This window comes from Devosia sp. MC532 (genome assembly GCF_016461625.1).
GTDB lineage: Bacteria > Pseudomonadota > Alphaproteobacteria > Rhizobiales > Devosiaceae > Devosia.
Window position 1 is genome coordinate 1 of the sequence record NZ_JAEMNZ010000009.1, and the last position, 57,671, is coordinate 57,671.

The 57,671-nt window shown below is 56.8% G+C and carries 51 protein-coding genes and 1 pseudogene (1 of these 52 running past the window's edge); 39 read left to right on the forward strand and 13 right to left on the reverse strand.

All coding sequences use genetic code 11. The features are described 5' to 3' along the window. On the reverse strand, positions 1-103 hold a 103-nt coding region (locus tag JHC09_RS11905; RefSeq protein WP_199532109.1), incomplete at its 3' end, for a transposase. Between the two features lie 91 nt (positions 104-194). Here JHC09_RS11905 and JHC09_RS11910 point away from each other — a divergent pair. The 12 genes from JHC09_RS11910 to JHC09_RS11965 all read left to right on the forward strand — a co-directional run bounded on the left by JHC09_RS11910 (position 195) and on the right by JHC09_RS11965 (position 12,544). Further along, positions 195-971: a PfkB family carbohydrate kinase gene (locus JHC09_RS11910; RefSeq protein WP_199532110.1), complete on the forward strand. Its 777-nt coding sequence runs from the start codon at positions 195-197 to the stop codon at positions 969-971. Between the two features lie 171 nt (positions 972-1,142). Then, positions 1,143-1,406: a PepSY domain-containing protein gene (locus JHC09_RS11915; RefSeq protein ID WP_199532111.1), complete on the forward strand. Its 264-nt coding sequence runs from the start codon at positions 1,143-1,145 to the stop codon at positions 1,404-1,406. Positions 1,407-1,584: 178 nt separating this feature from the next. Further along, positions 1,585-2,052, forward strand: coding sequence for a serine protease inhibitor ecotin (gene eco, locus JHC09_RS11920; RefSeq protein WP_199532112.1), 468 nt, complete (start codon positions 1,585-1,587; stop codon positions 2,050-2,052). 642 nt (positions 2,053-2,694) lie between these two features. Then, the gene (locus tag JHC09_RS11925; protein ID WP_199532113.1) at positions 2,695-3,015 is read left to right on the forward strand and encodes an STAS domain-containing protein; all 321 of its coding nucleotides are present in this window, start codon (positions 2,695-2,697) and stop codon (positions 3,013-3,015) included. 11 nt (positions 3,016-3,026) lie between these two features. Continuing rightward, positions 3,027-3,395, forward strand: a complete 369-nt coding sequence (locus tag JHC09_RS11930) for a response regulator (protein ID WP_199532114.1) — start codon at positions 3,027-3,029, stop codon at positions 3,393-3,395. Continuing rightward, the gene (locus tag JHC09_RS11935) at positions 3,392-5,371 is read left to right on the forward strand and encodes a chemotaxis protein CheA (RefSeq protein ID WP_199532115.1); all 1,980 of its coding nucleotides are present in this window, start codon (positions 3,392-3,394) and stop codon (positions 5,369-5,371) included. The genes JHC09_RS11930 and JHC09_RS11935 overlap by 4 nt, the downstream gene beginning before the upstream one ends. Then, positions 5,368-5,856 carry a chemotaxis protein CheW gene (locus tag JHC09_RS11940; protein ID WP_248308998.1) on the forward strand — a complete coding sequence of 163 codons (489 nt, stop codon included), beginning with the start codon at positions 5,368-5,370 and terminating at the stop codon, positions 5,854-5,856. The genes JHC09_RS11935 and JHC09_RS11940 overlap by 4 nt, the downstream gene beginning before the upstream one ends. Further along, a complete protein-coding gene (locus JHC09_RS11945) occupies positions 5,856-7,931 on the forward strand; it encodes a methyl-accepting chemotaxis protein (RefSeq protein ID WP_349236545.1) in 2,076 nt (691 codons plus the stop codon). Before JHC09_RS11940 ends, JHC09_RS11945 begins: the two co-directional genes overlap by 1 nt. A gap of 90 nt (positions 7,932-8,021) precedes the next feature. Next, positions 8,022-8,486 (forward strand): chemotaxis protein CheW, encoded by a 465-nt coding sequence (locus tag JHC09_RS11950; RefSeq protein WP_199532116.1) that lies wholly within the window; start codon positions 8,022-8,024, stop codon positions 8,484-8,486. 55 nt (positions 8,487-8,541) lie between these two features. Then, entirely contained in the window at positions 8,542-9,426 is an 885-nt protein-coding gene (locus tag JHC09_RS11955; RefSeq protein WP_349236546.1) for a protein-glutamate O-methyltransferase, read from the forward strand. After that, complete coding sequence (locus tag JHC09_RS11960) at positions 9,423-10,568, forward strand: chemotaxis response regulator protein-glutamate methylesterase (RefSeq protein ID WP_169195603.1); 1,146 nt, start codon at positions 9,423-9,425, stop codon at positions 10,566-10,568. Before JHC09_RS11955 ends, JHC09_RS11960 begins: the two co-directional genes overlap by 4 nt. Next, on the forward strand, positions 10,565-12,544 hold the full coding sequence (locus JHC09_RS11965) for a hypothetical protein (protein ID WP_199532117.1): 1,980 nt from the start codon (positions 10,565-10,567) through the stop codon (positions 12,542-12,544). Before JHC09_RS11960 ends, JHC09_RS11965 begins: the two co-directional genes overlap by 4 nt. Before the next feature lie 12 nt (positions 12,545-12,556). On the opposite strand, the gene hemN is transcribed toward JHC09_RS11965, so the two are convergent. Together hemN and JHC09_RS11975 are read right to left on the reverse strand one after the other, a co-directional pair. Then, complete coding sequence (hemN, locus tag JHC09_RS11970; RefSeq protein ID WP_199532118.1) at positions 12,557-13,912, reverse strand: oxygen-independent coproporphyrinogen III oxidase; 1,356 nt, start codon at positions 13,910-13,912, stop codon at positions 12,557-12,559. Between the two features lie 69 nt (positions 13,913-13,981). Then, positions 13,982-14,905, reverse strand: a complete 924-nt coding sequence (locus JHC09_RS11975) for an EamA family transporter (RefSeq protein ID WP_199532119.1) — start codon at positions 14,903-14,905, stop codon at positions 13,982-13,984. Positions 14,906-15,009: 104 nt separating this feature from the next. Between JHC09_RS11975 and JHC09_RS11980 the strand changes: the two genes are divergently transcribed. The 5 genes and pseudogenes from JHC09_RS11980 to JHC09_RS12000 all read left to right on the forward strand — a co-directional run bounded on the left by JHC09_RS11980 (position 15,010) and on the right by JHC09_RS12000 (position 20,750). After that, the gene (locus JHC09_RS11980) at positions 15,010-16,071 is read left to right on the forward strand and encodes an aldo/keto reductase (RefSeq protein ID WP_199532120.1); all 1,062 of its coding nucleotides are present in this window, start codon (positions 15,010-15,012) and stop codon (positions 16,069-16,071) included. After that, entirely contained in the window at positions 16,064-16,747 is a 684-nt protein-coding gene (locus tag JHC09_RS11985; RefSeq protein WP_349236547.1) for a fumarylacetoacetate hydrolase family protein, read from the forward strand. Before JHC09_RS11980 ends, JHC09_RS11985 begins: the two co-directional genes overlap by 8 nt. Beyond that, positions 16,747-17,841, forward strand: a complete 1,095-nt coding sequence (locus JHC09_RS11990; RefSeq protein WP_182394466.1) for an AAA family ATPase — start codon at positions 16,747-16,749, stop codon at positions 17,839-17,841. Before JHC09_RS11985 ends, JHC09_RS11990 begins: the two co-directional genes overlap by 1 nt. 167 nt (positions 17,842-18,008) lie before the next feature. Next, a pseudogene (locus JHC09_RS11995) lies at positions 18,009-19,799 on the forward strand (cation:proton antiporter); the annotation flags it as partial. A 510-nt stretch (positions 19,800-20,309) separates the two neighbouring features. Further along, positions 20,310-20,750: an Rrf2 family transcriptional regulator gene (locus JHC09_RS12000; protein WP_199532123.1), complete on the forward strand. Its 441-nt coding sequence runs from the start codon at positions 20,310-20,312 to the stop codon at positions 20,748-20,750. Positions 20,751-20,966: 216 nt separating this feature from the next. Here the strand turns inward: JHC09_RS12000 and purU are convergent, their stop codons facing one another. From purU to JHC09_RS12025, 5 genes are all read right to left on the reverse strand, one after another. Continuing rightward, on the reverse strand, positions 20,967-21,821 hold the full coding sequence (gene purU, locus JHC09_RS12005) for a formyltetrahydrofolate deformylase (protein ID WP_248306534.1): 855 nt from the start codon (positions 21,819-21,821) through the stop codon (positions 20,967-20,969). Positions 21,822-22,146: 325 nt separating this feature from the next. After that, the gene (locus tag JHC09_RS12010) at positions 22,147-22,962 is read right to left on the reverse strand and encodes an ABC transporter permease subunit (RefSeq protein WP_199532124.1); all 816 of its coding nucleotides are present in this window, start codon (positions 22,960-22,962) and stop codon (positions 22,147-22,149) included. 1 nt (position 22,963) lies between these two features. Further along, a complete protein-coding gene (locus tag JHC09_RS12015; RefSeq protein ID WP_169195592.1) occupies positions 22,964-23,917 on the reverse strand; it encodes an ABC transporter permease subunit in 954 nt (317 codons plus the stop codon). 37 nt (positions 23,918-23,954) lie between these two features. Continuing rightward, the gene (potA, locus tag JHC09_RS12020) at positions 23,955-25,106 is read right to left on the reverse strand and encodes a polyamine ABC transporter ATP-binding protein (protein WP_199532125.1); all 1,152 of its coding nucleotides are present in this window, start codon (positions 25,104-25,106) and stop codon (positions 23,955-23,957) included. A gap of 178 nt (positions 25,107-25,284) precedes the next feature. Then, positions 25,285-26,376: a polyamine ABC transporter substrate-binding protein gene (locus tag JHC09_RS12025; RefSeq protein WP_199532126.1), complete on the reverse strand. Its 1,092-nt coding sequence runs from the start codon at positions 26,374-26,376 to the stop codon at positions 25,285-25,287. Positions 26,377-26,812: 436 nt separating this feature from the next. On the opposite strand from JHC09_RS12025, the gene JHC09_RS12030 reads away from it, so the two are divergent. Beyond that, complete coding sequence (locus tag JHC09_RS12030; RefSeq protein ID WP_199532127.1) at positions 26,813-27,760, forward strand: pseudouridine-5'-phosphate glycosidase; 948 nt, start codon at positions 26,813-26,815, stop codon at positions 27,758-27,760. Beyond that, positions 27,757-28,641 (forward strand): sugar kinase, encoded by an 885-nt coding sequence (locus tag JHC09_RS12035; protein WP_199532128.1) that lies wholly within the window; start codon positions 27,757-27,759, stop codon positions 28,639-28,641. The genes JHC09_RS12030 and JHC09_RS12035 overlap by 4 nt, the downstream gene beginning before the upstream one ends. A gap of 15 nt (positions 28,642-28,656) precedes the next feature. On the opposite strand, the gene JHC09_RS12040 is transcribed toward JHC09_RS12035, so the two are convergent. Then, positions 28,657-29,463, reverse strand: a complete 807-nt coding sequence (locus JHC09_RS12040) for a siderophore-interacting protein (RefSeq protein WP_248308999.1) — start codon at positions 29,461-29,463, stop codon at positions 28,657-28,659. Positions 29,464-29,594: 131 nt separating this feature from the next. Here JHC09_RS12040 and JHC09_RS12045 point away from each other — a divergent pair, with 131 nt between their 5' ends. Continuing rightward, positions 29,595-30,122, forward strand: a complete 528-nt coding sequence (locus JHC09_RS12045) for an HPP family protein (RefSeq protein WP_182394461.1) — start codon at positions 29,595-29,597, stop codon at positions 30,120-30,122. 41 nt (positions 30,123-30,163) lie between these two features. Here the strand turns inward: JHC09_RS12045 and JHC09_RS12050 are convergent, their stop codons facing one another. Beyond that, complete coding sequence (locus tag JHC09_RS12050) at positions 30,164-31,480, reverse strand: NAD(P)H-dependent oxidoreductase (protein ID WP_182394460.1); 1,317 nt, start codon at positions 31,478-31,480, stop codon at positions 30,164-30,166. A 216-nt stretch (positions 31,481-31,696) separates the two neighbouring features. Here JHC09_RS12050 and JHC09_RS12055 point away from each other — a divergent pair, with 216 nt between their 5' ends. The 4 genes from JHC09_RS12055 to JHC09_RS12070 all read left to right on the forward strand — a co-directional run bounded on the left by JHC09_RS12055 (position 31,697) and on the right by JHC09_RS12070 (position 35,298). Next, the gene (locus JHC09_RS12055) at positions 31,697-31,987 is read left to right on the forward strand and encodes an STAS domain-containing protein (protein ID WP_199532129.1); all 291 of its coding nucleotides are present in this window, start codon (positions 31,697-31,699) and stop codon (positions 31,985-31,987) included. Beyond that, positions 31,984-32,349, forward strand: a complete 366-nt coding sequence (locus JHC09_RS12060) for a response regulator (protein ID WP_169195583.1) — start codon at positions 31,984-31,986, stop codon at positions 32,347-32,349. Before JHC09_RS12055 ends, JHC09_RS12060 begins: the two co-directional genes overlap by 4 nt. A gap of 85 nt (positions 32,350-32,434) precedes the next feature. Further along, positions 32,435-34,723: a chemotaxis protein CheA gene (locus JHC09_RS12065; protein ID WP_199532130.1), complete on the forward strand. Its 2,289-nt coding sequence runs from the start codon at positions 32,435-32,437 to the stop codon at positions 34,721-34,723. An 86-nt stretch (positions 34,724-34,809) separates the two neighbouring features. Further along, entirely contained in the window at positions 34,810-35,298 is a 489-nt protein-coding gene (locus JHC09_RS12070) for a chemotaxis protein CheW (protein WP_169195580.1), read from the forward strand. Positions 35,299-35,406: 108 nt separating this feature from the next. Here the strand turns inward: JHC09_RS12070 and JHC09_RS12075 are convergent, their stop codons facing one another. Beyond that, positions 35,407-35,760, reverse strand: coding sequence for a hypothetical protein (locus JHC09_RS12075; protein ID WP_199532131.1), 354 nt, complete (start codon positions 35,758-35,760; stop codon positions 35,407-35,409). A gap of 160 nt (positions 35,761-35,920) precedes the next feature. Between JHC09_RS12075 and JHC09_RS12080 the strand changes: the two genes are divergently transcribed. The 15 genes from JHC09_RS12080 (at position 35,921) to JHC09_RS12150 (ending at position 55,879) form a co-directional block, all read left to right on the forward strand. Continuing rightward, positions 35,921-36,511: a chemotaxis protein CheD gene (locus JHC09_RS12080; RefSeq protein WP_169195577.1), complete on the forward strand. Its 591-nt coding sequence runs from the start codon at positions 35,921-35,923 to the stop codon at positions 36,509-36,511. A gap of 76 nt (positions 36,512-36,587) precedes the next feature. Continuing rightward, complete coding sequence (locus JHC09_RS12085; protein WP_248309000.1) at positions 36,588-38,114, forward strand: methyl-accepting chemotaxis protein; 1,527 nt, start codon at positions 36,588-36,590, stop codon at positions 38,112-38,114. Positions 38,115-38,137: 23 nt separating this feature from the next. Then, entirely contained in the window at positions 38,138-38,977 is an 840-nt protein-coding gene (locus tag JHC09_RS12090; protein ID WP_199532133.1) for a protein-glutamate O-methyltransferase CheR, read from the forward strand. Continuing rightward, positions 38,978-40,030 (forward strand): chemotaxis response regulator protein-glutamate methylesterase, encoded by a 1,053-nt coding sequence (locus JHC09_RS12095; protein WP_199532134.1) that lies wholly within the window; start codon positions 38,978-38,980, stop codon positions 40,028-40,030. It begins immediately after the preceding gene. Positions 40,031-40,125: 95 nt separating this feature from the next. Continuing rightward, positions 40,126-40,515 carry a response regulator gene (locus JHC09_RS12100; RefSeq protein WP_169195573.1) on the forward strand — a complete coding sequence of 130 codons (390 nt, stop codon included), beginning with the start codon at positions 40,126-40,128 and terminating at the stop codon, positions 40,513-40,515. Positions 40,516-40,760: 245 nt separating this feature from the next. Further along, positions 40,761-43,262 (forward strand): methyl-accepting chemotaxis protein, encoded by a 2,502-nt coding sequence (locus JHC09_RS16965; RefSeq protein WP_248309001.1) that lies wholly within the window; start codon positions 40,761-40,763, stop codon positions 43,260-43,262. A gap of 158 nt (positions 43,263-43,420) precedes the next feature. Continuing rightward, entirely contained in the window at positions 43,421-45,496 is a 2,076-nt protein-coding gene (locus JHC09_RS12110) for a methyl-accepting chemotaxis protein (RefSeq protein WP_248309002.1), read from the forward strand. Positions 45,497-45,693: 197 nt separating this feature from the next. Continuing rightward, positions 45,694-47,736, forward strand: coding sequence for a methyl-accepting chemotaxis protein (locus JHC09_RS12115; RefSeq protein WP_199532135.1), 2,043 nt, complete (start codon positions 45,694-45,696; stop codon positions 47,734-47,736). A gap of 263 nt (positions 47,737-47,999) precedes the next feature. Then, positions 48,000-49,715 carry a methyl-accepting chemotaxis protein gene (locus JHC09_RS12120; protein WP_248309003.1) on the forward strand — a complete coding sequence of 572 codons (1,716 nt, stop codon included), beginning with the start codon at positions 48,000-48,002 and terminating at the stop codon, positions 49,713-49,715. A 185-nt stretch (positions 49,716-49,900) separates the two neighbouring features. Next, positions 49,901-51,517 carry a globin-coupled sensor protein gene (locus JHC09_RS12125; RefSeq protein WP_248309004.1) on the forward strand — a complete coding sequence of 539 codons (1,617 nt, stop codon included), beginning with the start codon at positions 49,901-49,903 and terminating at the stop codon, positions 51,515-51,517. A 71-nt stretch (positions 51,518-51,588) separates the two neighbouring features. Then, on the forward strand, positions 51,589-51,951 hold the full coding sequence (locus tag JHC09_RS12130; protein ID WP_169195568.1) for a methylglyoxal synthase: 363 nt from the start codon (positions 51,589-51,591) through the stop codon (positions 51,949-51,951). A 109-nt stretch (positions 51,952-52,060) separates the two neighbouring features. After that, on the forward strand, positions 52,061-52,846 hold the full coding sequence (locus JHC09_RS12135) for an ABC transporter ATP-binding protein (protein ID WP_199532137.1): 786 nt from the start codon (positions 52,061-52,063) through the stop codon (positions 52,844-52,846). After that, positions 52,846-53,550, forward strand: coding sequence for an ABC transporter ATP-binding protein (locus tag JHC09_RS12140; protein WP_199532138.1), 705 nt, complete (start codon positions 52,846-52,848; stop codon positions 53,548-53,550). The genes JHC09_RS12135 and JHC09_RS12140 overlap by 1 nt, the downstream gene beginning before the upstream one ends. Positions 53,551-53,552: 2 nt before the next feature. Continuing rightward, positions 53,553-54,560 carry a branched-chain amino acid ABC transporter permease gene (locus JHC09_RS12145; RefSeq protein WP_199532139.1) on the forward strand — a complete coding sequence of 336 codons (1,008 nt, stop codon included), beginning with the start codon at positions 53,553-53,555 and terminating at the stop codon, positions 54,558-54,560. Next, positions 54,557-55,879: a branched-chain amino acid ABC transporter permease gene (locus JHC09_RS12150; RefSeq protein ID WP_199532140.1), complete on the forward strand. Its 1,323-nt coding sequence runs from the start codon at positions 54,557-54,559 to the stop codon at positions 55,877-55,879. Before JHC09_RS12145 ends, JHC09_RS12150 begins: the two co-directional genes overlap by 4 nt. A gap of 61 nt (positions 55,880-55,940) precedes the next feature. Here JHC09_RS12150 and JHC09_RS12155 read toward each other — a convergent pair whose 3' ends face one another. Together JHC09_RS12155 and JHC09_RS12160 are read right to left on the reverse strand one after the other, a co-directional pair. Further along, on the reverse strand, positions 55,941-56,531 hold the full coding sequence (locus tag JHC09_RS12155; protein WP_199532141.1) for a class I SAM-dependent methyltransferase: 591 nt from the start codon (positions 56,529-56,531) through the stop codon (positions 55,941-55,943). A gap of 66 nt (positions 56,532-56,597) precedes the next feature. Next, a protein-coding gene (locus JHC09_RS12160; RefSeq protein ID WP_169195561.1) for an ABC transporter substrate-binding protein crosses the window boundary here: on the reverse strand, positions 56,598-57,671 show its 3' portion. Its footprint extends 129 nt past the window's final position; the window shows 1,074 of its 1,203 coding nt (coding positions 130-1,203); its start codon lies off the right edge, out of view — the gene reads right to left on this strand; the stop codon is at positions 56,598-56,600.

Sequence of the window (57,671 nt, forward strand, 5' to 3'; positions counted from 1 at the left end):
CAGCAAGTCCGGCCTTCCGGCAAACCTCGGCCACCGGCGTACCGTCTTCCGCCTGCTTCAAAATGAACGCGATCTGCGCCTCGGTAAACTTGGACGTCTTCATCGAAATCTCCATATCCCGACCAAGGGATCATAATTGGAAAATTCCAGTTCAAAATGGTCCGAATTAGTGGGAGCACGTCTCTGCGCATGGCATGGCGACCAGTGCCGCTATTGCAGCCCGCCGACTGGGTGGTGACGTGTCGCTGATCGCCCGAATTGGCAATGACCTCATGGGCGATCAGTTTTTGCGCGAGGTCATGGACGAGGGTGTCGATTGCGCTTTTGTACGTCGCTTTGATGGCGTGGCCACTCCGCTCAGCGCGGTCGTTGTCGACGCTGCAGGGGAGCGCCTTGTCCTGCCCTATTATGATAAGGGCTTAGGTGCAGATCCGGCCTGGATACCAGAGGCTTTGGTTCAAGGGGCAGACGCGGTCGAGGTTGATGTGCGATGGCCCGAGGGTGCAGAGCGCGTGCTATCGCTCGCATGTGATGCCGGAAATATCGCAGTCCTTGATGCCGATGTTGGACCGGTGGACGTTATTGATCGGCTCGCAAAACTGGCGACACATACCGTCTTTTCTGCGCCCGCGGCCTTGACAGTTGCAGAACGAGACAGCGTGGTGGAGGCACTCGCTGTTCTCACTGGGCGATACGCGGGTTTTATCGCGATCACCGACGGTGCAGACGGCTGTTATTGGCAGGAAAACGGTGCGCTCTGCCACCTGCCTCCTCCAAGAGTAGACGCTATTGATACGCTTGCCGCGGGCGATGTCTTCCACGGCGCCTTCACGCTCGCCATTGCAGAAGGTCAAAGCATCCGCGAAGCGATTGCATTCGCCAATGTCGCTGCGGCTCTCAAATGTAAGACCTTTGGTGGACGCCTTGGGTCGCCCCATCGAGAGGCCGTTCTCGCGGCATTAGCGGATTAGAAACGGCGGCAGCGAACGACGCCGTTGACTCGAGATTGGTTTTGCAATCATTATCAATATAATGTGATTGTTCTGCAATCCTGCACAGTCCGTTGTGAAAACGCCTTCTTTTTTGTGTCGCGTACGGCCCCATATCTTGGCCACGAACGACATACAAAAAGGATTTAACCTATGTCACTCAAGGCCCTCGCAATCGCAACCGTCGCGACCGTCGCTTTCACTTCGACCGCAGCTTTCGCAGAAAGCCACTTCTCCAAGGACGAAGTGTTCGGCCGCTCGACCTATGTCACAACCGTTCTTCTGGCTGAGCAGGGCATCAATGCCACTAGCGTTGAAGCATGGGGTGAAGTGATCCGCGTTGAAGCCGCTTACGCCGATGGTTCGACGAAGCTGATCTTCGTGGACAAGGACACTCTTCGTCCAGTAACTCGCTAATTTTTTTGAGACAGGGCTTCCGGTGCTTGACGCCCGGGAGCCTTGTCTCTTTTCAGAGCAGGGCCTTTATCCTCAGTGGTGGGGATTTTGGGTTTCAAAAGTTAGTCGCCTCTTCGTGACGAAACTTTTTCCAAGTTAGGGTGTTGGTTCAGCATCTGCCTCAAACTTGGACTTGTTTATGAAATTCGTGCCTCTGTTCCTCGCCGGTATTGTCATGAGTGCTGCCACTGGTGCGGGATTTGCTCAGTCCGGTCCTGATTTGTCGCCCTATCCAGCGGCTAAACCCGGTCAGAAGCAACATGTCATCGTCCTGCCCCCTAAAGAAAACGAAGACCAACTCAAGCTGGAGTTGATCGTCGGCAAGTCGATGGAGATCGATTGCAACAACCATATGTTTGGCGGTGAACTCGATGAGGAAACTGTCGAAGGTTGGGGCTACAATTACTATGTGCTCGACGAACTCGGTAACGGCGCTTCGACCATGATGGGGTGCCCCGATGATTCCAAGCGTGAAGCCTTCGTGCGCAGCGTCGATGAAGAGCTGCTGCGCTACAACAGCAAGCTCCCTGTCGTTGTCTATACGCCCGAGGACGTTGAGCTGCGTTTCCGCGTCTGGCGTGCCGATGCAGAGCAGATCGTAAAATAGCGTCCTAACTGGTTTGGGTCTAAGCGGACACTAAGAGCTTTTTTGGAACGGCGTACCTCAGGTGTGCCGTTTTTGTAATGTATGGTTGCGCGTTCGGAGCGCTCGAAATTTAAGGGATTTCTTGAGGCGGGCTATCTTGTCGCAGTCGCCTCAGTGCCTTCACACTTGGGTGAGCGTTAGAGGACAAGAACAGCATTTTTGTCGCGTTCTGCGCAGGTGCTCTGGTCTGCGCGACAGTTGTATCTCTTGCCGGGCGTTGAGCCCAGAGTCACCGCCTGCTGTCTTGCGCGGTGAAAAACAAGCTTTGCTTTAGTGTTTAGTTGGGTGCCCGAAGCGGTAGTGGCTCGGCAGTGAGAAATGGAGCTGAATTAACTCGCCAGTAGAATCTAATTTCTTGGATTCACTTGTCGAAGTTGATTGTTAACCAAGCGTCGTGACTTCATAACCCTTTGTAAGCGCACAACAAAAGTAACGTCTGATTCATGAGCGGCAGCTAGTTACTGCGTGCCGCTCACAGCATGGGTGCGAATTCCTTCTTGTAATTGATGAATTGCAAGGGACGGATCGCTCACGCCTGTCGGCAGAAGAACGACAGAAAGACAGAATGCCTTCCACCGCCAACCGCTCGTCTCGAGGTTCTGTATGACCAGTACGCTCGAGCATATTCTTCGTCTTGACGGCGACATTGGCGTCAAAGCCGCTACCAATGTGGCGGAAGTTTTGCGTCAGGCCCTTCAAGATCACGCAACACTCCTCGTCGACACGCAGGCGGTCACTCATGCTGATCTCACCAGCGTGCAGACCCTGCTGGCTGCCAAGCGTTTGGCGGATCAAAACGAGACCACAGTGCGCATGGCAGAGCCGCTTGCTCCCGCCCTCGTGGACGCGCTTACAAGCTTGGGGCTGTTGTCAGCTGGTCAAGCCGACCTGTCGTTCTGGCCCCTTAATCCTGAACAGAAGTGAAGGCTTGAACTATGGCTAAAACCATTTTGACCATCGATGACTCTGCTTCCATTCGGCAGATGGTGTCGATGACGCTCATGACTGCCGGTTATGACGTGGTTGAGGCTGCCGATGGCGCCGAAGGCTACGAAAAGGCGATCGCGCAGCCGATCGATGCCGTGCTGACCGATCTCAACATGCCCGTCATGAACGGCATTGAGTTTGTCCGTAAATTCCGTGAGCACCCCTCGAGCAAGGGTGTGCCGATCATTTTGCTGACCACCGAGTCCGACGACGAGCTCAAGCACCAGGCCAAAGACGCCGGTGCTACCGGTTGGATCGTTAAACCCTTTAAGCAAGACCAATTGCTTGCGGTTATTAAGAAAGTCACGGGCGCATGATCGGGATAGATCCTGCGGAAACATTCCGTCAGGAAGCACGTGATCTTTTGGAAGAGCTCGAAAGCGGGCTGCTTGACCTTGGGCAAGATCCGCAGAATCGTGCGTTGATCGACTCCAGCTTTCGCGCCCTGCACACCATCAAGGGCTCCGGGGCGATGTTTGGCTTCACCACGGTGGCCAATTTCGTTCATGAGTTCGAGACGGCATTCGATCGCGTCCGCAAGGGCCAGAGCGACGCCAGCTCGCGCCTGATCGATATTGCCCTCGAAGCCAAGGATTACATTAGCGCGCTGATTGAGGACGAGGAGACCGACGTCGACGGTGACGCTATTCTCTCGCGCCTGCGCGTTATCGTCGGCTCCAGTGCAACTGCGCCAGCGGCTGATGTCGCTCCTGTCGCGCCTAGGGTGGCACAGGACGACATAAGAACCTGGCGGCTTGAGTTTTATCTGCCGTCGGACGCTTTGGTTTTTGGCACCAATCCGCAGCTTTTGCTTGCTGAACTTGCCGACATTGGCCCAACCAAAGTCATGGCGCTGACCGAGCGCGTTCCGGCCCTCGATACGCTCGATCCTGAAGTGCCACACATCGGCTGGCGCGTTGATATCGACGCTGTCGATCCAAGCGATGCGATCGACGACGTCTTCATGTTCCTGCGCGATGCCATGGAATTAACGCTGGTCGAGGTGGCACCAGAAGCCGCTCCTGCGCCCGTTTCGGAGCCCGCCGAACCTGCACCGAGCTCGGTGTCGAAGCCTGCTGCCCCGGCCAAGGCCGATGCGACAGGCGACAAAGCTGCATCAACGTCGCTGCGCGTTCCAGCGGAGCGTCTTGACGAGCTGATGGATCGGGTTGGCGAATTGGTGATTGCGCAAGCGCGCCTGAGCCAGCTCGCCGCGCATTCGGACGATGCGACGCTGAAATCGGTCGCGGAAGATTTGGAACGCCTGTCCTCTGGTCTGCGCGATACGACCATGGGCATTCGCATGGTGCCGATTGGCACGCTGTTCAGCCGCTTCCGCCGCTTGGTCTATGACCTTTCAAGCGAGCTGGGCAAACCGATTGAGTTTGTTACCGCCGGCGAGGACACCGAGCTCGACAAAAACGTCATCGAACGTTTGGCCGATCCTCTGGTGCACCTGATCCGCAATGCGGTGGATCATGGGCTTGAAAGCCCAGATCGTCGCCGCGCGAGCGGCAAATCGGAAACCGGCCTCGTGCGCCTTTCGGCGACCTATTCCGGCGCCGAAGTCGCCATTTCGGTGACCGACGATGGTGCCGGGCTCGACGCTCAGCGTATTCGCGCCAAGGCTGAAGAAAACGGGCTGATTTCCGCCGATGCCAAGCTGAGCGATCAAGAGCTCTATCAGCTGATTTTCGCGCCCGGTTTCTCGACCGCCCAGCAGGTCACTTCGCTCTCCGGACGCGGGGTGGGCATGGATGTTGTTAAGCGCACCATTGATGGTCTGCGCGGCACCATCGAGCTCAACACCAATCCCGGTGCCGGGACCACGGCAAGCCTGCGCTTGCCGCTGACCTTGGCGATTATCGAAGGCATGTTGGTGCGCGTTGGCGATGGGCTCTACACCATCCCTTTGGCCGCCGTTGAAGAATGTGTTGAGCTGACCGCTGAAGCAGAAGCGACGCGTTCGGGCCGCAATTTCCTCGATATCCGCGGGAGCCTCGTGCCCTATCTGCGCTTGCGCGAAGTGTTCCAAACCCCGGGCGAGACCGATGAATACCAGAAGGTCGTCATCGTCTCTTCGGGCGAAGGTCGCGTCGGTCTCGTGGTCGATCAGATCATTGGCAACAACCAGACCGTGATCAAACAGCTGTCGCGCCTTCACAGCGGCATCCGCACCTTCTCGGGCGCCACCATTTTGGGCGACGGCTCTGTCGCGCTCATTCTGGATACAGCTCATCTCGTGTCGGCAGGACAAAGCTACGTTGGTCGTTCTGAGAGGGCCGCATCATGACCCCATCCGATATGAAAGCGCTCACCATTCGCTTGGGCGACGAAATTTTCGCCCTCGAAGCCGAACGTGTCCGCGAAATCCTTGAGCCTGTGCCGGTCACAATCGTGCCCAATGCTCCAGAGTTCGCGAGGCATCTGATTAACTTTCGTGGCCGCGTGGTGCCGCTGACCGATCTCCGGGTCGTGTTCAACATGCCCCGTCCACCCGCCGATCAAGACACGCGTGTCGTCGTCATGGAACTCGACATCGATGGCGAGCCGACCATCCTCGGCGTTTTGGCCGACAAGGTCTGCGACGTCACCGACATCGAGAGCAAATTTATCGAAGACGCCCCCAAAGTGGGCATGCGCTGGCCTGCCGAACTGGTCAAATCCATCGGCAAGCGCGACGGCGGCTTCATCATCATTCCCGATCTGGGACGCATCTTTCAAAGTCAGGGCGCCAGAATAGCGCCTAGTGCAGCATCAGAAGAAAGGCTCGCTTAGTGCGCCTATCTATTAAACTAAAGCTAGCCGCTGTTTTCGGCTTCATTCTCATCTTGGCCTGTGCGGGCAATCTGCTCGCCATCAATAGCTTGGCCACACAGAACGAACGGGCCAGCTACCTTATTAGCAACGTCGCCGCGCGTTCGGTTAAGCTGTCCGATCTTAAAGCAGCGTTGACCTATGTTAGCCTGCAGAGTGCGTTCCTGCAGAGAGAGACTAATCTTGCTGGCCGTCAGGCGGCTCACGCGCAGGTGCAACAGGCCTACACGACTCTGCGTGCCGGCATTGATGATGTCGCACCACGCTTCTCCAATCCGGATGAAGTTGCGCAGTTCCAAGAGTTTGTGGCCTTGGTGGATGCCTATTGGCCAGTCCTTGAAGAGGTGGCAGTCCTCACTCTTCGTAGCTCTGATGATCTCGCATATGACTTGACCTCTAGCGATGGGATCGCCGCAAAATTTGCCTTTGACGATGCGTCAACCAAGCTGCGTGACATGGCACGCGCACGCTTTGAGGCTGGTGATCAGACTGCGTTTGATGCTTATGTCGGCTATACGCGCATGGCAGAAGACACCGCCGCGCTGTTCAGTAAGCATCGCGATATTCTGCTCCACAGCGCAAATCCAGAAACACAAGACCGATTGGCGGATGAATATCGCACGGTTCTGGACCGCATGCTGAATGGCGTCACGCGTCTCGAGACCCACGCTGTCGCTGGCGAAGTGGCGGTTTTCGCGGACGCGATGAAGAAGCTAAACGCCTTGGCGACAGTCATGGACGCCACCGTAGAGCTAGCGCTCGAGCGCTCGTCTTATCAGAGCTTCCTGAAGTCTAATGAAGCTGTGCCGCTGCGTGAACAGGCCAATGCGATCATTGATGATATCATCGACCGCAATGCTCAGTTCTTGATGCAGTCTGTTGTGGACGCACAGGAAAGTTATCAGACCGAACGTAACTTCCTTCTCGGCTTAATGATCGTCTCGGCACTTGCTGCCATTGTCGCTGCAATCTTCATCACCACCGCAATCACCCGTTCGCTCGGCCGTGCGGTTAAGCTGGCGGAAGCCGTTGCTGATGGCGATCTCAATGCTAAGGTCGAAGTAAAGAGCAATGACGAAGTGGGTGACCTGATCAAGGCGCTTAACGCCATGACCGGTAAGCTCAGCGCAGTGGTCACCGAAGTCGTCAACGCAACCCGCAATGTTGCCTCGGGCAGCCAGGAAATGTCGGCCACGGCCGAACAGCTGAGCCAGGGCGCAACCGAGCAGGCCTCGTCCACTGAAGAAGCTTCGGCCTCGATGGAACAGATGGCTGCGACCATCAAGCAGTCGGCTGAAAACGCTACCCAAACCGAAAAGATCGCGCGCCAGTCGGCCGCTGATGCCAAGGCTTCGGGTGAAGCCGTGACCAATGCGGTCAACGCCATGCAGACCATTGCTGAAAAGATCATGGTCGTGCAGGAAATCGCCCGTCAGACCGACCTTCTGGCGCTGAACGCGGCAGTGGAAGCGGCGCGCGCTGGTGAACATGGCCGTGGTTTTGCGGTTGTGGCCTCTGAAGTGCGCAAGCTTGCGGAACGCAGCCAGAGTGCTGCTGCCGAAATCTCGACCCTTTCGGGCACGACGGTTAAGGCCGCGCAGTCGGCAGGCGACATGCTTGCAAAGCTGGTTCCCGATATTCAGCGCACCGCTGAATTGGTGGAAGAAATCTCGGCGGGTAGCCGTGAGCAGAGTGCTGGCGCTATGCAGGTCAACGCTGCCATCCAGCAGCTTGATAAGGTCACCCAGCAGAACACCTCTGCGGCAGAAGAAATGGCGTCGACCTCGGATCAGTTGGCGGCGCAGGCCGAACAGCTCGAACAGGCGATCAGCTACTTCCGCCTCGAAGAAGAAGCGCGCGAAACCAAGCGCGTCGATCCAGCACCGGTTGAAAAGAGCAAGCCTGTGCGTGCGCCAGCCCGCAAGTCCGAAGCTGCGTCTTCCAAGACAGCCCAGGGTGGCGGTTTCGATCTCGACCTCAGCGATGATGGTCAGGACGAATTCGACAGCGAGTTCGCCCGGCGCCCGAACGTCTGACCGTTCAACTCTTAAACGATCCGGTCGCTCTTCGTGAGCGGCCGGACACACAAACGATTGCTGCGTTTTCGCGGCGCTTTGGATTGTCGAATGGCTGAATTATCTCAATACGTTACCCTAGGCGTCGCTGACGAAGTGTTCGCCGTGCCGGTTGGCAAGGTGCAGGAAATTCTGGATCTTCGGCCAATCGCACGCCTGCCGCGTGCGCCTCATTATCTGTTGGGCATGATTGATGTGCGGGGCACTTCGGTCCCGGTGCTTGATCTGCGTCTGACCTTGGACATGCCCGCCGCTGCGGACACCGAAACCAGTCGTATTCTCGTGCTGTCGGTGGAAGGGCCCAATGGCAGCATGACAGTGGGTCTCAAGACCGACCGGGTCTTTGAAGTCACCGTTCTCGACGATGACACGCTTGATCCTGCGCCAACGGTAAACAGTGGGTGGAGTGATCACGGCATTGCTGGCGTCGGTCGACGCAAAGGCGAATTTGTCGTTGTCCTCGACCTCGACCGGCTTCTGAAAAAAGAAGTCTCTGCGGCCACCCACGCTCTTTGACCCCTTCACGATCGGCATTTCAGCCGGTCGTGCCTCCATTTGTTCGGAACTCACTTTGCATTCCTCCGCCACTCCATCGCTTGTGGGTGAACTCGATCACCTGACCAGCGTCGACTATGACCGCATCGCGAGCATTATTTCCTCGCAGATCGGCATTCGTTTGCCTCCGGCCAAACAGTCGATGGTGGAGGGGCGTCTGCGCAAGCGCGTGCGCGCGCTCTCGCTCAAGAGTGTCCGGACCTATGGTGATTATCTGTTCCGTCAGGGCGGGCTCGATAAGGAGCTGCCCTATCTCATCGATGCGGTAACGACCAACAAGACCGATTTCTTCCGCGAAAGCGATCATTTCGAGCTGATGCGTAGCCGCATGGTCCCGCAGCTCCTCAAGGCGCGGCTGGGTGAAGCTTCGCCGCTTCTCAAAATTTGGAGCGCGGCAAGCTCAACGGGAGCCGAGGCTTACACAACCGCTATGGTGCTCGCCGAGATGCAAGCCCAAAGCAAAGACTTCCGCTATGCGATCCTAGCGACGGACGTGTCGCGCTCGGTGCTCAAAATTGGCCAGATGGCGATCTATCCAGAAGAGCAAATCGCCCCTGTGCCTAAGGCGATGCAAAGCCGTTACCTCATGTTTTCGCGTCGCAATGGGATCCGCAACGACGTGCGGATCGTCCCTGAACTGCGCCAGCGTGTGCGCTTCAACTATCTCAATCTGATGGAAACCAGCTATCCGGTTGACCGTGACGTGGACATCATCTTCCTGCGCAACGTTCTGATTTATTTTGAGAAAAACGATCAGCAGGCGGTCATAGAACGGCTGATGAGCCACCTTCGTCCGGGTGGGTATCTGGTTCTGGGCCATTCTGAATCCATGATTGGGACCTCGGCCGGTTTCCACCAAATCGCCCCTGCGGTGTTCCAGAAAACAACGGTAGCTGCATGACTGAGCTGACCACCTCCAAAATTCGCGTGCTGGTTGTCGATGACAGCGCCTCAGTGCGCACGGCGCTCTCTGATATCATCAACTCGGACCCCGAGCTGGAGGTCATGGCGACGGCAACCGATCCCTATGTGGCGGTGGAACGCATTCGCCATGAAGTGCCCGATGTCATCTTCCTCGATATCGAATTGCCGCGCATGGATGGGCTGACCTTCCTGCGCAAACTCATGTCCCAGCGCCCCATTCCGGTGGTGATTTGCTCCAGCCTAACGCAAGACGGCAGCGACATGTTTTTGCAGGCGATGGAAGCGGGCGCCGTCGATATTGTGGCCAAGCCGCAGATGGACACGGCGCAGTTCCTGCATGAATCGAGCATGCGAATTTGCGATGCGGCCAAGGCCGCAGCCCATGCTCGTATGCCCGGCACGGCCAAGCGCCGCGTTGCGGCCCCGGTCGCCCAGATCAAGGTCGAGGGCAAGCTGACGGCAGACGCGATTTTGCCGCCGCTCACCGATCTGCGCCGCACCAATCTTATCGCGCGCTTGCCGCAGACAGAGCCGCTAATTGCCATTGGCGCCTCGACCGGGGGCACGGAAGCCTTGCGCGAAGTGCTTGAGGCCTTGCCCGAAACCAGCCCGGCCATTCTGATTGTCCAGCATATGCCGGCAAAATTCACCGCCGCCTTTGCGCGCCGCCTCAACACCACCTGCGCCGTCACGGTCAAAGAAGCTGAAGATGGCGATGTGGTTCTGCCCGGTCAGGTGCTCATCGCCCCAGGCAATCAGCACATGGTTTTGGTGCGCAATGGCGCGCGCTACACCGTGCGTCTGGACGATGGCCCTCATGTCGCGCGCCATCGTCCTTCTGTCGATGTTCTGTTCCGCTCGGTCGCGCAGTCCGCTGGCAAAAATGCCTTGGGCATGTTGCTCACCGGCATGGGCGACGACGGGGCAAACGGCCTTCTTGAAATGCGCGGCATGGGCAGCACCACCATCGCGCAAGATGAGGCGACTTCGGTGGTCTATGGCATGCCCAAGGAAGCGGTGCAGCGCGGCGCGGCGGTAAAAATTCGCCCGCTCGATCGCATGGCCGCCGAGATCGCCGCCTTTGCCCATGCTCACAACAGCTCTGGAGACAGCGCATGACCATTCAGCTTGATCCAGCACAGCTTCGCGCCCTCGTAGAGGACGTGCGCAAACCACGTGAAGCCATTGAAGCGGCCTTTGTCGACGCTGGCGATCGCCTGAGCGAAGGGGCAAGCTTGCTCAATACGCTCACCCGATTGTTCGAAGCTATGCCCAGCGCCTTGCAGGGCGAGGAAGTCGGCGCAGCGGTTCAGCATCTCGATGCAGTTTCGGGTCGCGCTCTGACGCTGTCCGAGCGCTTTGATTTTGAAAAGACCGATCTCGATAGCCTCGTGGGGGTCGTGACCGCAGCCTCCTCGCCCATCGATGCCCTGCGCCGCACTATCAAAATGATGGGCATTGTCTCGATCAATGCGCGCGTCACCGCCGCAGGGATTGTCGGCAATGACGATGATTTCGAGGTATTCACCGCTGACATCAAAACCCTGTCCGATACGGCGGGCAAAACCATTCAGGAATTTGCGCAGGTCTATCGCCAGCTTGCCGACGAGGTGAGCCGGGCGTCGCTGCAGCGCTCAGCCTTTGAAAGCACCCATTCCAACACGCTGAGCACGCTGGCGCAAAACCTCAGCACGGCCATTACCGGGCTTAATCAGCATCAGTTCCTCGCCGCCGAGTCCAGTATCGAAACCGGACGCGTCGGTCGGCAGATCACGGGGCGTATTGGCAGCACTGTCATGGCGCTGCAGGTGGGCGACGCCACGCGTCAGCGGCTTGAGCATGTCGAGGCACTGCTGAGCGCGCTCTCAACCCTAGCCGAAAATGGCAGTTTTGAAGGCGAAGCGATTGCGCCAGAGCATCTGCCGCTCTGCCTTGCGGCACTCGCCGCCTTGCAGGACGAATTGTTTGGCGATTGCATCGACACCTTCGCCGATGAGGTCAGCGCGGCACAAAACGCTCTGCGCGAGCTGGTCTCGGATGCCAGCATCATCATCTCCTTGAGCAAGGAGTTTCAGGGCGATGGCAAGGGCAGTGGCTCGGCCATCTCGACGCTGAACGTGCAGGTGGGCACCGCTGTGACCACCGTCAATGATTTCGAAGGCGAGCGCGGCAAGCTTGAGGCGACCTCCATTTCCGTTCAGGAATTGGTGCGCAAGCTGCTCGAGCATGTGGAAGCGGTTCAGGAAATCGAAGCCAGCATGCATCTTGTCAGCCTCAACACCGCCGTGCGCTGCGCCCAGATGGGGCCGCGCGGCGCGCCGCTTACCATTATCGCCATGCAGTTGCGCGAGCTGACTGCTGAAACAGTCACCGCTGCGCAAGCTGCGATGGAGCAACTGACGAAGGCGACAGAATTTGCTAGCAAGCTCCACGATGCTGAAGCGCAAAGCGCGGATGGCCCGGTGGGGGAATTGGAGCGGCGGGCCAAGGCGGCATTGGCGATCCTGCTTGAGCTTGATCAGCGCATCTCGGTCGCGCTCAAACAGCTTAACTCCGACGCACCGCGCGTCATTCGCCTGCTCGAAGCGGCCGAGCGTGGGCTCGAAGGGCAGACCCGTCTCGTTGAACGGCTCGATGCCATCAAGGCGGAAATTGAGGCATTGCGCGGCGAAGACACGCCAGAGCAACTGCCTGACGCTCTCAAGCCGATCTTTGCCAAACTACGCAAACTCTACACCATGGAAGCAGAGCGCCAGATCCATGATCGTCTGGTTGGAGCCCCTCTCGTTGCTGCCCCCGCCGCAGCCGATGACGACATTTTCTTCGGCTTTGATGAACCCGATGCCCCGGCTTCTGGAAGCTCTGACCTAGGCGATTTCGATCTCTTTGAAGCCGAACCCCCTGCCGCTGTCGAAGCCCCTGCGGAAGAGGATGTCTTCTTTGATGATTTCGGCACCGAGCCAGAGCCCATTGTGGTCAGCCCACTCAGCGAGACTGACGGTTTTGAGCTCTTGAGCGAAGCGTCCGAAGTCAGCGTGACGGACCCTGAGCCCAAGAAAAAAGATGCCGACGATTTCGACGACATCTTCTTCTAAGCTGTCCCTCGCCTAGACCGACAGCGAATGTCGGGCCGCGCCGAGGGTCAGATATTGGTCAAACCGCGCCGCTATGGCCCGCACGAACGGTCGGCCCGTATCGGTGACGACCACTGAATTGCCCGAAAGCGTCAGCAGCCCGTCGCTGTCGCTTTCGGCCATCAGCACGGCGCTCTCAAAGAGATTTGCGCCCGCCCGTCCAAACTCGTGAAAATCCTCCGGCCGCAAGGCAAAGGCGCAGAGCAGGCGCTCAATAGCGTGGCGATGGAGGCGATCCTCTGGTGTCAGCGCCACCCCTTTTCCAGTGGCCGGCTTGCCCTCATGCACCCGGCGTTTGTAGTCCGCGGTCGCCACAATGTTTTGCACATAGCCCTGCGGAAACTGCCCGATCGCCGAAGCCCCGAAGCCGATAAGCGCATCGGCCGCATCATCGGTATAGCCCTGAAAATTGCGCTTGAGCGTGCCGTTCTCGGCAGCAATGGCGAGGCTATCGCCGGGCCGGGCAAAGTGATCAAAGCCAATCGGGCGATACCCAGCCCAGGTGAACATCTCCGCCGCGCGCTGTGCCTGCTGGAACCGACTATGCCGGCCGGGCAATGTGGCTTCATCGATCATCTTCTGATGCGGCTTCATCCAAGGCACATGCGCATAGCCAAAGAGCGCGCAGCGATCTGGCTCCATCAGCAACGCCTTGGCGACGGTCTTTTCCAGCGCCGAAAGCGTCTGGTGCGGCAGCCCATAGACGAGATCGAGATTGACCGAACGCACGCCCCGGCTGCGTACCGCCTGCACCACAGCCGCGGTCTGCTCATAGCTTTGCAGCCGATTGATCGCCTTTTGCACGGTGATGTCAAAATCCTGCACGCCAATGCTGGCCCGCGTCAGCCCAAACTCTGCAAAAGCGTCAAACCGCCCCTCATCGAGATCATTGGGGTCAATCTCAATGCTAATCTCTGCCTCGGGGCTGAGTGTAAAGCCGTCCGCAATCTTGCGTTTTAGCGCGAGGAGATCGGCGGGCTTGAGCAAGGTTGGCGAACCGCCCCCGAGGTGGATCGCTGTAACAATGCCACGCCCCTCTAGCTGGCGCGAAACCCAATCCATCTCCGCGTAAAGCGCAAGAAGATAGTCCGCCACCGGCTCATAGCGCAGCGTGTGCTTGGTGTGGCAGCCGCAAAACCAACAGAGTCGATCGCAATAGGGGATATGGAAGTAGAGCGAGAGCGTCGCGTCTTCTGGCAAAGCCTTGAGCCATTGCGCATAGGTTTGCCCCGTGATGCCGTCATGAAAATGCGGCGCGGTGGGATAGCTTGTGTAACGCGGAACAGGGGCGGAATAGCGATCCACCAATTGTGCGGTCGTCAGCGCCATGGGAAGGCTCCGGGCCAATGTCATTGACCCGTATTTAACGCTCCATCGCCCCGCGCTATTTGATTGGGATCAAATGTTTTCGCGGTTTTTTGCGCGGGCAATGGTCAGCGTCGCCCCAATTGACGCCGCCATAATCGCCACCATGCCGATGGTCTGCAAAACGCTCAACCGCTCGCCCAAGATAACCAGCCCCGAGATTGCCGCCAAAGCGGGTTGCCCGCTCATCAAAATCCCAAAGAGCCGCGCTGGAATATGGGGCAGGGCCACCATATCAAGCGCATAGGGAATAGCGCTCGACATCAGCGCCACGGTGATGGCAAGCGGTAGGATCGAGACGTCAAACAGCGCCGGACCCGCCGTCATAAGTCCAAAGGGCAGGGCGATGATCGCCGCCGTGCCAACACCGAGCGCTGCGATATGCGGCCCGCCGCCGGTCCCCGCCCGCTGCCCAAAGACAATATAGCCCGCCCAGCACGCGCCCGCTGCCAGAGCGAGCAACACCCCGATAATCGAAATATCGTCACCGCTTCCGCCCCAGGGGATTAGCGAACCAAAACCGATCAGCGCCAAAACGATCCAGAAGAAATCGAGCGGCTTTCTCGCGCCAAAAAGCGCGACCGCCAGTGGCCCGGTGAACTCGAGGGCAACCGCCAACCCCAGCGGAATGTGTTCCAGTGCCGCGTAGAAGAAGAGGTTCATCGCCCCCATCGAGACGCCATAAAGCAGCACCGCCCGCCATTGTTTCCCATCGAGCTTAAACCGCCAGGGGCGGAAAATGGCGATGAGAACCACGGCGGCAATGGTCAGCCGCAGCGCTGTTGCGCCCGGTGCGCCAACCAGCGGAAACAGCATTTTGGCAAAGCTGGCCCCGGTTTGGGTAAAGGCCATGCCGAGCGCGACGAGAAGAACCGGGAGAGCGATGGAATTGGGCCGCACAACACTGCCTAAGACGAGGTGACGAACAGCTCTAGCATTGAAACTTTGCCGCGTCATGGTCTGCCCTTGCGCTCACCCTTGCGAGAAACGCCACCCAGCCGATTGACCGCAGCCGCTCCAGTCTTTAGCCCTGTTAAGAGGAGAACAAAGGAGGAATGCTCATGGAATATCGTCAACTGGGCCGATCAGGCCTCAAGGTCTCGGTTATGACCATGGGCACAATGACTTTCGGCGGTAGCGAAAAGATTGGCCATGCCGACGTCAATGCCGCCGCGCGGCAAGTGGACATGTGCCTCGACGCGGGGATCAATCTCTACGACACAGCCAATGTCTACAATGCTGGCGTCTCCGAAGAAATCTTGGGCGAAGTGCTCGCGCAGAATGGTCGGCGCGACAAGGCTCTTGTCGCCACCAAGGTGCGCTTCAAAATGGGCGATGGGCCCAATCAGGCCGGGCTGTCGCGCCACCACATTATCGAGCAGTGCAAGGCGAGCCTGAAACGGCTCAAGACCGATTACATTGACCTCTATCAGGTCCATGAGTGGGACGGGCTGACCCCGATCGAGGAAACCATGGAGGCGCTGGATACGCTCGTGCGCCACGGTCATGTTCGCTACATCGGCTGCTCGAACTATTCCGGCTGGCACATCATGAAAGCGCTCATGGCCAGCGAAAAGCGCGGCAGCGAACGCTTTGTGTCCCAGCAAATTCACTACTCGCTGCATTCGCGCGATGCCGAATATGAACTGGTCCCTGTTTCGCACGATCAGGGCCTTGGCATTCTCGTGTGGTCCCCGCTGGCGGGCGGCCTGCTCTCGGGCAAATATCGTCGCGATGGCGGCCCGGAAAGTGGTCGCCATGTTGGCGGTTTCCGCGAGCCTCCGGTTTATGATTGGGAAAAGCTCTATTCCATCATCGATGTGCTCATTGAAATCGCCGAACAGCGCGGCGTCTCTGGGGCGCAAGTGGCGTTGGCTTGGCTGCTGGGGCGCCCCGGCGTGACCTCGGTGATCATTGGCGGACGCAACGAAGCCCAATTTGCCGACAATATTGCCGCCGCAAAGCTCACCCTCTCAAGCGAAGAACGAGCGCGGCTCGAAAAGGCCAGCCAACCGCCGCTGCTCTATCCTTATTGGCATCAAAGCTTTACAGCGCAGGATCGATTAGGCCCCGCCGATTGGGGTCTTATTCGTCCCTATGCTGAGGAGCTCAAGCGTGGTTGATCTGGTTTTTGATGCGCCGCAGCCGGTGCTTGTGCCTGTCGCCGATGGGCGCTTTTTTCCGGTGCGCCGCGTTTACTGCGTGGGCCGAAATTATGCTGAGCACGTCAAAGAGATGGGCAATGATCTGCGCGATCCGCCCTTCTTCTTTGAAAAGCCAGCGGACGCGGTGGTTATTGACGACGCCCCAATCGCTTATCCGCCGCAGACCGCCGATTTCCATCATGAGATCGAGCTGGTAGTTGCCATTGGCAAAGACGGCGAGAACATTGCTGAAAGCGATGCGCTAAGCCATGTTTTTGGCTATGCGGTGGGTCTCGACATGACGCGCCGCGACCTCCAAGCCCAAGCGAAAAAGCAGGGGCGGCCGTGGACAATGGCCAAAGGCTTTGATCAGTCTGCGCCAATTGGGCGGGTTGTGCCCGCAGCGCAAATCGGCCATCTCCAAGCCGGTGCCATCACGCTCAAGGTCAATGGCGCGCTGCGCCAATCGGGTGATTTGTCTGAACAGATTTGGTCCGTTCCCGAGACCATCTCCTATCTCAGCCAATTCATTGCGCTCAAAGCAGGCGATTTGATTATGACCGGCACGCCTGCGGGCGTTGGAGCGGTGGTGAAAGGCGATGTTCTCGAAGGCGCTATTGCGGGCCTTGGGACCATCAAAGCGGAGATCTTTTAATGCCACCCGTCTGGTCTGCTCAGCAGGATGCAGCACTTATCGCTGTTTCAAATTGGCTTAAGGACAAAAACGCTCCGCAAGTCTTTCGCCTGTTTGGTTGGGCCGGCACGGGCAAGTCAACGCTGGCCGTGCACTTAGCGCAAGACGTGCGCTCGGTGCGCTATGCAGCTTTCACCGGCAAGGCTGCGATGGTCATGCGCAAGCGCGGCTGCAAGGGCGCGCAAACCATCCATTCGCTGATCTATACGCTGGTCTCGGACGATAATGGCGAGCCGCGCTTTGCGCTCGATCCCGAAAGCGGGGCCGCCGACGCCGACCTCATCGTCATTGACGAGGTCTCGATGGTCGATCAGCAGCTTGCAATCGACCTTCTCTCGTTCGGCACCAAGGTTTTGGTTCTCGGCGACCCCTTCCAGCTGCCGCCAGTGCAGGGCGCAGGCTTTTTTACCGATGTCGAACCCGACATCATGCTCACCGAAATTCACCGCCAGGCCGCCGATAATCCGATCATCCGCCTTTCGATGGCTGTCCGTGAAGGGGGCTATCTGGAACACGGCACCTATGGTGAGAGCTGCGTTGTCACCCGTGCTCAGGTTGATCGTGACGCGGTGATGGAGGCCGATCAGGTTCTCGTTGGGCGCAATAAAACGCGTCTGACCTATAATGATCGTATCCGCGAGCTGAAAGGCCTGCCGTTCCATGAGCCGGTCCTTGGCGACCGAATGGTGTGCCTGCGCAACAATCCGCGTAAACGTCTCCTCAACGGTCAAATCTGGATCGTCTCGGAAGCTTGGAAACGCAACGCTGGCAAGTGGACGCTTCTCCTCGTTGATGATGAAGGCAAGGGCGAAGCCAAAGTCCTCACGCACAAGGCGTTCTTTGCGGGTGAGGAAGACGCTATGGCGTGGACCGAGCGCCGCCAGTTTGACGAGTTCACCTTTGGCTATTGCCTCACCGTCCATAAGGCGCAGGGCAGCCAGTGGGACAATGTCTATCTCTTCGATGAGAGCCATGTCTTCCGCGAGGAACGCGCGCGCTGGCTTTACACGGCGATTACCCGTGCCGCTGAAAAGATAACCATCGTCAGCGGCTAAGGCCGCCATTCGGCCGCGCCAGAGTCAAAGTTCAGTCATGTTTTCCGCATCTATGGGGGCAGGGCCTAAGCTTGCCCGCGCGTATCGCCTTGGGCCGATGCTCGCTTGAACTTGAGGATTTGATCCCTCATTGTGAACTTTGAAATCGCGAAAAGCCGGAGGCGCAGATGCACCACGAGTCCCCATTGATCACGACGATCGTAGCGGGTTTGGTGCTAGCCTATATCTTCGGCATGATCGCCAACCGGTTCAAAATGCCCCCTTTGGTGGGCTATTTGTTCGCCGGTATTCTCGTCGGTCCCTTCACGCCCGGCTTTGTCGCCGATCAGAAAATCGGGGCCGAACTGGCCGAAATGGGCGTCATCCTCCTCATGTTCGGGGTGGGTCTCCATTTCTCTCTCAAAGACCTGATGAGTGTCCGCAATATTGCAATTCCCGGCGCTGTGGTGCAGATCGCCTCGGCCACGATTCTGGGCGCGGGCTTGGGCCTTCTCTTGGGCTGGAGCCTTGGCGCGGCCCTGCTCTTTGGCTTGGCGCTGTCCGTGGCGTCCACCGTCGTACTGCTTAAGGCGCTGCAAGACCGGCGCTTGCTGGAGAGCGAGCGCGGGCGGATTGCTGTTGGCTGGTTGATTGTCGAAGATCTGGCCATGGTCCTCGCGCTGGTCCTGGTTCCCGCTATCGCCAGTGTCAGCGGCACGACAACGGGCGTGCACGATCCCTTCGTCTCCTTCGTTACCCGTATTCTGGGCGTTGATATCGGCATCTGGGGCGTGCTCGTTCTGACACTTATCAAGGTGGCCGCTTTCGTTGGCTTCATGCTTGTCGTGGGTCGACGCATTATCCCTTGGGCGCTGCACACCACGGCTCACACCGGCAGTCGCGAGTTGTTCCGTCTCGCCGTGCTGGCTATAGCCTTGGGCGTTGCCCTCGGCTCGGCCATGCTCTTTGGCGTGTCGCTGGCGCTTGGCGCTTTCTTTGCGGGCATGATCTTGGCTGAGAGCGAGCTGTCTCATCGCGCCGCCAACGAAACCCTGCCGCTGCGCGATGCCTTCTCGGTTCTCTTCTTTGTCTCGGTCGGCATGCTGTTCGACCCGGCCATCCTTTTGGCGCAGCCGTTCCAGGTTCTGGCCACCGTTTTCATCATTATGGTGGGCAAGTCCCTTGCCGCCTTCGGGATCGTGCTGCTGTTCCGCCGCCCCGTCGGCACCGCCCTCACCATTTCGGCGTCGCTGGCACAAATTGGTGAGTTCTCCTTCATTCTTGCCAGCATGGGCGTTGCCCTGGCCATTCTCCCCACCGAGGCGAAAGACCTTATTCTTGCGGGCGCGCTGATCTCCATTCTGCTCAACCCCGTGGCTTTCTGGGCCAACGACCTTATTCGTCCCAAGCTTGAGGCGCGCTTTGGCAAGCCGTTGGGCGAAGACAAGTCCAGTGTACCAGCCGCCGGACGTCATGAGCCCTCTTTGGCTGCAACAGGCCCCGCGACAACCGACATCCCAACCGCCGCTGGCCTTGATCGCGGAGCGCTTGGCGCTGACGACGATACGGCAGAGCCATCCACTCAAACCGAGCACACCGTTCTGGTTGGTTACGGCGAAGTGGGGCGCGTGATCGCCCAAGGCATCAAGGCTGAGGGCGGAGGTGTCGTCGTCATCGAGGATTCTGATCACGACGTCGCTGCCGCGCGTAGCGAAGGCTTTGAAGTGGTGGTCGGGAATGCGGCGCACCAAGACGTGTTGAAGCTCGCCAATCTCGCGCAAGCCAAAACGCTTCTCGTTGCCATTTCCAATGCCTTTGAAGCGGGCAGTGTGTGCGAGAGCTCAGCCAAGCTCAACCCAAGTATCCAGATCATCGCTCGCGCTTATTCCGACGAGGAAGAGAATTTTCTGCGTGGGTTGGGGGCAAGTACGATCATTCGCGGCGAGCGCGAAATTGGTCGGGGCTTTTTGGATGTGTTGCGTGCCGCAGGTGCCGTAACCAAAGCGCCGATAAAGGAAGCACATTCCGCCGTGATCAAATACGCCGCCTTGGGTGAGGACGAGCTACCAGTCGTAGATCCGGTATTGATAGACGCTCAAGAGGAGCATGGTCCGGCTGATCGAATCGAGCCGCTTGTCGACGACGAAACCACGGCTGAAATTGTTGCCGTGTCGGCAGCTGAGGAGGCTGTCGAGGTTGAGGCTTCAGAGCCCGTGGCCCAAAATCGTCCGGCGCCCATCGAAATCGAAGTTTTGACCATTGTGGAGCCCAAAAGTGCCGGCACAGTGCCACAAATAGGCCCATCAGAGGCCCCTCGTTTACCGCCCGCTGAAATAACCGTGATCGAAACGGTTGACGAACCCGTCGCGACGGAGGAGGCTTCATCAGAGGATGCTACTGCATCTGAAGGTTCCGAGGAGACCTCGACGAATGATGACGTGCCGGTGGTTAAACCAGAGACCAAAGACTGATAAGGCCCGGCGCGCATTATGATTTCTCAAAAGGCCAAATACGCCTTGCGCGCTCTGGTTGCTCTCGCCCGCACCGCTCCTGGCGAGACCCGTATGATCGGCGAAATCTCCCGCGATCAGGCCATCCCCAAAAAGTTCCTGGAGCAAATTCTCTTGGAATTAAAACGGGCTGGCATCGTCACCAGCCGCCGCGGACGCATGGGCGGATACGGGCTTGTGCGTGCGCCATCGGAGATTACCTACGGAGAAGTACTTAGGCTAATCGATGGTCCAATCGCCCCGCTCCCCTGCCTTTCAAAGATCGCCTATCGCAAGTGCGTTGATTGTCAGGATGAAGCGTCGTGCGAAATTCGACATGTTTTTGAACGGGTTACACTGGCAACGCGTGCTGTGCTGGACCGGACCAGCCTCGCTGACTCGCTCAATCTAGCTGATATCGAAATCGACGCTGTGGCCTAACGGCTCGCGAGAAAACTCTTTGCGAAATCAATGAGTTCAGGCCGTGTCACCACGACAAACGCAATGGCGGCCAAAGCCGCTATCGCCAGAATGCCCAAGAGATGCTTGAACACTGAGAAAATGAGCCAAGCCGCAGCGATGCCCGCTGCGGCAAGGATAATTAGTGTGGTTGTATCGGTAGTTATGGCGTGACGCTCCGGCTAAAGGCCGAACCAATCAGCCAAATACAACCGTTTTACGACCATTGAGCATCACGCGGTTTTCCAAATGGAATTTCACCGCACGCGCCAGAACGCGGCTTTCGATATCGCGGCCAGCGGCCACCAGATCATCAGCGCTCAGGGCATGGGTCACACGGGCAGTTTCCTGCTCGATAATCGGACCCTCATCGAGGTCTGGAGTGACGTAATGCGCTGTAGCGCCAATGATTTTCACTCCACGCTCATGCGCCTGATGGTAGGGCTTAGCGCCCTTAAAGCTCGGCAGGAATGAGTGGTGGATGTTGATGACCTGACCGAAAAGACGGGTCGAAAGCTTGTCCGACAGCACCTGCATATAGCGGGCGAGCACGACAAGATCAGCGCCACTGTCGCGCACAATCTCAAGCACCTTGGCTTCTTGGTCGGCCTTGGTGTCTTTGGTCACAGGCAGGTAATGATATGGAATCCCTGCATCTTCTGCGATTTTGCGCGCATCTTCATGGTTCGAAACGATCGCTGCAACGTCGGCATTTAGCCAGCCCACACGGATCTGGTAGAGCAGGTGCAAGAGCGTGTGGTCGAACTTTGAAACCATGATCACGATACGCTTGCGAATGCTCTCGTCGCTCAACGCGGTTTGCATATCGAAGCGAGCGATTGGCGATTTCAGCGCATTTTCAATAGCTTCGCGGCTCAGCCCATCCGGTGCGGTAAAGGCGATGCGCATAAAGAAGCGACCGGTTTCCTTATCCCAGAACTGATTGCTCTCAGCGATATTGGCATTCAGGCCCGCCAGTTCTGTTGTGACGGCAGCCACAATGCCCGGACGGTCGATGCAGGATAGGGTCAGAACAAAATTAGCCGAGGACACGGCAAGCCTCCAAAATATTTGCATTGGGGTATCAATGCCTAAAGCCCCCACGTCAAGCCCAACAAAAAGGGCCACCCCTAAGAGTGGCCCTTCCTGAGTTAATCAGTCTCTGGGACTGCGGAGGTGTGCTAGCCGAGATCACTCCCGTTCACTGCACGAATACCGGAGCTCGAGAGAACTAAAACCTCAAAAGACACTGGATCACCTCCTTATAACAGGTTGAACATAATAAGAGTGTGCCCTCAAAGTTCTGCTCTGTCTAGTCCGGCGAGTAATGGGCGATTGTGCCAAGAAAAGACCCGCTCGGAAGCGGGTTTCAACAAGGTTACGCACGGGCCTTTTTCTTGGGCCGTCCGCGCAATTGCACCAAGGTTGCCAGCAGTACCCCGGCAGCGACGATGCCAATTATTATGGTCGCAAGCGCATTTACGTCGGGCGACACGCCAAGGCGGACCTTGGAGAAAATCACCATTGGCAGGGTCGACGAGCCGGGGCCCGAAACAAAGCTGGCGATCACAAGATCGTCGAGCGAGAGGGTGAAGCCCAAGAGCCAACCCGATACGAGGGCCGGCGCAATGATAGGCAAAGTAACGTCAAAGAACGTGCGAACAGGGCTCGCGCCCAGATCCATCGCGGCTTCTTCAAGGCTTCGGTCGAAATCTGCAAGGCGCGATTGAACCACAACGCAGACGTAGGCCGTACAGAACGTGGCGTGGGCGATGACGATGGTCATCATCCCGCGACCGCGCGGCCAACCCAGCATGGATTCCATGGCCACGAAGAGCAAAAGCAGCGACAGGCCCGTGATCACGTCAGGCATGACCAGCGGGGCCGACACCATTCCTGAGATCAGTGTACGACCCTTGAAGCGGCGGAAGCGTACGAGCGCCACTGCCGCAAGCGTACCGAGCACAAGCGCAATTGTTGCTGCAAGTGCTGCGATCTGTAGGCTCAGCCAGGCAGCGCCCAAAAGCTGTGGGTCGTTGAAGAGCGCGGAGTACCACTTGGTCGAAAAGCCCGACCAAACCGTGACGAGGCTACTTTCGTTGAACGAGAAGATGACCAGCGACACGATTGGCGCATAAAGGAAGGAGAAGCCAAGTGCTGCGGCGATGGGCAAAAACCATCCACGTGAGAACATCTTACTTCTCCACCATCGAGCTTTGCACCTTTTGGAGGAGCATGATGGGAACGACGACGACAAGCAGCATGGCGCAGGCGACAGCTGCAGCGCGCGGCCAGTTGGCGGCGGTGAAGAACTCATCCCACAACACGCGGCCGATCATGAGTGTTTCAGGACCGCCCAAGAGCGAGGGAATGACGAACTCGCCAATGGCTGGAATGAACACCAGCATCGACCCGGCGATAATGCCCGGCAGCGAGAGCGGCAGGGTAACCGTGAGGAAGGTCAGCACAGGACGCGCGCCAAGGTCTGCTGCGGCCTCGAACAGCGAGCTATCGAGCTTCACCAGCGTCGTATAGAGCGGCAGGATCATAAAGGGCAGGTAGGTGTAAACAATGCCGACATAGACGGCAAAGTCGGTCTGCATCATCACCAGAGGCGGAATGCCGAACATGCCCAAGAACTGGTTGATGACGCCATTGCCGCGCATAAAGCCCGAGAGGGCATAAACACGCAGCAGGAAGGATGTGAAGAACGGCAGAACCACCAACATCAGCAGGATGTTGCGCCACCGGTCGGGCGCACGCGCAATGGCATAGGCCATTGGGTAGCCAACGAATAGCGTGATCACTGTTGCGATCGCGGCAATCCGGATCGAGCTCAAGTAAGCTGCGATATAAAGATTATCGGTGAAAAGCCGGATGTAGTTGCTCAAATGCAGGGTGAGCTGCACGGTGCCGTCTTCGGTGCTCAGGAGCGCTGAATAGGGCGGACGGCCAAATTGCTTGGTCGCCAGCGAGATGCCGAAAACAACCGCGAGCGGCACCAGAAAGAAGATGAACAGCCAAAGCGCAGGAGCGGCCAACACCAGCATGCGGCCAGTGATGCCCACTTTACGCAATGAGCGCTCAACCGCGTTCCAAGGTTTTAGCCGTCGGGGCGGAGGAATGGTTGGTTCGTGAGCTGAAGTCATGCTCGGACCCCGCGCTGGAAAACAACAAAAGGGGTGATCATACTGTTAGCACCGAACCGGCGTTGTCATCCCAGGTGATGTAGACCTTCTCTTCCCAGGTAATCGCGTCTGGATTACCGCGTACGGAATTGGTCTGGCTCACACGGACGCGTTTGCCGCTTTCCAGCTCCACCTGATAAACCGAGATGTCGCCCAAATAAGCGATTTCTTCGACGACGCCAGTGGTGACGTTGGCGCCGAAATGGCCCTCGGGCTTTTCACGGCTCAGCGACATTTTCTCTGGGCGGATGGCCCACCACAAAATCTGATCTGGTGCGCAGTCGACCCCGTGGCCGACGTAAATATCGCAACCCAATTCCTTGGAGCGGATACGCACGTGGTCTGGCTCGTCTTCGGTGACAGTGCCTTCGACCATATTGGCAGAGCCAATGAAACTCGCGACAAAACGGGAGTTTGGATATTCGTAGATGTCAGTTGGTTCGCCGATCATGGCGATTTCGCCTTGGTTCATCACCCCGATACGGGTGGCCAAGGTCATGGCTTCTTCCTGGTCGTGGGTCACGACGATGAAGGTAACGCCAAGCGATTCCTGGATTTTGACCAGCTCGAACTGGGTTTCCTCGCGCAGCTTCTTGTCGAGTGCGCCAAGCGGTTCATCGAGAAGCAAGAGTTTTGGTCGCTTAGCAAGAGCACGCGCGAGGGCAACGCGTTGGCGTTGGCCACCGGAAAGCTGGTGCGGCTTGCGCTTGCCATAGTCCTGCAACTTCACCAAGGCGAGAAGTTCAGCGACACGGGCCGCGATTTCATCCTTGGGCAGGTGATCACGCTTGAGGCCATAGGCGATGTTCTGCTCGACCGTCATGTGCGGGAACAGAGCATAGCTCTGGAACATCATATTGATGGGACGGTTATAGGGCGGGACATTGGTCATGTCCTGGCCGTCGATCTCGATGGTGCCCGAGGTTGGCATTTCAAAACCTGCGAGCATGCGCAACAGCGTCGACTTGCCCGAGCCTGAACCGCCCAGAAGGCAGAAGAGTTCAGAGCGATAGATGTCCAGCGACACGTCATTGACAGCAGTGACGTCGCCAAACTTCTTGGTCACATTTTTAATGCGAACGAAGGGCTTATTATTACCAGTATCGCGCCATGGGCGCGTATCGACTGCAAGCTGCGGCTTCTTGGCCATTGACGCTCTGCAACTCTACTGACGGCCACCTGCCGTCATCTTCAGCGCTGCCGACTTCTCCGGTTAGGGCAAAAATCGGTACTCGAAAACAACGCCAGGGGAGGGTGTTCGAAGAGTTTCGAAAACCGGGCTGGCAATGGTTGAAGGGGCGGTCGAAACCGCCCCTTCGCAAAACTTGTTACTGACCCGTTTTGATGCGGGTCCAAGTGCGGGTCAAGACCTCTTCGTACTCTGGAGAGTGCGCAGACATCACAAAAGCTTCGGCCAGCACTTCTGCAGGCGGATAAATGCCCGGATTGTTCTTCACTTCATCGTCTACAAACTCAAGAGCCGGCAGGTTTGGGTTGGCGTAGAACACATAATTGGTGATCTCAGCCACAACTTCTGGGCGCAGGATGTAGTCGATAAACTTGTGGGCATTTTCCTTGTGCGGGGCGTCCGCAGGAATCTCCATGAAGTCGAACAGCGTTGCTGCACCTTCCTTGGGGATCAGGTAGTTGACTTCGACGCCACGATTGGCTTCCGCTGCTGCGTCCGAGGCAATGAAGATGTCGCCCGAGTAGCCGAGGGCCAAGCAGATTTCGCCGTTACCCAGATCGTCGATGTACTGCGACGAGTGGAAGTAGCGGATGTGCGGCTTCACCGAGTTAAGCAGAGCTTCGGCCTTAGCGAGGTCTTCCTCAGATTCTGAATTGGCGTCGATGCCAAGGTAGTTCAGCGCAATACCCATGACTTCAGACGGGCTGTCGAGAACGGCAACACCGCAAGACGCCAGCTTTGATACCACGTCAGGCTTGAACAACAGGTCCCAGCTGTCGATTGGCGCGTCGGCACCCAGAGCTTCCGCCAGCTTGGCGCCGTTGTAACCCAGACCGATCGTGTTGATCATGTAGGGAACCGCGTGGGCATTGTCTGGATCGTGGCGTGCGGCCTGTTCCATAACGACCGGATCAAGATTGCCCAGATTGGTCAGCTTGGACTTATCGAGTGGGGCGATCAGGCCGAACTTGATCTGACGTTCAACGAAATTGCCCGACGGCACGACGATGTCATAGCCCGAATTGCCAGCAAGGAGCTTGGCGTCGACGATTTCATTGCTGTCGTAGACGTCGTAGTTCACCTTGATGCCAGTTTCCTTTTCGAAATTGGCGATGGTGTCTTCGGCGATATAATCGGACCAGTTGTAGACGTTGAGCACTGGCTCTTCCTGCGCAAAGGCAGGGCTAGCAGCCAAGAGAGCACCCAGGGCAATGGCGAGTGGCTTGTTCATGGATCAGTCTCCTATTGGGACCTTGGTTGAGGCGATGGTCTGTCTGACGCGACAGCTGGTTTAGCGGCGTAACGCTTGGGTCGCGGAAAAGCCCCGCGACTTGCCCCGGCACCTCATCTTTGAGAGCTCGGAAAATGTGAAATTGGAAATGTGAATCGAGAAGTCGTCCGCTCGTCAGAGCGGTTGGTCAACGCTGCCATTGTCCCGGAGCCGGGCGTGTATCGAGGCGCAAATTGCGCGCCATCAACAATAGACGTGTTCAGCGAAGTAACCTTTCCCTCAGGATCATCGCGAAATTAGCAGAATTGGGCCCGCCGACAAGGCGGTGTAGGCGAAGTTTTTGCACCTCTTGACCCATTTGTTGCCCAAGCGCAAAAGCTAGTATGGCAGTGCTGGCCTTTTGCGGCACCCACAGGGTTGGGAATAGGGAATATCCATGGACGGGAAAGCCTATCTATCGGTCTCGGGCGAGGTGAAATCGGCGCTGGCGAAGGGTCTGCCAGTGGTTGCTCTCGAATCGACAATCATCACCCATGGCATGCCCTATCCGCAGAACCTGGCCATGGCGCGCGAGGTCGAAGATGTCGTGCGTAAAGCAGGTGCCGTGCCAGCGACGATCGCAATCATGGACGGTCGACTATGCGTTGGTGTTTCTGGCGATGACTTGGAACGCTTAGCGGTCGAAGGTCATAGGGCAGCCAAAGCCAGCCGTCGTGACGTTGCCGCACTATTGGCGAGTGGGGAGATGGCGGGCACAACTGTTGCCACCACCATGCAGATAGCAGCGCTTGCCGGAATTGCCATTTTCGCGACTGGCGGCATCGGTGGGGTGCATCGCGGTGCCGAGGACAGTTTTGACATTTCGGCAGACCTGGAAGAGCTCGGCAACACGCCTGTGACGGTCATTTGTGCGGGCGCGAAATCCATTCTGGATATCGCCAAGACACTAGAGGTTTTGGAAACCAATGGTGTGCCCGTGCTTGGCTTTGGAACCGATGATTTCCCGGCATTTTGGGCTCGGACCAGTGGGTTTAAGGTCGACCATCGATTTGATACTGCCGCAGCAGTTGCAAAAATGCTGTCCATTCAATCCGATTTAGAAATGGGTGGGGTGCTGATTGCCAATCCTATTCCGGAAGCGGATGCTTGGGAGCCAGAGGCAATCGAAGCCTTCATCACGCAGGCTTTGGCTGACGCGGAAACGCAGGGCGTTGCTGGCAAGGCGACCACGCCCTTTCTGTTGAAGCGGATCTTTGAGCTGACCGGGGGACGGTCGTTGGCCTCAAACATTGCCCTCGTCAAAAACAATGCCCGAGTTGCAGCAGAAATTGCGGTCGAACTAGCGGCGATCGAAGCCAATAAGGCGAGCGTGCATCGCCCATGAGCTTGAAGGTCCTTGTCGTCGGCGACGTGATGACCGACATAATTGTCAAACCTGAGGGCCCCATAGTGTGGGGCTCTGATCGACGCGCGAAAATTCGTAATCGCCCCGGCGGTTCCGGGGCCAATCAGGCGGTGTGGCTTGGTGCGGCCGGCGTGCCTGTCAAGTTTGTTGCGCGGGTAGGGCAGGACGACTTGGCCACGCACGAGCGCTATTTTGCGCGATTTGGTGTTGATGCCCATTTGGCTGGCGATGGCGAGTTTGATTCAGGCATCCTCGTGACGCTGCTGGATCAGAACGGCGAGCGTAGCTTTCTGACCGACCGCGGCGCCAATCTAAACCTATGCTCAGATGATATGCCCGAAACCGTTTTGGACGAGGTCGGGCTCGTCTTGATCTCGGGCTATAGTCTGTTTTCGCCGGGGCCGAGGCAAGCCGTACGGCTTCTGCTCGACCAAGCACGCGCGCGCCAAATCCCAATTGCTGTCGACCCAGCCTCGGTTGGATTTCTGGCCGAGATCGGCCCCAGTCAGTTTATGGCCTGGGTGGGCTCATGTGATTGGATATTTGCCAATGACAGGGAGGCAGAGGTTTTGACAGGGCATGCTGATTTCGAACAGCAAGTCGCGATACTCGCTAAAACCTTCCGAAATGTCGTTATTAAACGCGGTCGGTTCGGGGCGGTGTTGGGTGGGACAGAGGGGATTGTGCTGAGCCTTCCGGCGCCTGTCGTACCGGTGGTTGATACAACCGGGGCAGGGGATGCTTTTGCGGCCGGGTTTGTTGGCGCGCTTTTGGCCGGTGCGGATGCTGGTTCTTGTCTAGGTGCAGGGATAGCTGGCGGTGCCAAAGCGGTGCAATTTGTTGGAGGCCAGCCTCAGTAAGGCTGGCCCAAACAATTAGTGATCTTCGTGAGCGTCAGCAACGCCATAGCGCCAGTAGCCTGCAGCCTTGATGTATTCAGGGTTGAAACCGCGCTCGGACGTTAAGTGGTCGCGCACCGCGTGGGCCATGGTCACTTCACCAGCGATATAGGCATAGGCTACGCCGTCTGGCAGTGCAGCAGCAGTTACCGCGTCCGCGAGAACTGCCGTCGTACCTGCGGTCGCGCCATTGCGGTAGACATAGTGCAATGCGAGGTCCGCCTTGGTTTCAAAGCTCTGCACTTCTGCAGGGTTGTCGACCTCGAGAAAGGCAAAAACCTTGGCGCCTTCAGGCATTTCTTCAATGCGGCGGCCAATCGCGGGCAGCGCTGTTTCGTCGCCGACGAGCAAGTACCAGTCGAATGCGAAGGGCACGATCATCGAGCCGCGGGGCCCACCGATAACCAATTTGCTGCCGGGGACAGCAGAGTTTGCCCAAGTGGAGGCAGGGCCGTCGCCGTGGAGGACGAAGTCGAGTTCGATCCAGCCTTCTTCCACATTCCAATAGCGTGGCGTGTAGTCACGCATTACAGGGCGAGTGCCAGGCGCAAATTCAGCACCACGTGGGCCAACGGGTGGAAGCTCCGGTGCCACACCTTCGGCAAAAAGGAAGGTTTTGATGTGGTCGGCGTGTCCAAGTGAAGCGAAACCTGCCATATCGCCTTCAAGACGTATGCGGCGCATGAGGGGGGTGATGTCAGTCACGGTTTTGACCGTGAGCAGACGAAGCCTGGTCTCGTGGCGAACGCGCTGCGGAGCGCGTGGGTCAATGGCGTCCATCATGTTTACTTTATTTCTGAGTTAGCGTGTCAGCAATTATCCCGTGCGGCGTCTGGGCGCAAGCACGCAAGGGGCATAGGCAAAGTGCAGATGAAACTTTATCTGGCGATTGAAAAATGGAAAATTGTCCACGAATGCGCCAATTAAATCCCCTCCTTGCCCGCTGGGTTGCACGCCATGAGCCGAAAGCGGACTGGCGCATCCATCTCAAATCCACAATCGGAACCGCGCTCAGTGTCACGTTAATTGCCGGATTGGGCGTCGCCAGCGGACTGCCTCTGCTGCTCGCGCCATTGGCTCCAACCGCACTGCTCATATTTGGCCAGCCGCAAGCGCCTGGGGCTCAGCCGATTAACATTTTTGCGGGCTACTTCATTGGGGCTGTTTTTGCGGCGCTGAGCATGGTGGTTGTCCCCGAGCCTTGGTGGCTCGTTGGGCTGGCGGTGGGACTAACAATGTTGACCATGCTGGTCTTTCGAGTGTCCCATCCCCCGGCGGCGGCCGTTCCGTTGATGGTGTATACTGGCCCTGTACCAGCCTTAAACTTGTTTGGGGCGTTGCTCGCGTCCTGCATTGTTTTGGTAGTGGTTGGCATGGTCATGCACCGCCTGCCACCCCACCGGAAGCGCTATCCTTTGCCTCTATCGCAAAACATCGACTGAAAATGAAAGAAGCTCCCGCGAGGGAGCTTCTGGTGATCGCCTTAAAGGTAGCCCAGCATGCGGTCCTGCTCTTGGCGCAGCGAAAATAGTCGCGTCGAGGTGTCGGGTTGCGCGTTGGCGGTGGTGATCAGGCTGCCCTTAGCGATAGGAGCGGTCACTCGTCCGCCTTCCAAAAGACCAACAGGGATGGCCTTGGCCGCCTGCGCGTCAGTAACGGTCATTGCGTAAGAGCGGTAGCAGGTCTCACCAATCGCATCGAGGCTCTCGCCGGGCAGGAGATCGCGCTTGGCGACGGCACAGACTTCAGCCACTGGTCGTGGCAGAGGCACCATGTCTGGCCTGCCGTACATCATAATTCGTGCACAGGTGAGCGGCACTTCCAAGCTGGTCAGATGATATGGGCGGAAGAAGGCATAGTATGGCCCGTGCCCGATATGCAGATCATCCATGCGCTCGATAATGCGCGGGTGGTCTGCTTTCACGATCACAAATACGCCGGGTGCGACGCCCTTGCCGATGGTGAAATCAACCACGCCCATCTTGTTGAGGATGCCCCCGTCTTCTTTGGGGATCAGAACCTTGGCCATGTCATCACGGTGCGTTGCGGGGCCATGCATGCCCGGAACGTCAGGTACTAGGCCGGTGGCGTTGGCGATAGCGGTCATTTCCACGGCGGTTTTTGAACCGTCGACAAACTCCACCAACATGCGCGGGTTCATGTTCCGGCGCAGGGCTTCTTCGCGATAATCGTCGGGGACAGCATCGTGCTTAAGAGGATTGTTCTTGCCCTTACCAGCAGCAACAATGTCGAGGCCAAGTGCGGAAACGAACTCGATCAACTCCATGCATGAGCTTGGCTCATCGCCCGCACCCACCGAATAAACAACGCCAAGGCGATCGGCCTGAGCCTTTAAGTAAGGTCCAATGGTGACGTCGGCTTCGACGTTCATCATCACCACATGCTTGCCGTGCTCCATGGCCATAAGGTCATAGTCGGCCGCAACGCCCGGCTTGCCCGTCGCATCAATAATCACGTCGATGTTGGGGGTCGTAACCAGCGTCTCGGCGTTGGTGATGGCGATCTTGCCTTGCTCAATGGCGGCTGTGGCCTGAGCTGGCGTTTCAGCTTCCTTGCCGCGACTATCATCGCCATAGGCGATTTTCATGGCGTCGAGCGCGGTGTGAGGACGACGTGTGGCAATGGCAGCCATTTCGACGCCTTGCATCAGGCTCATCTGGGTCACGAGGTCGGTGCCCATTTCACCCGAGCCAATAACCCCCACCCGGATGGTTTTACCTTGCTCAGCGCGAGCCGCGAGATCACGGGCAATGCCGGTGAGCGCTATTTTGGGGGCCATATGATTATTCCAATCTACGTTCCCTATGCCGATAGCGCGCAGATGGGAGCGGAGCAAGGTTTTCGCTCGAAACCTTTTCGCTCAATTTGGCAGGCCGAGCGGGCCATAAGTGGCGTTCTATGCTGTGGATAGGGCTGACTGACTGACACGATTAGCAATTCCTCAACCTGTGCGGGCGATTATGGCAAGTGAAGACTTCGGGGGCTTGTCTCGCCTATGGCCATTTCAAATAGCATTTCGGTCGCCTTACCAGCCATTATCGACCTCGATGCGCTAGATACCATACGCGATCGCCTCATCGACGCGATTGGTCTGGGCGCTGTTGTTGTCGATGCATCAGCGGTGGAACGTGTCTCCACCAATGCACTGTTTCTCTTGGTGAGCGCAGCTGAGACTGCACAGGTCCAGCAGACTGGGTTTGCCATTCAAAATGTAAGCGCAGCCATGAGTGTTGCGATTGAGAGACTGGGATTGAATGCCCGGTTTTCGGGGATGATAGAACAATGACGCTGCGTGTACTCACCGTCGACGACTCGCGAACGATTTTGGCCATGTTGCATCACACGTTGAGCAATGCGGGCTTTGAGGTCTTGCAAGCCGAAGACGGCCAGCAGGGACTTGATGTTCTCAAGAATGAGAGCGTCGATGTTGTCATCACCGACATCAATATGCCCGTCATGGACGGCATTGAGTTTATCAAGAACGTGCGCGCCACAGGCCAGCACAATAGCCTTCCAATTCTCATTCTTACCACTGAGACGAGCCAGGATAAGCGCGATCAGGGTAAGGCGGCCGGCGGTACCGGCTGGATCGTTAAGCCTTTCGACCCGGAAAAACTGATCTCCGTTATCAACCGCGTTGTCCACTAACACCCTATATGTCCGCCGAACACGCCGTTCAGCGGGCATTTGACTACCAAATGCCAGATGAGCCCAGAAGGGGCGAAGAGCGCGTATGAGTGATCTCGACGATTTCAAGGCAACCTATTTTGACGAATGTTCCGAGCTTCTAACCGAGCTTGAAGAACAGTTTGCTGCCATTGAAGAAGGCGAGCGTGGTTCCGATCGCCTCAATGCTGTCTTCCGGGCAATTCACTCGATCAAGGGCGGGGCAGGAGCTTTCGGCTTCTCTGCATTGGTGGGCTTCGCGCACGCCTATGAAACCCTGCTCGATTACGTTCGTGATGGCAGAGTAGAGCTCACCGACGAAGTTGCAGCCCTCTGTATCCGTGCCAATGATATCGTCGCGGATTATGTGAAGGCGGCGCAATTGGGGGAAGAACTTCCTCTCGATTACGGGTCAGAAGAAAAGTCCCGCTTTGACGCTTTGGCGCGCGGTGACACCTCTACCAGCGACGATGAAGACGATCTCAGCGGCGAGATTGTCGAAGAATTCGACCTTGAGTTTGTGCCAGTCATGGTCTCCATCGGCACAGACGACGCCAGCGACGATACGTTTGACGCCCCACCGATGGAGGACGTCGACGGAAGTTGGTCTATCCGCTTTACGCCGCATCGCGCCCTCTACGCGCGTGCCAATGATCCGCTGTTGCTCTTCCGCGAACTTGCTGCACTAGGCGAGATAAGCGTCATTGCGCATCTGGCTGAGATCTCGCAATTAGCGGATTTCGATCCTTTTGCTGTCTACTGCTCGTGGACGATCACGCTGAGCGGGCCTGACGTCAGCGAAATCTCCATTCGCGAAGTGTTCGAATTCGTCGACGGTGATTGTGAAATTATCATCTCGCGTGGCGGTGCTGCACCTGCGGCTCCGGTCAAAGCCATCGTGGCCGACGAAGAAGAAGACGCAGACTTTGCCAGTCTTTTGGCGCTGACCGAAGAAGAAATGGCCAGCAAGAAGGCTGTGGTTGTTCCATCCGCTGCGAAGGCTGAAGTTCCTGCTGCCGCTGAAGACGCGGGCCTAAGCTTCCTTGATCTCGCTGCTGAAATTAAGCCGGCAGCGCCTGGGGTTGCAGCGCGGCCCGTTGCTCCAACTGCGCCGAAGCCTCCTGCGGCTGCAGCGCCGACAGCGGCAAATGAACAAGAAGAGAGCCACCGACCTTCTGGTGTTCAGTCGATCCGCGTCGACCTTGATAAGGTTGATCGTGTTGTGAACATGGTGGGTGAGCTGGTGATAACGCAATCCATGCTGACCCAGCAAATGGATGAGACCCTGCGCGCCCGCTATACCGAGCTGGTCCGTGGTCTTGAAGTTCTGGCGCAGACCACTCGTGGTCTTCAGGACTCGGTCATGGCGATCCGTGCGCAACCCGTCAAATCGGTCTTTTCTCGTATGCCGCGGCTCGTACGCGAACTGGCGATAAAAACCGGTAAGAAGATCAAGCTCGAAACCATCGGTGAAAACACCGAAATCGATAAGACGGTTATTGAGCAGCTTTCGGACCCGCTGACCCACATGATCCGAAATTCAGCGGACCATGGTATCGAGACGCCAGAAAAGCGTCTTGCCGTTGGTAAGAACGAATTTGGTACCGTTCGTCTCTCGGCCGAACAGGCAGGCGGCAATATTCTGATTATCGTCGAAGATGATGGTGCTGGCATCAACCGTGACCGCGTGTTGCAGCTGGCTCGCGACAAGGGCATTGTTGCGCCAGACTTCACGCCGACTGATGAGCAGATTGATCAATTGATCTTTGCCCCTGGGTTCTCGACAGCGGATGCGGTGAGCGACATTTCTGGTCGCGGTGTGGGCATGGACGTGGTGCTCTCCAACATCAAAAAGATTGGTGGTTCGGTCCACGTCCGCAGTCGCACTGGCAAGGGCACGCGTATGACCTTGCGTCTGCCGCTGACACTGGCGGTACTCGATGTGATGTTGGTTCGACTGGGCGGTAGCCCTTACGTGGTCCCACTCTCTTCGATTGTTGAAACAATCCAGTGCTCGCGTGCAAGTTTTGACCGCGTTCCTTCTGGTGGTCGCGTGCTGCAGGTGCGTGGCGAATATGTGCAGGTGGCCGATCTTTGCCAGCGTTTTGGACTTCCGTCTGAAGTAAAGCCGGACGATCAGTTTGTTGTCTTGTGCGAGACCGAAGGCAGTCAAAAGCTGGCGCTGGTTGTGGACGACATTATCGGTCAGCAGCAAGTTGTTATCAAATCGCTTGAAGAGAACTTCGAGCGCGTCGAAGGCATCGCCGGTGGCACTATTCTGGGTGACGGCAATGTCGCTTTGATTGTTGATGTGCAAGGTCTGCGCACGACGCAACTTCATCAGAATGCCGCGTAGTCAGCACGTTAAGAAATTGTCGTCACCTTCGGGTGTAGAATTCAACCTCAGTTAGGTGCCCAGAAGGGCAGCAAAGGGCCAGAACAATGGAATCATTGAGCCTTCGAGATGATATGGGCGACAACACCGCTGTTGCCGGTCAAAACACTCTTCAGCTGATCGCATTTTCTATTGGCGATCAGACCTATGGTGTGGAGATTACCACGGTGCGCGAAATTCGCGCCTGGAACGGTGCAACCCCGCTGCCAAACACCCGTGAATTCGTACGTGGCGTGATCAACCTGCGTGGCACCATTGTTCCAATTTTTGACCTGCGCGCGCGCTTTGGCGATGGCCAGACCTCGCCGACCAAAAACCACGTCGTGGTGGTGATGAGTGTTGGCGATAAGTGGGTCGGAATTCTCGTAGACGCCGTGAGCGATATTCTCACCGTCAACCGTGCCGACATTCACAATGTGCCAGAAGGCAATGCGATCGATACCGAGCTGCTCAATGGGATCGTAACCCACGACAGCCGTATGGTTGGGCTCATCGATCTACACGCCGTGGTAAGCGGTGCGCGTCTAGACGCATAAATAGCGTCGAAATATAGTTTTGTGGAAAATTAGGCGCCCTGACCGGCGCCTTTTTTGTTGTCGATGTCAGAAGAGCGAAAGGCGCCGTTGGGCGCCGTCCCAAAAGCTTTAAAACAAATCGGCGTCGCCGCTCGAATGGTTTCTAGCGACTCCGGAAAGCTCTGGAACGCGCAGTTCATCCAGGGTGAGGCTTTCCCATATCTCCGCATAGACACTCTCTGGTGCGGTAGGCGGCAGCAGAGCAAACTGGCGAGCGGCAAGGGCGATATTGCGGCACCGCTGCTCGATCCGGTCCTGTCCTTGCAGCGCGGTGATGATCAGGTGAACGGCTTGTTTCACCTTGGGGTCATCTCCAATCGGCTTTTGTGCGAGTAGGGTCAACGCCTGCGAAATACCTTCGAGCATTTCGGACGTCTGGCGTCCGGTCTCGTCGAGTTCTCTAGCGAGTTTTTGCAGCGACATTGAAAGTCTTCCTGGCACCGATAGCACACCCTAACGTGAAATCCTGAATCTCACGTTTCACCGATGCACACTTGGGGAGGCTCGTAAGGGGTGGTTAGCGTTTGGCTAACATTAGTCCGCTATCATCATGACGGAATAGCCTCAAGAGTAATACCACTTCATGGTCCTCCCCAGTTCCTTGCCGCCAGAATTTGATCGTGGCGTGGTAACCTCCGTGCATCAGGGAGATTGTCATGTCTCATCTGATCCGAATGTGACCTTTTCGACCGTGTTGGGATCGTGCATTTCCGCCTGTGTTCGGGATCGCGTAGCCAATATTGGTGGTATGAATCACTTTTTGCTCGCCGAGCAGTCAGGGTCTTCGCGAGACCGGTTTGGTGCTTCTGCCCGCTATGGCGCCTTCGCCATGGAGCAGCTTATTAACAAGGTTTTGTCTGCAGGCACGGGGTATAAGCCTAACCTCGAGATCAAGGTCTTCGGCGGTGGCAAAATTGCGACGACATTGGACGATGTTGGCGCCAAGAACATCGAGTTCATCCGTTCGTTCCTCCATGACGAAGGTTATATAACGACGAGTGAAGATCTGGGCGGGTCCTATGCCCGCCGCGTGCTGTTCAAGCCCCATTCTGGGAGAGCTTTTGTAAAGCGTCTCGACGCCGATGTCGGTGCGAACGTTGCAAGAGAAGAATTGGCGATTGCGCGTCGTCGGGTGGTCGTTCCTGCGCCAGCGGTGGATATCGAACTTTTTTAACCGCTGTTACCCAGAATTTACGGCCCACCATGGGGCTATAGGATTGGTTAACCATTTTTGACGTATGGTTAACGCTATGACGGTCAAGAGTGTGCAGCCCCCCGCTTCATTATCACCCGGTTGCTTCCAGCGACTGGCCGTCTCTACATCTGCCATGTGGTTGGTCGGTGGGGCGCTTAGCGCTGGTTTTTATGTTGCAATGGGGCCCGGTTCTCTGTGGCTGAGCACGGTTGGTGGAACTGCCGCTTTTTGTGTCGCCGGCTCAGTGTTTCTAGCCAATCGATTAGCGCAAACCAGCCGACGAGACCTCGCAAAACTGGGGCAAACCGTAGGTCTGAGCGAACGGGCTGATGAGCTCGACACAATCGCCGCGATGAGCGCGCGACTAGCGCAGCGCGTTGAGGTTGCTCACAGCTACCAACAAGCGCTCGTCCACTTGGACAGTGCGATTTTGATCGTTGATAGTTTCGGCAAGGTGACCGCCCTTAGTCGCGGACTACGGGAGCTGGTGCCAGCGGCCAAGGTTGGAGACAGTATCGAGACCATATTGGGGCCCGGCGCATCGGCACGGGATTTCCTCATGCTCGGTGGTATCCGTATGAACACCAATCGTTATTCCTTGCCAGGTGGTGGCTACGCCCTCGAAATAAAACCGACCGGGCAGTTGGTCCAGCATGATGATTTGGACGCGCTAGCCGGCGCTTTGGCGAGTGGGCAGACCGGCTTCCGGTTTGATGTCTCGTCTATCAAACACGCTCCAGCGCTGTCCGCAATCAATGAGGCGTTGGGCATGATGGGCGATGGCTTAACTCAACTCCAAAGCACAATAGCCGGTAAGACCGAAAAGCTCAGCAATCCAAATCTGCCTTTTGCCGAGCAGGGCCAACAGGTTCTGGATCTGCTTTCCGCCTTTGACGACTTCCATGACGATCAGATCAACACGCGAGAAGCGCTCGAGACCAAGCTGTCGACCGTCAAGCAACTGCTTGGCCAGTTTGAAGAGCGCGCGAGAGAGTTTGAGGCTAAGGCCGATCTGGGACGCCAAGCTTTGGCTGAGGGGGTAACAAAGCTCAAGGCAATGGAAGCGCGGGTTCACGACGCCGCGCGCAAGGCAGGAGATGCGCGCTCCCTAGCCAGCCAAGCCGACAAATCTGCACAGCGGACACATGAATTTGTCGCCGAGCTGGACCGTCTAACTGCTGAGATCGATCGCATGACGGCAGGGATTGAGGATGTTTCTTTCCGTACCAATCTTCTCGCACTCAACGCGGCCGTAGAAGCGGCGAGAGCCGGTGAAAAAGGCGCGGGGTTTGCCGTTGTGGCAGACGAGGTCCGTCAGCTTAGTAAGCTTACCAATCGTTCAGCCAAAGACATACGTGTTGTTGCGGATCAGGGCCGGACGCAGGCACGTGCGGGCCTTGAGGAGGCTGATGCGCTGCAAAATATCACCAAGGCACTGCAAGATAATTTACGCAATCTAAGCAATGAGTCGGCGACTATGCAGACAGAGGGCAGCGTCACAGACATGCCCACCCGGGCAGAATTGGCCCGGACGACCGCTAATGGCCGCCTTGGGATCACCCCGATGCGGGCCGCCGGATAGAAATCCGGCTGGAGAGGGTAAAAATGGAGCAGGGAGAATATTCCCTGAGCGAACGCGAGTTTGCGCGGATCAAGGCGCGGGTCTATACCGTCGCTGGCATTTCTCTAAGTGATGCGAAGCGGACGCTGGTTATTTCCCGCCTGTCCAAGATCCTGCGTGCTCATGGTTTGCCCAGTTTTGACGCCTATGTCGATTTCCTTGAAAAAGGGGGTTCGGCCGAGGACAGTCAGGAGTTCGTCAATGCGTTGACGACCAATTTGACGCGCTTTTATCGCGAAGACCATCACTTTGATCACTTGCGCCAATTCGTGGGTAATCTGATCAATGAGCGTCCACGCGGCCAGCGTCTGCGCATCTGGTCAGCGGGGTGCTCCACAGGACAAGAGCCTTACACCATCGGTCTCGACCTCCTTGTGGCCTTTCCTGAGCTCAAGCGTTGGGATTTCAAAATCCTAGCGACAGACATCGACACCTCTGTGATCCAGAAGGCTTCGATGGGTGTCTACCCAGAGAGTGAATTGGCCGGGTTGAGCGCCGAGCGCGCCCGTCATTTTGAAAAATCCAATGGCATGATCCGCGTTCCACAAGCGGTTCGTGAGCTCATTTCCTTCAAGCAGTTGAACCTTATTGGCCAGTGGCCGATGAAGGGGCCGTTTGATGCGATTTTTTGCCGAAACGTCGCGATCTATTTTGACAAGCCGACGCAGGGTGAAGTGTTTTCGCGCCTAGGAAAAATGCTGGCGCCAGAAGGCTTTCTTTACATCGGTCACTCAGAAAATCTGGGAACGAGTGGTGAGGCTTTCCGGCTGGTTGGTAAGACGATTTACCAGTCCCGCGAGAAACTGAATAGAAGAGCTGCATAAATGAGCATCAAGGTTTTGGTCGTCGACGATTCGGCGCTCATCCGCGAAGTGCTCGGCCGGATGCTCACCCGAGAGGGTGATATCGAAGTCGTTGGCACCGCAGTGGATCCTCTAGAAGCGCGCGAGAAAATCAAGCAACTCAATCCCGACGTGGTCACGCTTGATATTGAAATGCCAAACATGAACGGGTTGGCATTTCTCGAAAAACTCATGCGCTTGCGCCCCACGCCTGTGGTCATGGTCTCAACCCTGACCAAAAAAGGGGCGAGTGAAACGCTTTTGGCGCTTGAACTCGGCGCGGTGGATTTCGTCGCCAAGCCGAGCGCTGAGTTCTCGGGTGGACTCGAGGCCTTCGGCGCCGGTCTGCGCGAAAAAATCCGCGCAGCTGCCAAGTCCGACGTTCGTGGGCGAACTGCTGCGCGTGGAGAACCGGTGCGCAAAGAAGCCCTACGCACCGCTGCGGCCCCCAAGGGGGCGTTGATCGCTATCGGCGCGTCGACGGGTGGGGTTGAGGCGATCCGGACGGTTTTGTCCGATTTGCCAATTGATTGTCCACCGGTGGTCATTGCGCAGCACATGCCGCCCGGTTTTACCGGACGTTTCGCCGCCCGACTGGATGAGCTTTGTGCGTTAAAAGTTCTGGAGGCTGAAGACCGAATGGTTCTTGAGCCGGGCCACGCTTACGTTGCCAAAGGGGACTATCACCTGCGTGTCGAGCGGACATCTGGGCAGTTGAAATGCCGCCTTGGGCAGGAAGCACAGACGAGTGGGCACCGTCCAAGTGTGGACGTGCTGTTTGAATCTGTTGCGAAAAGCGTCGGCCATATGGCCGTTGGAGCAATTCTGACCGGCATGGGCCGCGATGGGGCCCGAGGCCTTAAAATGATGCGCGAGGCTGGTGCCTACACTGTTGGGCAGAACCAAGCGTCCTCGCTGGTCTACGGCATGCCACGTGTCGCCTTTGAAGAAGGCGCTGTGGTTGAGCAGGCCAGTATTAACCTGATCGCGACAAAGCTCGCCAACGCGCTGGCAAAGCTCAAATCAGCAGCGTAGCTTTGGTCAAGATTGAGATAATTGTAACCCTTGTTCTCTAAGGTCCAAGGAAACTCTGGGGCTCCACCCCAAGGCGTGTAGAAGGTTTAAAGTCCATGCCCAAGGCAAGCGCTGTCAGTGTTCTGATCGTCGATGACCAGCAGTCCATGCGCGGCATCTGTAAGTACATTCTTACTCAGCTTGGCTTCAAAGACATTATTGAAGCCAAGTCAGGTCGCGACGCTCTGACCAAGCTCGAAAAGGCCAATGTCGATCTGATCATTTCCGACTGGAACATGGAAGATATCGACGGGTTGACCTTGTTGAAGGTCATTCGCAAGCATCCGCGTACGGCGGCTATGCCGTTCATTATGGCAACCGGCCGTTCTGACAAGGAACAGGTCAAGGAAGCCATTTCGTTTGGTGTAAACAATTACATCATCAAGCCATTCGATGCTTCGACGATGAAAAAGCGCATCGAAGCCGTAATTGGCGCGCTGACCTAAACGCGGTTTTAAATCAAAGATTTGTACACACCCGGCCTTACCAAGGTCGGGTGTTTTTCTTTGACTGTCATGAGCTTGCTGCGACAAAACTTCACACTTTCATCGCGATTGTAAGAAGTGCTTAAGGTCAGACTTATATCGTTACCATGCTCATGGGGATGATGAGCAAAGTATACTGCGGGGTCTGAGATAAGCGCTGGAGGTTTGCGCTTATCGATTGGGCTCGGGCAGATATGGGGGGCGTAATGGGATTGTTTCCGCAACTTAAAGTTGCGCAGAAGCTGCCGCTTGCTGTCGTTGGTTCAGCATTGGTAGTTAGCGCTGGCGTTGGTTTTGCGAGCTATTTTATTGGTTTGAACACCGTGCAGACGCAGCGGGACCTGTCTATGCAGGCCTCTCTCAGCACGGCCGCGACGCAAGTCAGCGACTATTTCGCTGCAGCTGAAGTGGATTTGCGCCTCTTCGTGCAGCGATCCGATACGGTCACAGCCACCAAAAACCTAACCCGGGCGCTCGATGAGCTGCGGATGGGCTTGGCAGAGAAAGCTTCTGCCCAACTCAAGGTCGCCTACATCACCGAAAATCCAACGCCCGAAAATCGCGCGGCGACCGATAGTACCCCCAAAGGGGCAACTTACGACGCGCCCCATAAGCGGTATCATCCCGGCTTTCGTACTCTGCAGCAAGAGCGTGGCTACTCAGACGTTTTGTTGATCAGCGCGTCGGGCGACGTCGTTTATTCGGTCGCCAAGAACGATGATTTTGCCAACAATGTGCTGACAGATCGCGCTTCTCAGGATTCAGGCCTAGGGAAGGCCTTTGCCAGCGCACGAGAGCTTAAGGATGGCCAAGCCAGCTTTGTAGATTTTTCGCTCTACTCACCCACCGGTACGCCGCAGAGTTTTATGGCGATGCCTGTGTTTGAGCGTGACCAAAACGTCGGTGTCATGGTCTTGTCGATCGCTCCCGATGCGATGAGCGCACGCGTTGGTGCCCTTTCCGGGTTGGGGGAAAGCGGGGAGGTTGTGGTTGTCGGCAAGGACGGACTTTTGCGCAGCGAAAGTGTCCACACAGAAGAGCTTGATGTGCTCAACACTGCGCTCGACACCCCTCTGATCTCCGCTGCCTTTGCGGGCAGTAGCGCCGAAGGCATTTCTAATAGTTACCGCAATGCGGCCATGGTCGTGCGGGCGCAAGCCATATCCGTCAACGGTGTGGATTGGGCTGTTGTAGCTGTGCAGCCCGAGAAAGAAGCCTATGCAGCGGTCGACGAGATGCGCAACTCGACGCTGTTAATCGGTGGCGCCTTGTTGGGCATTGCCGCGGTGCTCGGCTTGGTGTTCGCCCGCAGCATCAGCCAACCCATCAGTAAACTCACGAGGACGATGGACGCGCTCGCGGGCGGGCACCTTGATTCTGAGGTCGAAGGAGCGGATCGCGGCGATGAAATTGGTGCAATGGCGCGTTCCGTCGAAGTTTTCCGTGCCAACGCTATGCGTGTCAGCGAAATGACTGAGGCAGAGGCCGCGCGCATTATTTCAAGCCAGGCAGAACGTGCGCAAATGATGCAGCAGCTGCAACTGGCGTTTGGACGTGTTGTCTCGGCAGCAACTTCGGGTGACTTTGGGCAACGTGTCGGGGCAGAATTTCCTGATGATGAGCTCAATGCACTCGCTCATGCTGTCAATGAACTGGTCGAAACCGTCGATCGCGGCATAGCTGAAACCGGGAAAGTGCTTTCGGCATTGGCGCAGACCGATCTGACCCTTCGGATGGAGGGCGACTACGAAGGAGCGTTTGCGCGCCTGCAGAATGACACCAACGCGGTCGCCGATAAGTTGACCGACATCGTCGGGCAGTTGCGTTCGACATCTGGAACGCTCAAAACGGCAACCGGCGAGATACTCTCTGGAGCGAATGACCTTTCCGAGCGCACCACGCGCCAGGCAGCAACTATCGAAGAAACGTCGGCGACGATGGATCAGCTGGCGTCCACGGTCATGTTGAATGCCAATCGCGCGAGTGAAGCCAGCGATGTGGCGAGCTCAGTTACCCAAACCGCTGAGCAAGGCGGTCAGGTAATGGGTAAGGCCACGGAGGCCATGGAGCGCATTACCCAGTCTTCGTCCAAGATTTCAAATATCATTGGGTTGATCGACGATATTGCGTTCCAAACAAATCTGCTTGCACTCAATGCCTCGGTCGAGGCGGCCCGCGCGGGCGAGGCTGGCAAGGGTTTTGCCGTCGTTGCCGTCGAGGTGCGCCGTTTGGCTCAGTCTGCGGCTCAAGCGTCTTCCGACGTCAAACAATTGGTCGAACAGAGTGCGCAAGAGGTGAAGGGTGGCTCGCGCCTGGTGGCTGACGCGGCACATCATCTTCAGAATATTCTCACGGCTGCTCGATCATCCAGCGCATTGATGAATGGCATTGCAGTGCAAAGCCGGGAACAGGCGTCTTCCATTGAGGAGGTCAATTCTGCTGTCCGCACGATGGACGAGATGACCCAGAGTAACGCGGCGCTGGTTGAGCAGATGAACGCGTCGATCGAGAGAACAGAAAACCAGGCCAGCGAGCTGGATCGTATTGTTGATATATTTGCGATCAGTAGCCGTCAGCGACAGCAGCCCGATGCGCGCATTTCGACCGTCGCGGGCGCGCGCGGATTGCAGGCTAATTTGTCCCGCAAGGCTCGGAGCTATCTGCGCCCTGGCAATGCTGCTGTCGACGAGGAGTGGCGGGAGTTTTGATTGCGATGCGAGGACCGGATCGCAATAACAAAAATAGCCAAATCTGATAAAAATAGCCGATGAGAGTAGTTTAGAACTATTCAGTAAGGTGTTTGAATTAATGTTTCCCGCAATGGGCCAATGAGCGCTATGTCCGCGTTTGGCCGTGGGGGACAGACATGAAAAAAATCTCTCAACTGCTTGGCAGTGTGCGCATGACTACGAGCATTTTGCTCCTCGTCATGGTTTCAATCATTGGCTCGGTTGGTGCTATATCTCATACACTTTACCTGACCATGCATCAGCGCTCGATCGACGAGAGCGAAATACAGCAAGACACAAATCTAGCTGTTGCAGCGACTATTTTAGAGCGCCGAATATCGGGCTCTATTCTGACCATGGCTGAGGATGGCAGCATTGTTTCTTTCCAAAGCTGGGCTGTGCCGCCTTTTTACGACAACGATGTCATCGACAGCGTGAGCCGCGTCACAAAGCAAGACGCCGCTATCTATGTTTTGGAAAAGGAGACTGGGGATCTGGTTGCTAAGACCACGACACTCCTGGCCGCCGATGGGTCTCGTGCTATTGGTGCAAGTATCGCCAGTGGCGATCCAACACTTGCCTTGCTGGGGCAAGGTAAAACCATTCGCTCGCAGATGACTTTGCAGGGCGTCCCTTACCTTGTTGCCATTCAGCCTATTGTTGGCACCAAGGGTGACATGATGGGTGCTATCTTGGTTGGCACGCCTATGGCCAATGTCAATGCTGCGGCAGACGAGGTCTTAGGCGTTATTGGTATGGTGGGCATTCCCGTCACCATCGTCTTTGCTCTGTTGGGTTTTGTGTCATCGCGCCTCATTTCCCGACCCATACCGAGGTTGGCAAAGACTATGGATGTGATTGCCGAGGGCAATTACGACATCGAGGTGCCCTATACCGGCTTCAAGAACGAAGTGGGGGCAATGGCCCGCGCCGTTGAAGTCTTCCGCGAAAATGGTCTGCGCGTCAGCCAAATGACTGAGGCGGAAGCTGCGCGTATCGTGGCTGATGAGGATGCTCGTCGCACGATGATGGCCAATCTGCAAGATGCCTTTGGGCAGGTTGTTGATGCAGCTATCGCTGGAGACTTCTCGCGCCGCGTTAAGACTGAGTTCCCAGACGCAGAGCTTAATGCTCTAGCTGGAGGCGTTAACAAGCTCGTTGGTGCCTTTGATCACGGTGTCAGTGAAATTGGCGCAGTGCTCTCCGCCATGGCCGAGGCTGATTTTACCCTCCGCATGGAGGGCGAATTCGAAGGCGCTTTCGCTAAATTGCGTGAAGATACAGATGCCGTTGCTGACAAGCTGGGCGAGGTCGTTAGCCAGCTTCGCCACACCTCCGGCTCTATCAAGAATGCAACGGGCGAACTCCTCTCAGGGGCGAATGACCTGTCGGAGCGCACCACACGTCAGGCTGCGACGATTGAGGAAACATCCGCGGCTATGGAGCAGTTCGCCTCCACAGTGCTTTCAAATGCGGAGCGGGCGAGCATTGCGAGCCAGAATGCCTCCAAGGTCACCAAGACCGCAGAAGAGGGCGGCCGCGTAATGGAATCGGCCAATGAAGCGATGGACCGGATCACTCAGTCTTCGTCCAAGATTTCCAACATCATCGGTTTGATCGACGATATCGCCTTCCAAACCAATTTGTTGGCGCTGAACGCTTCGGTGGAAGCCGCACGTGCTGGCGAGGCTGGCAAGGGGTTTGCCGTGGTTGCGGTAGAAGTGCGCCGTTTGGCTCAGTCGGCGGCGCAAGCCTCGTCCGAGGTCAAGGTATTGATCGATCAGTCCAGCTCTGAAGTCGCAACGGGCTCCAAGCTCGTCAATGACGCGGCAAGCAAGCTTGCGAGCGTGCTGGACGCGATCCGCGAAAATACCAAGGCGCTGGAGACCATAGCTCAGCAGAGTTCGGAGCAGGCAAATTCCATTGAGGAAGTCAGTTCCGCGGTGCGTCAGCTCGATGAAATGACCCAGCATAACGCTGCCTTGGTCGAAGAGACTAACGCCGCTATTGCTCAGGCTGAATCGCAGGCGAATGAACTTGACTTGATTGTCGAAGTCTTCGCTGTCGATGCTGTAGTAGCACCTGCGCATCATCGTAGTGAAGCGAGCGTAATGAGGCCTACGGCGACTGAGCGCCCGTCGCGTCAATATTCTTCTCGTGGCCCAAGTTCTCAAGGAAATCTTGCGGTCTCGCAAGATTGGAACGACTTCTGAAGTCAGTATCTTTGAGTGTTTAATCTTTAACGCGGGTCAGCGATGGCTCGCGTTATTTTTTTCGTAATAACAGTTGGTTAAGCCCCTTTATCCTAGTTTGGGGTTAAACAGCTCAACCGCCTTTGGAACGTGGGGTCGGAGGGCGGGAACATATTGGGGACTGGTCTATAGCTATGCAAATTTTCGGCAAAATCCGCATGACCGCTCTCATCGCCACATTGGTGATTTCGGGCATTCTTTTATCGACGGCAGCTGTCTGTACGGCCACATATATTACGCTGAGCAATCAATCTCGCGCTGACGCAATGGTCACGCTCGAGAACCATATGCGTACCGCTGTTTCTCTGATCAGCAGCGAGATGGCCTCGACCAAGGTCGAGTGGAATGAAGATGGCAGCGTGAGCCGCGTGACAGCATTTTCGATGCCGCGTGTTTTCATCAACCACAACATCATCGACTCTGTTGTCCGTCTTACCGGTGGCACTGCGATGATTTACGGCGCGGAACAAGCGGGCCAGCCACTGAACGTGCTGACATCGAGCTTTGTAGAGGAAAGCGGAGAACGTAGCCTAGGTTCGACATTTGCGGAAACCGACCCTGCCTATAACCCGGTTTTGACCAGCGGTTCCTATCGGGGCGAGGGCTCCTATGGCGATGTTGGCTACTATATCGGCTATCAGGCGATCACAAATCACCAGAACGACGTCATCGGCGTCATCTTTGTCGGCCTCGATAAAGATCATATCGAAGCTGGCATTCAGCAGACATTGTGGATTCTGCTGATCGTTGGCGCGGTCACCTTGGTTGTTCTGGGTGTGCTCGGCTATCTGGTTTCTTCGCTGATCATGTCGACCATTCCCAAGCTGGCAACGACCATGAACGCGATCGCCAAGGGCGCGTATGAAACCGATGTACCCTATGTTCAGTACACCAATGAAGTTGGTGATATGGCGCGTGCGGTCGAGGTTTTCCGCGAAAACGGTCTGCGTGTGAACGCTATGACAGAAGAAGAACGCGCTGCCTCCGAGCGCCGCCGTATTGAGCGCACCGACATGATGGTCGAGTTGCAGGCGGCTTTTGGCGAAGTGGTGGACGCCGCTATTGCTGGCGACTTCACCAAGCGCGTTCATGCTGAATTCCCTGATCGTGAACTCAATGCTCTGGCCGCTAGTGTCAACTCGCTGGTTGAGACTGTTGACCGTGGTATCGGCGAGACCGGCGATGTGCTGGGGGCGATGGCCAAGGCCGATTTCACCCGCCGGATGAACGGTCAGTATCAGGGTTCGTTCGCCAAGCTCAAAGAAGACACCAACGCCGTGGCCGAGAGTCTGTCGGATGTTATCGGTCAACTGCGCGAAACCTCGCGTACGCTCAAGACAGCAACCGGCGAGCTGCTCTCCGGCACCAATGATTTGTCAGAACGCACCACCAAACAGGCGGCGACGATCGAGCAAACCTCTGCTGCGATGGAACAGCTGGCAAGCACCGTGCAGGATAACGCCCGCATGGCTGACGACGCCAACGCTTCGGCCAATGCTGTGTCCGTTGATGCCGAGCGCAACGGTAAGATGATGGAAACGGCAAATGATGCGATGGATCGCATTGCTCAGTCTTCCGCCAAGATTTCCAACATTGTGGGCATGATCGATGACATTGCCTTCCAGACCAATTTGCTGGCGTTGAATGCTTCGGTTGAAGCGGCACGTGCGGGCGAAGCGGGCAAGGGCTTTGCGGTGGTCGCTGTCGAAGTGCGTCGCCTAGCGCAGTCTGCAGCTGAGGCTTCGGCCGAAGTGAAGGCACTGATCGAAACCAGTGCAAAGGAAGTCAAGTCAGGCTCGGATCTCGTGTCGAGTGCAGCCAAGCAGCTTAAGGCAATGCTGGGCGCGGTGACCGAGAACGCTGTGCTGATGCAGTCGATTGCCAAGGCCAGCAAGGCCCAGGCCGCTGCAATTGACGAAGTCGGTGTTGCAGTGCGCACGCTCGATCAAATGACTCAGCATAACGCGGCTCTTGTGGAAGAGACCAATGCTGCCATCGAGCAGACTGAAGCACAGGCTAGCGAACTCGACCGTGTTGTGGATGTGTTTACAATCCAACAGTCTGAGCAAAAGCGGGTTGCACCCGCGAAACGTGAAGCGGCGGGTTCCGCTCCGGTTCAGCGTGACCGCGTTAAGAGTGCGGCACGCTCTTACCTCAGCCAGGGCGGCACAGCGCTGAACGCCGACTGGAGCGAGTTCTAAGCATCGTTGAATCCAAGAATTCCCATTGAGGGCGCCACGGCGCCCTCTTTTTGTATTTATGGTTAATGCCTAGTTAACGGCGAACTTACTGACTGGCCTTGAACAAAAAAGATCGCTGCTAGCTAACAGAACTTGAGTGACTAACGCCGCACTCACCTGGAAGTGGCGCTGGGCGGACCAGCGTCAAAAAAGTCTTGGTTAACCATCCTCCTCCAGTCTTTTCGTGCACGGCCGGTGTGCCGCCGGTCCAAAGGGGCATGGGCATGAGACGGTTTTCGTTTGGGCAGAACAGCAACAAAGACAACGCAGCCAAACTTGCTGCCCTGCTGAGAAGTCAGGCGGTCATCGAGTTTGAACTCGATGGTACAATCATTACCGCCAACGAGAACTTCCTAAAGGCCTTGGGGTATGGGCTCGATGAAGTGCGGGGCAAGCACCACTCCATGTTTTGCGCCCCCGAATATGTCAAAAGTCCAGCATACAAAAACTTCTGGGCGGACCTCGGCAAAGGTGAGTTCAAATCCGACGCCTTCCAACGCTTTGGTAAGGGTGGGCGGGAGGTTTGGATACAAGCCAGCTACAGTCCGGTGTTCGATGCCAGCGGTCGGCCAGTCAAGGTGATCAAGTTCGCCGCCGATATTACCGAACAGCGACAGATGTCGGCGGACCATGCGGCTCAAATCGAAGCGATCTCGCGCGTTCAGGCGGTGATTTCGTTTAACTTAGACGGCACTGTCATCGCTGCAAACGCCAATTTCCTGACGACGCTCGGCTACACTTTGGCCGAGATCGTGGGAAAGCATCATGCCATGTTTTGCGATCCCGCCTACACAAGGACAAACGAATACGCTCAGTTCTGGCAGCGCCTGCGGTCCGGCGAATATGTGGCCGCAGAGTTCCAGCGGTTCGGTAAGGGCGGGAAAGAAGTGTGGATCCAGGCGAGCTACAATCCCGTGCTCGATGCCGCGGGTCGTGTCTCAAAAATTGTCAAGTTTGCCACCGACATTACCGAGCGCAAGCGCGCCGAGGGCGTCATAAACGAACTTACAAAAAGCCTGCGAATGATGGCGCAGGGCGATTTATCTGGCCATATCGATCACGTTTATACAGGCCAGTATGAGGCCTTGCGTCACGCGTTCAACTCATCGCTTGGGCGGTTGCAGGAGATCGTTGAGGGAATGCGTACCACCTCGCGCTCGTTAAAAATTGCCACGGGTGAAATCCTCTCGGGGGCCAACGACCTCTCAGAGCGCACGACCCGGCAAGCGGCCACCATTGAAGAAACATCGGCCTCGGTGGAGCAACTCACAGGAGCTGTCACTGAAAACGCCAAGCGTGCCGCCAGTGCCAACGAAAAAGCGCGCCACGTGGTCTCTGTGGCAATCGATGGTGGGACAGTGATGGGTCGGGCAACCGAGGCCATGACCGCGATCGAGGCATCGTCGACCAAAATCTCAAAAATCATCGGTCTCATTGATGACATTGCCTTCCAGACCAATCTTTTGGCGCTCAACGCGTCTGTTGAGGCAGCGCGGGCTGGCGAAGCCGGCAAGGGGTTTGCTGTTGTCGCGATTGAAGTGCGGCGGCTCGCTCAGTCAGCTGCGCAAGCGTCCTCAGATGTTAAAGTTTTGATCGAAGCCAGCGAGGGCGAGGTGCGCGGCGGTTCGCAATTGGTGTCAAAGGCGGCTGATCGTCTCGCTGACATTGTCAAAGGCGCCGAAGAGAGCGCAACACTCATCGACGAAATTGCCACTGCGAACCGGGAGCAATCTGCCTCCTTGGTCGAGGTATCTGGCGCCGTGCGGCAGATGGATGAGATGACCCAGCACAATGCCGCGCTCGTCGAAGAGACCAACGCTGCTATTGAGCAAACTGAAACACAAGCGGCAGCCCTGGATGATCTGGTTGCCGTCTTTAAAAGCGACGGGGCGGGCACAGCAGAGCACGCGTCTCAGCAAAGCCTGCGTGCTGCAGAGTAAAGCACAGGTGTTGTCGCAGCAGTGGGCGGCGACTGCGCGGTTCTGCACCTAAATCTTTGATTTGTCCCATTTCACGAGCGGTAAATAACTCCGTGTTTACCCTCGTCGTTTAGCGCTGTGGGTTGGTTGATCCAGATCAAGATGTTCGCATCTGGAATGGTGAACTGATCCAGCGGATCTAAACTATGGTGTCTGACTTGCCTTCGAACATTCCTGCCGCGCTGCAAACTCGCCTGGACTTTATTGACCTGAACAAAGATGCGCGTGCGCAGCTGGCCAGTATTCAGCCAACCATTGAAAAGCATGTCGGTCCAGCGCTGGATCATTTTTATGACAAGGTCGCTAAAGAACCTGAAGTGGCCCGTTTCTTCGGTGGTGGTCGCCCGCACATGGATCGCGCCAAGTCACGTCAAATTGGCCATTGGAGCGCGATTGCCGCTGGTCAGCTCGACGCTGAATATATGGAAAACAGCGCCAAGGTTGGCTTGCGGCACGCCCTGATCGGGTTGGAGCCGCGCTGGCACATTGGTGGTTACGGCGTCATTTTTGAAACCTTGCTCAAGAATGTCGTCCAAGATTTGATGACCGAGGTCATGCAGCCCAAGAAGGGGCGCTTTGGCCGTATGGTGCCACCGAGCTGCGATCAGGTCATGGCAGGCGCGGCCGACGTCTCCGACAAGATCGTCGCGATGATGAAGTCGATGCTGATCGACATCGACATTGGTGTGACGGCTTATTTCGATAAGCTCACCTCGGATGCGCAGGAAGCTGAAGCGGCGTCCCGTGAGAAAATTCATCAGGCGATGGACGCTACGGGTAAAGTTTTGCGCGGTGTTGCAACCGGTGATTTGACCCAGCGTGTTACGGAAGACCTGGACCCGCAGTTTGATCAACTCAAGCAGGATACCAATGCGGTGGTGGACAAGCTTGCCGACATTGTTGGTCAGCTCCAACATACATCGCGCTCGCTGAAAACGGCTACAAGTGAAATCTTGGCTGGCACCAACGATCTGGCCGATCGCACGACACGCCAGGCAGCTGCGATTGAACAAACATCTGCCTCCGTTGAGCAGTTGTCGGCAGCGGTCTTGGAGAATGCTACGCGCGCAAATGATGCCAGCGGGAAGGCGCGGTCTGTCGCTCAGGATGCCATTGAAGGCGGCAATGTGATGGCCGACGCGACCAAGGCAATGGACGCAATTCGTCAGTCATCTGCGAAAATCTCCAACATCATCGGCATGATCGATGACATCGCGTTCCAAACTAATCTCTTGGCGTTGAATGCTTCCGTAGAAGCGGCGCGCGCCGGTGAAGCGGGCAAGGGTTTCGCCGTGGTTGCGGTTGAAGTTCGTCGCTTGGCGCAGAGTACCGCCAATGCTTCCGCCGAAGTGAAGACGCTTATTGAGGCGAGTGCGAACGAGGTTCGCGGCGGCAATTTGCTGGTGTCTAAGGCGGCCGAAACCCTTGAGGCGATACAGGGCGGTGCTGAAGAGAGCGCTAGCCTAATTGACTCGATCGCGCTGGCTAATCGTGAGCAGTCGACCGCTCTTCGCGAAGTGACTACGGCTGTCCGCCAGATGGACGAGATGACCCAGCACAATGCTGCACTGGTTGAAGAAACCAATGCTGCCATCGAGCAGACCGAAGCACAGGCGAGCGAGCTAGACGTGATCGTGGATGTGTTCCGCCTGAATGATCGTGCCGGGCGTGCGCCGGTGAGCGAACAGCGCCGCAGACGTGGGGGTGCTCCACTCCAAACGAGTGGTAATACCGCGCTCGCCAATAACTGGGATGAATTCTAACCCCTGCTCAACGAATATCCGTTGCTCGCTGTCCCCTTTTAAGGGCTAAAAGAGAGCAACGGAGACTTCTTATGGCGCATATTGGCCTTGTGGCCCACGACGACAAAAAAGATGACCTCTGCCGGTGGGCGGAGGTTCATAAGGATAAGCTGGCTCAACACGAGCTCTGGGGCACCGGGACAACCGGTAGCCGTATTATGGCCGCAACCGGTCTTGACGTTAAACTGCTTAAATCTGGGCCTCTCGGCGGCGATCAACAGCTTGGTGCAATGATCTGCGAAGGGCGCTTGGACATGTTGATCTTCTTTATTGATCCCCTGTCAGCGCAACCTCATGATGTTGATATCAAAGCGCTAAACCGCCTAGCGACGTTATACGACGTGCCCTTTGCCAATAATAAATCGACAGCTGATGCGGTATTGGCTGCACTTTGACTAAGTGGCCCCGGTTGACCGGTTCGCAATCGTATGAACAGATGCCTGAAGACAGCTCGGAATAACCGGGCGCAATAGTTTGTTCAGGAACATCGGGGCTCTCGGGAACTTGTCCTCCGACTTAGTTATTGACGTTCAAAACGTCAGCAAGAGTTTTGGCGGCCTCAAGGCCGTCAATAACTGCTCACTCTCCGTCAGGCGCGGCTCCATCACTGGGCTGATCGGGCCTAACGGTGCCGGGAAATCGACACTCTTCAATATAGTCGCCGGAAACATTGTTCCTGATAGCGGACAGGTCATCTTTGATGATCAGGACGTTACGGGGATGAAGCCACATGCCCTTTTCCGTATTGGCATGTTGCGCACGTTTCAGATTGCGCATGAATTCAGCCAGATGAGCGCTCTAGAGAACCTTATGATGGTTCCCGGCGAGCAGCCGGGTGAAAGCTTGCTCGACAATTGGCTGCGACCCAGACTCGTGCGTAGCCGAGAAACCGAAGTGCGCAAAAAGGCGCTGGAGGTTATCGACTTCCTCAAGCTCGGACATGTCCGTGACGAATTGGCTGGCAATCTCTCCGGGGGGCAGAAAAAGCTCCTAGAGCTTGGCCGTACGATGATGGTCGATGCCAAAGTCGTCCTGCTCGACGAGGTTGCTGCTGGCGTCAACAAGACGTTGCTCAATGATCTGGCGGACAATATCGAGCGCATGAACCGCGAGCTTGGCTACACTTTCTTTGTCATTGAGCATGACATGGACCTCATCGGGCGGATGTGTAATCCGGTGATCGTCATGGCACAGGGCGAAAAAATCGCCGAGGGGCCGATGAGCGAAATTCGCGCAAACCCTGCCATCGTTGAGGCCTATTTTGGCTCCCCGGTAGAGGTAGCAAACTAATGGCGTTGATCGAGTTAAAGCACGTCGTTGGCGGCTATGGTGGCGCGCCGATTCTTAATGGCGTCGACATGGCCATTGAGCAGAGCGATATCGGTGTCATCGTTGGGCCTAATGGCGCGGGAAAGTCGACGACTCTCAAGGCCATTTTTGGCCTGCTTAAAGTTACAGGCGGAACGATCGAATTTGGTGGCGAGAATATTGCCAATTCGCTCCCTGATAAGCTCGTGCCCAAAGGGCTGAGCTTTGTGCCGCAAGAGAAAAACGTTTTCACTTCTATGACTGTCGAAGAGAATCTCGAGATGGGCGCATTTACCCGTCGCGACGATTTCTCCGGCACGTTGAGTTGGGTTTACGACATGTTCCCAGTGCTCAAGGAAAAACGCCGTCAACCTGCCGGTGAGCTTTCTGGTGGGCAACGTCAAATGGTGGCCATGGGTCGAGCCCTGATGAGCAAGCCCAGCCTCCTCATGCTTGATGAGCCTTCCGCAGGCTTGTCGCCGCGCTATGTTATCGAGATTTTTGAAACCATTGTGCGCGTCAACAACGAAGGCGTCGGCATATTGATGGTGGAGCAAAACGCCCGGCAGGCTTTGGCCTTTGCCTCTAAGGGCTTTGTTTTGGCGCAGGGGCAGAACCGCTTCACAGGCACTGGACCGGAACTGATTGCCGATCCGGAAGTGGCCAAGAGTTTCCTGGGGGGCTAGGCGTGGACGAGCTTATTTTCTTTATCAACCGCGCTCTAATTTCCGGAACAGTTCTGGGATCGATTTATGCGCTAGGCGCCATTGGCGTGACGCTGGTTTTCGGCATTCTTCGCTTTGCGCACTTCGCCCATGGCGACATGATGACCATGGGGGCTTTTATCGCCTTCCTATTGGCATCGGCCATGGCGGCGATGGGTATTATCTTGCCACTGCCGATGGCGTTCATTGTTCTGCCGGTGGCTATGGTCATCACAGCGTTCTTGGCGTTGGGGATCGATAAAGGCTTTTACGCGCCTTTGCGCGCCCGCGGGGCAAAGCCGGTGACGCTGCTTATTGCATCCATCGGCGTGACGCTGATGATTCAAGGCCTTGTGCGTCTGATCTTTGGGTCGAGCACGCGCCAATTGTATGTGGAAGGCGAAACCAAGGATATCTTCCGCTTCGATATGAGCTGGGCCGGGGGCACGCGCCCCATCAGCATCACCGAGCCGCAGATCATCATGTTTGTGGTTACGGCCTTGATCGTTATCGCCCTGCATTTCTTCCTGACCCGGTCGCGACTGGGTAAGGCGATGCGCGCTATGGCGGACAATGCAGACCTTGCGCAGGTTTCCGGGATCAATACCGCCCTTGTTGTGCGCGTCACTTGGGTGATTGCGGGCTCGCTCGCTTGTGTGGCTGGAACCATGCTGGCACTCGACGTTGCGCTGATGCCGGACCTCGCTTTCAATATTGTGTTGCCGATCTTTGCGGCGGCGATCGTTGGCGGTCTCGGCCACGCCTATGGTGCGATCGTGGGCGGGTTCTTGATTGCTTTTGCCGAAACGCTGGCAGTGTTCAACTGGACTGCTGTTTTACGACCTCTCAACGCCTTCTTGCCCGAAGGCATGGAGCTGCCGTCGAACCTGGCACTGGTCCCGACGGAATATAAGCTCACAGTCGCTTTTGTGATTTTGGTGATTACGCTGCTCGTGCGCCCGACGGGTATTTTTAAGGGAGCATCGACATGAGCGCGTCGCCCTCTTCACTATCCAAAATTTGGGAAGATCCGGTACGGCGTGGCATTTCCTTGTTTACGGCAATGTTCGTCCTGGTGTTGCTCGTGGGCCTGGTTCAGGGGACCGCGTCTATCCTGCTGATTTTGACGCAGGCGACCGCCTTTGCCCTCATCGCACTGGGCCTCAATATTCAGTGGGGCTATGGCGGATTGTTCAATTTCGCCATCATGGGCTTTCTCATGGTCGGTGGTGCCTCGACCGTGTTTCTCTCCTATCCGGTCAACATGGCGTTTTGGGAAAGTGACGGCCCACTTATGTTGGGTCGCGCTGTGCTCGCGTTCCTCATTGCCGTTGCGTTGGTGTGGGCGGCGCGCAAAGTGGATCGTCTTGGCATTACCGGTAAAGCGCGCACCGTCATTGTCGCCTTGGCATGGTTCGTCGGCTACATCATCTATCGGACCCAAATTGACCCCGCTGCGGCCTATATAGAATCGACCGCTGGCTTTGTAGGGGGCTTGGGTCTGCACCCAATCTTAGGCTGGGCTTTCGGTGGTTTGGTGTCGGCGGTCATTGCCTTCTATGTTGGCAAGATCAGCCTTGGTCTGCGGACCGACTATTTGGCGATTGCCACGATCGGCATTTCCGAAATTATCCGCGCGCTGGTCAAAAATATGGATTGGCTAACCCGGGGCACGATGACCGTGTCGCCAATGCCTTGGCCAACCCCATTGCCACAACAGTTGCAGGCCGCAGGCGCGTCGATTCCGGAAAGCTTTATCTACGCGCGCGTTATGTTCCTTGTTGTTTGCGTTGCCATCTTAGTTGGCGCGTTCTTCCTCGTGCAGCGTGCCTATGGTGGCCCTTGGGGCCGGATGATGCGGGCAATCCGCGACAACCACATTTCTGCAGGCTCCATGGGCAAGGATGTCACTGGACGCCAGTTGGAGCTGTTCGTCTTCGGCTCCATCCTGATGGGCATCGGCGGCGCTATGCTCGCAACGTTCACCCAGATCTTTGACCCCTCCGGTTACCAGCCCATCAATCACACGTTCATGGTGTGGGTGATGGTGATCGTTGGCGGGGCAGGAAATAACTGGGGCGTCGTGCTTGGCGCGTTCCTGATCTACATCATTTGGATCATCTCGGACCCGCTCGCGCAGATGATCTTCCTCAATCTCTCGGTCATTACAGAGCAGATGGGGTGGGGCGCTATCCCAGAAATCGACAGCCGAGCCTTGCAAATGCGCGTGTTTGTCTTGGGTGTGGTGATCACTATCGCGCTGCGCTACGCGCCCAAGGGGTTGATCCCCGAAGTGGTCAAACGCAGTTAGCGTTGAGACAGGGTGGACAAGAACGGCTCGGCAGAAAAACTGCCGGGTCTTTCTTTTGCGCCTAGCGTCGCGCCGTCACCCAGAGCCACTGCGTTCGCAGATTGTCGTAGCCGCTTCCATCTTCCGATTGTAGCTGCAGATCGCCCCAAGGCGCCGCTTCGCGATAATGAGCGAGAAGGGTGTCTGCGCTCGGATAGTTGTAATAGCGCCCGAAGCTATCGCGCCCCTCGCCATGGCCCGCCTTGAAGCTGGCAACAAACAGTCCGCCGGGCTTCAGCGCCCGATGAATGCGCGATAGGTCGTCGGTTAGCTCCGAGGCTGGTGCATGCAAAAGACAAGCGCATGCCCACACTGCGTCGTATTGAGAGACATCCTCAAGCGCGTCGAAGGCCAAAATGTGGACTGGGTGGTTGAGGCGCGCCTCTGCATGGGCGGCCAACTCCGCAGAGGCGTCCGTCGGCGTGACATCAAACCCTCGTTGAAGCAAGTATTCAGCATCCCGGCCGCTGCCCGTCCCCAATTCGAGAATTTTGGCCTTCGGGGGCAGAAGTTGAGCAAAGGCACGCAAATGCGACGAGGGCTCGTCCTGCCCATGTTCCACATAGTCGGCAGCATTCGCTGCATAGAAATCTAACGTGTTATTGTCGGCCATTGGGCTACCCAAAAAGAAACAGCCCGAGCGTTAGCCCGGGCTGGATACAGTGCCTTGGTGTGAGGATTACTCAACTAGGCCCTTGTTGACCACTGCGCCGCCTTCAACCACGAAGTAGTTGATAGCGCCGGCTACGTCACCAACAGCGTCGAACTCAACAGTGCCGGATGCACCTTCGTAGTTGATGTCGGTACCCGCTGCGATGAGTTCCTTAGCCTTGGCCCATTCGCCCGGCAGGATGACTTCGCCTGGAGCGTTTGCGACATCGCGCAGGGCAGCGGAGATGCCGTTACGATCAGCTGCGCCCGACTTTTCAATGGCCAGTGCCAGCAGGAAGACGGCGTCATAGGAGTTGGTCACATAGGTGCCGTTGACGTCCTGTCCTGCAGCCTTGGTGATTGCATCAAGTGCGTCAAACGATGGACCAGCCGCAGCGGCAGCCTGCGTCAGGATCATGCCTTCGAGATCTGCTGCGTTGCGCGAAGACAGCAGCGCTTCACCGGCCATGCCGTCACCACCCATGAACTGGGTGAAGGAGCCAGCTTCGATTGCCTGGTTGAGGATCGCCCCGCCGCCAGCATTTTCGTAGCCATAGATGACCAATGTGGTCGCGCCCGAGGCTTCGATCTGACCGATTTCTGGACGGTAGTCGGCCTTGCCGTCTTCGTGAGCGACATTGGACAGAACCTTGCCGCCACCAGCAACGAACGCGTCAGCGAAGGCGCCAGCAAGGCCCGAGCCGTAATCGTTGTTGACGTAGGTGAGGCCGACTTCCTTGGTGCCCTGTGCCAGCAGAAGTTCTGCAGCCTTCACGCCCTGGATGCTATCCGGAACAACGTCACGGAACACCAGATCATTGTCGTCGAGCTCTGCGACCGCAGGTGCAGTCGACGCTGGCGAGATCATGACGACATTGCCTGGGATTGCCGAGCCGTTAGCACCAGCAATCGTTGCGCCGGAGCAGAAGCCACCGAAGATGGCGACGACGTTTTCAGCGTTCACCAAGCGGTCGGCGGCAGGACCAGCCGCGCCACCGTCACATGCGGAGTCTGCGAGCACCGACACCAGAGTGTCGCCACCCAAAATGCCGCCCTGATCATTTACGTTTGTGATGGCCAGATTGGCAGCATCAACCATGCC

Excerpts from the sequence above, each read along its gene's own strand:
- JHC09_RS11910 (WP_199532110.1), top strand. The coding sequence starts at position 195 with ATGGCGACCAGTGCCGCTATTGCAGCCCGCCGACTGGGTGGTGACGTG.
- JHC09_RS11915 (WP_199532111.1), top strand. The coding sequence starts at position 1,143 with ATGTCACTCAAGGCCCTCGCAATCGCAACCGTCGCGACCGTCGCTTTC.
- eco (WP_199532112.1), top strand. The coding sequence starts at position 1,585 with ATGAAATTCGTGCCTCTGTTCCTCGCCGGTATTGTCATGAGTGCTGCC.
- JHC09_RS11925 (WP_199532113.1), top strand. The coding sequence starts at position 2,695 with ATGACCAGTACGCTCGAGCATATTCTTCGTCTTGACGGCGACATTGGC.
- JHC09_RS11930 (WP_199532114.1), top strand. The coding sequence starts at position 3,027 with ATGGCTAAAACCATTTTGACCATCGATGACTCTGCTTCCATTCGGCAG.
- JHC09_RS11935 (WP_199532115.1), top strand. The coding sequence starts at position 3,392 with ATGATCGGGATAGATCCTGCGGAAACATTCCGTCAGGAAGCACGTGAT.
- JHC09_RS11940 (WP_248308998.1), top strand. The coding sequence starts at position 5,368 with ATGACCCCATCCGATATGAAAGCGCTCACCATTCGCTTGGGCGACGAA.
- JHC09_RS11950 (WP_199532116.1), top strand. The coding sequence starts at position 8,022 with ATGGCTGAATTATCTCAATACGTTACCCTAGGCGTCGCTGACGAAGTG.
- JHC09_RS11960 (WP_169195603.1), top strand. The coding sequence starts at position 9,423 with ATGACTGAGCTGACCACCTCCAAAATTCGCGTGCTGGTTGTCGATGAC.
- JHC09_RS11965 (WP_199532117.1), top strand. The coding sequence starts at position 10,565 with ATGACCATTCAGCTTGATCCAGCACAGCTTCGCGCCCTCGTAGAGGAC.
- hemN (WP_199532118.1), bottom strand. The coding sequence starts at position 13,912 with ATGGCGCTGACGACCGCACAATTGGTGGATCGCTATTCCGCCCCTGTT.
- JHC09_RS11975 (WP_199532119.1), bottom strand. The coding sequence starts at position 14,905 with ATGACGCGGCAAAGTTTCAATGCTAGAGCTGTTCGTCACCTCGTCTTA.
- JHC09_RS11980 (WP_199532120.1), top strand. The coding sequence starts at position 15,010 with ATGGAATATCGTCAACTGGGCCGATCAGGCCTCAAGGTCTCGGTTATG.
- JHC09_RS11990 (WP_182394466.1), top strand. The coding sequence starts at position 16,747 with ATGCCACCCGTCTGGTCTGCTCAGCAGGATGCAGCACTTATCGCTGTT.
- JHC09_RS12000 (WP_199532123.1), top strand. The coding sequence starts at position 20,310 with ATGATTTCTCAAAAGGCCAAATACGCCTTGCGCGCTCTGGTTGCTCTC.
- JHC09_RS12010 (WP_199532124.1), bottom strand. The coding sequence starts at position 22,962 with ATGTTCTCACGTGGATGGTTTTTGCCCATCGCCGCAGCACTTGGCTTC.
- JHC09_RS12015 (WP_169195592.1), bottom strand. The coding sequence starts at position 23,917 with ATGACTTCAGCTCACGAACCAACCATTCCTCCGCCCCGACGGCTAAAA.
- potA (WP_199532125.1), bottom strand. The coding sequence starts at position 25,106 with ATGGCCAAGAAGCCGCAGCTTGCAGTCGATACGCGCCCATGGCGCGAT.
- JHC09_RS12025 (WP_199532126.1), bottom strand. The coding sequence starts at position 26,376 with ATGAACAAGCCACTCGCCATTGCCCTGGGTGCTCTCTTGGCTGCTAGC.
- JHC09_RS12030 (WP_199532127.1), top strand. The coding sequence starts at position 26,813 with ATGGACGGGAAAGCCTATCTATCGGTCTCGGGCGAGGTGAAATCGGCG.
- JHC09_RS12035 (WP_199532128.1), top strand. The coding sequence starts at position 27,757 with ATGAGCTTGAAGGTCCTTGTCGTCGGCGACGTGATGACCGACATAATT.
- JHC09_RS12040 (WP_248308999.1), bottom strand. The coding sequence starts at position 29,463 with ATGATGGACGCCATTGACCCACGCGCTCCGCAGCGCGTTCGCCACGAG.
- JHC09_RS12045 (WP_182394461.1), top strand. The coding sequence starts at position 29,595 with ATGCGCCAATTAAATCCCCTCCTTGCCCGCTGGGTTGCACGCCATGAG.
- JHC09_RS12050 (WP_182394460.1), bottom strand. The coding sequence starts at position 31,480 with ATGGCCCCCAAAATAGCGCTCACCGGCATTGCCCGTGATCTCGCGGCT.
- JHC09_RS12055 (WP_199532129.1), top strand. The coding sequence starts at position 31,697 with ATGGCCATTTCAAATAGCATTTCGGTCGCCTTACCAGCCATTATCGAC.
- JHC09_RS12060 (WP_169195583.1), top strand. The coding sequence starts at position 31,984 with ATGACGCTGCGTGTACTCACCGTCGACGACTCGCGAACGATTTTGGCC.
- JHC09_RS12065 (WP_199532130.1), top strand. The coding sequence starts at position 32,435 with ATGAGTGATCTCGACGATTTCAAGGCAACCTATTTTGACGAATGTTCC.
- JHC09_RS12070 (WP_169195580.1), top strand. The coding sequence starts at position 34,810 with ATGGAATCATTGAGCCTTCGAGATGATATGGGCGACAACACCGCTGTT.
- JHC09_RS12075 (WP_199532131.1), bottom strand. The coding sequence starts at position 35,760 with ATGTCGCTGCAAAAACTCGCTAGAGAACTCGACGAGACCGGACGCCAG.
- JHC09_RS12080 (WP_169195577.1), top strand. The coding sequence starts at position 35,921 with ATGGTCCTCCCCAGTTCCTTGCCGCCAGAATTTGATCGTGGCGTGGTA.
- JHC09_RS12085 (WP_248309000.1), top strand. The coding sequence starts at position 36,588 with ATGACGGTCAAGAGTGTGCAGCCCCCCGCTTCATTATCACCCGGTTGC.
- JHC09_RS12090 (WP_199532133.1), top strand. The coding sequence starts at position 38,138 with ATGGAGCAGGGAGAATATTCCCTGAGCGAACGCGAGTTTGCGCGGATC.
- JHC09_RS12095 (WP_199532134.1), top strand. The coding sequence starts at position 38,978 with ATGAGCATCAAGGTTTTGGTCGTCGACGATTCGGCGCTCATCCGCGAA.
- JHC09_RS12100 (WP_169195573.1), top strand. The coding sequence starts at position 40,126 with ATGCCCAAGGCAAGCGCTGTCAGTGTTCTGATCGTCGATGACCAGCAG.
- JHC09_RS16965 (WP_248309001.1), top strand. The coding sequence starts at position 40,761 with ATGGGATTGTTTCCGCAACTTAAAGTTGCGCAGAAGCTGCCGCTTGCT.
- JHC09_RS12110 (WP_248309002.1), top strand. The coding sequence starts at position 43,421 with ATGAAAAAAATCTCTCAACTGCTTGGCAGTGTGCGCATGACTACGAGC.
- JHC09_RS12115 (WP_199532135.1), top strand. The coding sequence starts at position 45,694 with ATGACCGCTCTCATCGCCACATTGGTGATTTCGGGCATTCTTTTATCG.
- JHC09_RS12120 (WP_248309003.1), top strand. The coding sequence starts at position 48,000 with ATGAGACGGTTTTCGTTTGGGCAGAACAGCAACAAAGACAACGCAGCC.
- JHC09_RS12125 (WP_248309004.1), top strand. The coding sequence starts at position 49,901 with ATGGTGTCTGACTTGCCTTCGAACATTCCTGCCGCGCTGCAAACTCGC.
- JHC09_RS12130 (WP_169195568.1), top strand. The coding sequence starts at position 51,589 with ATGGCGCATATTGGCCTTGTGGCCCACGACGACAAAAAAGATGACCTC.
- JHC09_RS12140 (WP_199532138.1), top strand. The coding sequence starts at position 52,846 with ATGGCGTTGATCGAGTTAAAGCACGTCGTTGGCGGCTATGGTGGCGCG.
- JHC09_RS12150 (WP_199532140.1), top strand. The coding sequence starts at position 54,557 with ATGAGCGCGTCGCCCTCTTCACTATCCAAAATTTGGGAAGATCCGGTA.
- JHC09_RS12155 (WP_199532141.1), bottom strand. The coding sequence starts at position 56,531 with ATGGCCGACAATAACACGTTAGATTTCTATGCAGCGAATGCTGCCGAC.